We start from the raw sequence: 54,980 nt of genomic DNA on the forward strand, positions 1-54,980 counted from the left end.
CGTGAAGGCGGTCGTACCGTCGGCGCCGGCGTGGTCTCCAAGATCCTCAAGTAATCTGCTAGAATCTTCGCCCCGATGTTGCCTGGGTAGGGCATCGGGGCGGAACCAAACGGGAAAAGAGGCGCAGGAAGCTCCTCGTGTTCCCCAGACCAGGAAGGGTCGCGCCATTCAGGCAGTGTCAACAGGTCCCCTGTTGACCGCCACGTTGTATGCGCGCTATACTTTTTGTCTGGGCAGATCGGGAGACCGGTCTGCCTCGATTTTTGAGGTCTACGGAAAGATCTTGTCGCCGCACGGGAATGTGCGGCGTCTGCATTCAGGATATTCATGGGGCAAGGCAACCCAGAGGCCTTGTCCGTCGCTCTTTTAACGAAGGAACCCACCGTCATGGCGGACCAAAAGATCCGGATTCGGCTGAAGGCGTTCGATCATCGTTTGATCGACCGTTCGGCCAGCGAGATCGTAGAAACGGCAAAGCGGACCGGCGCGCAAGTGCGTGGCCCGATCCCGCTGCCGACCAAGATCGAGCGTTACACCATTCTCGTTTCCCCGCACGTCGACAAAGACGCGCGTGACCAGTACGAGACCCGCACGCATAAGCGCGTGCTCGATATCGTTGACCCGAACGACAAGACCGTGGACGCGCTGATGAAGCTCGAACTGGCTGCCGGCGTCGACGTTCAGATCAAGCTGACCTGAGGACTACGACCATGACGAAGAAATATTCGTTGGGCTTCGTGGGCCGCAAGGCTGGCATGAGCCGCGTGTTCACCGAAGATGGCCAGGCCATCCCGGTAACCCTGATTGAAGCCACCCCGAACCGCATCGCGCAGATCAAGACCGTCGAAGCTGACGGCTACAGCGCCGTGCAGGTGACCGTCGGCGCGCGTCGCGCTGCCCTGGTCAACAAGCCCGAATCCGGTCACTTCGCCAAGGCGAAGGTCGAAGCCGGTCGTGGCCTGTGGGAATTCCGCGTTGAAGACGCGCAGCTCGGCGATTTCGCCGTCGGCGGCGAAGTCAAGGCGGACATCTTTGAAGTTGGCCAGAAGGTCGACGTCCAGGGTGTCACCAAGGGTAAGGGCTTCCAGGGCACCATCAAGCGCTACAACTTCCGTATGGGCGATGCAACCCACGGTAACTCGCTGTCGCATCGCGCGCCGGGTTCCTTGGGCCAGCGCCAGACCCCGGGTCGTGTTTTCCCGGGTAAGAAGATGTCCGGCCACATGGGTTCGGTGCAGCAGAGCACCCAGAACCTTGAAGTGGTGAAGGTCGATGTCGAACGTGGTCTGATCGCAATCCGTGGTGCCGTTCCGGGCGCAGCGGGTGGTGACGTGATCGTTCGTCCGGCTAGCAAGGCATAAGGAGAGATGACGATGGAACTCGTTATCACGGGTAGCAACAACAAGGTCTCGGTCTCCGATGCCGTGTTCGGTCGCGATTTCAGCGAAGATCTGGTTCACCAGGTCGTCGTTGCTTACCGCAACGCCGGTCGCGCCGGCACCAAGGCGCAGAAGACTCGCTCTGAAGTGGCTGGTACCACCAAGAAGTCGAAGAAGCAGAAGGGCGGCGGCGCGCGTCATGGCGCACTGACGGCTCCGATCTTCGTCGGCGGTGGTGTCACCTTCGCGGCCAAGCCGCGCAGCTTCGAGCAGAAGGTCAATCGCAAGCAGTACCGTGCAGCTATGTGCGCGATCCTGTCCGAGCTGAACCGTCAGGGCCGTTTGACGATCGTGGAGTCCTTCGATGTCGAAGCGACCAACACCAAGTCGTTGATCGCCAAGCTGGCCGGCCTGGAAGTGGGCAAGCGCCCGCTGATCGTCACCGAAGATGCCTCCGAGCACCTGTACCTGTCGGCGCGCAACATTCCCTACGTGGAAGTGCGTGACGTCCAGGGTCTGGACCCGGTGTCGCTGGTCGGTGCCGACACGGTCGTCATCACCGCTGACGCGGTCAAGAAGGTCGAGGAGTGGCTGGCATGAGCGCCAACGAGAAAGTCTTCAGCGTGCTGCGTGCTCCGCGAGTCTCCGAAAAGACCGCGCGCCTGCAGGAACATTCCAACCAGTATGTCTTTGAAGTGTCGAACGAAGCGACCAAGGCCGATGTAAAGGCCGCGGTAGAGCAGCTGTTCGCCGTCAAGGTCGAGTCGGTCAACGTGCTGAACGTGAAGGGCAAGAACAAGTCCTTCCGTAACCGCACCGGCCGTCGCGGCGATTGGCGCAAGGCATACGTGCGTCTCGCCGATGGCCAGTCCATCGATGTAACGGCCAAGGCCTGAGGTCCATCCCATGCCATTGATGAAATTCAAGCCCACTTCCCCCGGCCGCCGTTCGGCCGTGCGCGTGGTTACGCCCGATCTGCACAAGGGCGCACCGCACGCAGCGTTGCTGGAGCCGCAGAGCAAGTCCGGTGGTCGTAACCACCACGGCCGCATCACCACCCGTCACGTTGGTGGTGGTCACAAGCAGCATTACCGCGTCATCGACTTCAAGCGCAACAAGGAAGGCATTCCGGCGCGCGTGGAACGCATCGAATACGATCCGAACCGCACCGCCCATATCGCCCTGCTGTGCTACGTCGACGGCGAGCGCCGCTACATCATCGCACCGAAGGGCCTGAAGGCCGGTGACCAGGTGATCGCGGGCTCGGACGCGCCGATCAAGGCGGGCAACACCCTGCCGCTGCGCAACATCCCGGTCGGTACCACTGTCCACGGCATCGAACTGAAGCCGGGCAAGGGTGCCCAGATCGCCCGTGCCGCCGGCGCCGCCGTGCAGCTCGTCGCTCGTGAAGGCATCTACGCCACCCTGCGCCTGCGCTCGGGTGAAATGCGCAAGGTGCCGGTCGAGTGCCGCGCCACCATCGGTGAAGTCGGTAACGACGAACACAACCTGGAAAAGCTGGGCAAGGCTGGCGCCAAGCGCTGGCGCGGTGTTCGCCCGACCGTTCGTGGTGCTGCCATGAACCCGGTTGACCATCCGCACGGTGGTGGTGAGGCGAAGGCCGGCCAGGGTAATCCGCATCCGGTCACCCCGTGGGGTGTTCCGACCAAGGGTTACAAGACGCGCAAGAACAAGCGCACCCAGCAATTCATCGTCCGCGATCGTAGGGGCTAATCGACCATGGCACGTTCACTCAAGAAGGGCCCGTTCGTCGATCACCACCTCGTCAAGAAGGTGGAGGCCGCTGCGGGTAGCAAGAAGCCGATCAAGACCTGGTCGCGCCGTTCGATGATCCTGCCGGAAATGGTAGGCATCACCATCGCCGTTCATAACGGCAAGAACCACGTCCCGGTGCTCGTCAACGAGAACATGGTCGGCCACAAGCTCGGCGAATTTGCCATCACTCGGACCTTCAAGGGTCACGGTGGTGACAAGAAGTCGGGCAAGTAAGGAGAGATGACAATGGAAGCGAAAGCAATCCTGCGCTCCGCGCGCATCTCTGCGCAGAAAGCCCGCCTGGTCGCAGACCAGGTGCGTGGCCTGCCGGCCGAGCGTGCGGTCAACCTGCTGAAGTTTTCGGATAAGAAGGCTGCCCACCTGATCAAGAAGGTGGTGGAGTCGGCTATCGCAAATGCCGAAAACAACCAGGGCGCCGACGTCGACGAGCTGAAGGTTCAGACCATCATGGTAGATGAAGGTCCGACCCTGAAGCGTTTCATGGCGCGGGCGAAAGGCCGCGGCACCCGCATCCTCAAGCGCACCAGCCACATCACTGTGGTTGTGGGCGCCGGCAAGTAAGCGGAAAGGAAAACACCATGGGTCATAAAGTTCATCCGATTGGTATCCGCCTCGGCATTTCCAAGGACTGGAACTCCAAGTGGTACGCCAACAAGGCCGAGTTTGCTGGTTATCTGGCAGCCGACCTGAAGGTGCGGGAAATGCTGCGCAAGAAGCTTGCGCAGGCCGGCATCAGCAAGATCCTTATCGAGCGTCCGGCAAAGACCGCTCGCGTGACGATCCACACCGCCCGTCCGGGCGTGGTGATCGGCAAGCGCGGTGAGGACATCGAAAAGCTGCGCAAGGAAGTGAGCGAGATGATGGGCGTCCCGGCGCACATCAACGTCACCGAAGTGCGCAAGCCCGAGCTGGACGCGCAGCTGGTTGCCGAGTCGATCGCGCAGCAGCTGGAGCGTCGCATCATGTTCCGCCGTGCAATGAAGCGCTCGGTCGGCAACGCGATGCGCCTCGGTGCCCTGGGCATCAAGGTCAACGTCGGTGGCCGCTTGAACGGTGCAGAAATCGCCCGTTCGGAGTGGTACCGCGAAGGCCGCGTGCCGCTGCACACGCTGCGTGCCGACATCGACTATGGCTTCGCTGAAGCCAAGACGACCTACGGCATCATCGGCATCAAGGTCTGGATCTACAAGGGCGAGGTTTTCGATTTCTCCCAGGTTGGCCAGGAAAAGCAGGACGATTCCCCGCGCAACGATCGTAACGATCGCGGCGACCGTGGTGACCGTCAGCGCCCGGCCCGTGAAGCGAGGTAACGACAATGTTGCAACCCAAGCGAACCAAGTACCGCAAGGTACACAAGGGCCGTAACGATGGCCTGAGCTGGAGCGCCAATGCTGTCAGCTTCGGCGAGTACGGCCTGAAGGCAACCGCCCACGGTCAGCTGACCGCGCGTCAGATCGAAGCGGCCCGCCGCTCGATCAGCCGCTACGTCAAGCGCGGTGGCAAGATGTGGATCCGAGTGTTCCCCGACAAGCCGATCACCAAGAAGCCCATCGAAGTCCGAATGGGTTCTGGTAAGGGCAACGTGGAATACTGGGTCGCCCAGATCCAGCCCGGCCGCATGATCTATGAAATTGAAGGTGTGGGTGAAGACGTGGCTCGCGAGGCGTTCCGCCTGGCGGCCGCCAAGCTCTCCGTGACCACCACCTTCGTGACCCGGACGGTGATGTAATGGATATCAAACAACTTCGCGAAAAGTCGGCTGACGATCTGAAGGCCCACCTGACCGATCTGCGTAAGGAGCAGTTCTCGCTCCGCATGCAGCAGGTTACCGGCCAGCTGCCGAAGACTCACGAAACCCGCCGGGTCCGCCGCGAGATTGCTCGCGTCAAGACCCTGCTCGGCAGCACCAAGTAAGGATGGCCGCGATGAGCGACAATACTGAAAACAAGACGCTGCGCACGGTCGAAGGCCGTGTCGTCAGCAACAAGATGGACAAGACGGTCACCGTGTTGGTGGAACGCCTGGTCAAGCACGCCCTGTACGGCAAGTACATCAAGCGTTCGACCAAGCTCCACGCACACGACGCCGACAACGCCTGCAACGAAGGCGATGTCGTCCGCGTGACCGAAATTGCTCCGATGTCCAAGACCAAGAACTGGCGCGTGGTGGAAGTCATCACGCGTGCGGCTGAATAAGGAGATCTGAATCATGATCCAGATGCAGAGCTACCTCGAGGTCGCGGACAATTCCGGTGCCAAGGAAGTGATGTGCATCAAGGTGCTGGGCGGCTCCAAGCGTCGCTACGCCCACATCGGTGACATCATCAAGGTCACCGTGAAGGATGCAATTCCGCGTGGCAAGGTCAAGAAGGGTGAAGTGTTCGATGCCGTCGTGGTGCGTACCCGCAAGGGTGTGCGTCGCGCCGACGGTTCGCTGATCCGTTTCGACGCCAACGCTGCGGTCCTGCTCAACAACAAGCAAGAGCCGATCGGCACCCGCATCTTCGGACCGGTGACTCGTGAACTTCGTACCGAGAAGTTCATGAAGATCGTCTCGCTCGCTCCCGAAGTGCTGTGAGCGACAGGAGATAATCATGGCTAACCGTATCAAGAAGGGCGACCAGGTCGTCGTCAACACCGGCAAGGACAAGGGCAAGCAGGGCGAAATCGTCCGCGTCGACGGCGATCGTGTGATCGTCGCCAACGTGAACATCGTCAAGCGCCACACCAAGCCGAACCCGCAGGCAGGCGTTGCCGGCGGCGTGGTCGAGCGTGAAGCGTCGATCCATATCTCCAACGTGAATGTGCTGAACCCGGCTTCGGGCAAGGGCGAACGCGTTGGTTTCAAGGTGCTGGAGGATGGACGCAAACTGCGTGTGTTCCGCTCCAGCGGTGAGGCGCTCGACGCCTGAGGATGCGCTGATGAATACCCGTCTCGAAAAGTTCTACAAGGAAGAAGTGGTGCCGGCGCTGATGAAGCAGTTCGGCTACACCAATCCGATGCAGGTTCCGAAGCTGGTCAAGGTCACCCTGAACATGGGTGTCGGTGAAGCAGCCACGAACAAGAAGATCCTGGAAAACGCCGTCGCCGACATGGCCAAGGTCTCCGGTCAGAAGCCGATCGTGACCAAGTCCCGCGTCTCGGTGGCCTCGTTCAAGATCCGCGATGGTTGGCCGATCGGCTGCAAGACCACGCTGCGTCGTGAAAAGATGTATGAGTTCATGGATCGCCTGATCAACATCTCGCTGCCGCGCGTGCGCGACTTCCGTGGTGTCTCGGGTCGTTCCTTCGACGGTCGTGGCAACTTCAACATGGGTGTGAAGGAACAGATCATCTTCCCGGAAATCGACTTCGACGCTGTCGACGCGATCCGCGGCATGGATATCGCCATCACCACCACCGCCAAGACCGATGCGGAAGCGAAGGCGCTGCTTGCAGCGTTCAAGTTCCCGTTCCGTAACTGATACGTCGAGGAATCCGATATGGCAAAGACCTCCATGGTCAACCGCGATCTGAAGCGCGCCAAGCTGGCCGTCAAGTTCGCTGGTAAGCGTGAAGAGCTGAAGAAGATCATCTCCAGCACGACCGCTTCGTACGACGAAAAGGCCGACGCTGTCGTCAAGTTGCAGAAGCTGCCGCGCGATTCGTCGCCGAGCCGCCACCGCAACCGTTGCGAACTGTCCGGCCGCCCGCGTGGCGTCTACAGCAAGTTCGGCCTCGGCCGCAACAAGCTGCGCGAAGCCACCATGCGTGGCGACGTGCCGGGCCTGCGCAAGGCCAGCTGGTAAGGGATTCGTCCCGGAACCTGCCTCGCATCCCCTGGGTGCGGGGTAGGGGGACCGACCGGTTGTTCAGGTTTGTTCCCAATTGAAGAGTCCGACGCAAGTCGGGCTCTTTTTGCCGTATACTCCCGCGTCTTGCCTGCTCGCAAGACGTGAGCAGCGCGTGAAGGGTCCTGGCCCATCCCAGGAACACAGCAAGATTTTCGCGAAAGCGGATATCGGTGCACTCAAAGGTATCGACTATGAGCATGACTGATCCCATCGCCGACCTGCTGGTACGCATCAAGAATGCGGCCGCGGTTGGTAAGCAGACGGTGAAAGCACCGTCGTCCAACATCAAGGTTGCCATCGCAGAAGTGTTGAAGTCCGAGGGCTACATCACCGACCTGCGCGTGACCAAGATCGAAAACAACAAGGCCGAGCTTGAAATCGTCCTGAAGTACTTCGAGGGCAAGCCGGTCATCGAGACCCTGAAGCGCTTCTCGCGTTCGGGTCTGCGCCAGTACCGTGGCAAGTCCGAACTGCCGAAGGTCCTCAACGGCCTGGGCATCGCCATCATCTCCACCTCCAAGGGCATCATGACTGATGCGCAGGCGCGCCAGTTGGGCGTCGGCGGCGAAGTCCTGTGCTTCGTGGCCTAAGGCGAGAAGGAACCAACTATGTCCCGCGTAGCCAAGAAGCCGGTCAACCTGCCCAAGGGCGTTGAACTGAACATCCAGCCGGAATCCGTCAGCGTGAAGGGCCCGAAGGGCACCCTGTCGCTGCCCAAGGTTGCTGGCGTTGAAATCACCATCGAAAACGGCGTTGCCAACCTGGCCGCCAACGATCCGAGCCTGCTTGCCCTCACCGGCACCGTGCGCGCGATCCTGGCCAACATGGTCCACGGCGTCACCGAAGGCTTCGAGCGCAAGCTCGAGCTGGTCGGCGTCGGTTACCGTGCCGCCATGCAGGGCAAGGATCTGAACCTGTCGCTCGGGTTCTCGCATCCGGTCCTGTTCGTGGCGCCGGAAGGCATCACCATCTCGACCCCGACCCAGACTGAAGTGCTGGTCCAGGGCACCGACAAGCAGCGCGTCGGTGAAGTGGCTGCCAAGATCCGTGGCTTCCGTCCGCCGGAGCCCTACAAGGGCAAGGGTGTGAAGTACGCCGGCGAAGTCATCATTCGTAAGGAAGCCAAGAAGGCCTAATCAGGCGCGGGAACTTCCACGGGAGCCTGGCCGTCACCGGCCGGGTTTCTCAACGCAAAAGCCCGCTTCACTTCAGCTTTCAAGGAACTCAAATCATGAGCATCAACAAGAACATCGCCCGCCTGCGTCGCGCCAAGTCGACCCGTGCACACATCCGCGTTCTCGGCGTGCCGCGTCTGTCGGTGCTGCGCACCGGTCAGCACCTGTACGCCCAGGTCTTCACCGCCGATGGCTCCAAGGTGCTGGCTGCTGCCAACACCACCCAGGCCGACGTCAAGGAAGGCCTGAAGAACGGCAAGAACAGCGACGCCGCCACCAAGGTCGGCAAGCTGGTCGCCGAGCGCGCCAAGGCTGCGGGCATCGAGAAGGTCGCTTTCGACCGCTCGGGCTACCGCTACCACGGTCGCATCAAGGCACTGGCCGATGCAGCCCGCGAAGGCGGCCTGCAGTTCTAAGGGATTCGGGGGCAGGGGTTTCCCCTGCTCCCACCTGCCTGCCGGCGCGGGTTGCGCCGGACGACGTCCTTCTTCTGCAAGGGCGATCGGTTCACCGCACCACTTCACAGCTATAAGCGGCCCTGAGCCGTACATACCCAACCAATCAAGGAATCAACATGGCAGAAGAACGTCAGCAGCGGGGTCGCGATCGCGACCGTAACCGCGAAGAGAAAGTCGACGACGGCATGATCGAGAAGCTGGTCGCGGTCAACCGCGTCAGCAAGACCGTCAAGGGCGGTCGCCAGTTCACCTTCACCGCACTGACCGTGGTCGGTGACGGCGCAGGCAAGGTCGGTTTCGGTTACGGCAAGGCGCGTGAAGTGCCGGTCGCCATCCAGAAGTCGATGGAGCAGGCGCGCAAGAACCTGGCCGACGTCGATCTGAACAACGGCACCCTGTGGCACCCGGTGAAGTCCGGCCACGGCGCAGCCCGCGTGTTCATGATGCCGGCCTCCGAAGGTACCGGTGTCATCGCCGGTGGTGCCATGCGCGCCGTGCTGGAAGCCGTTGGCGTCAAGAACGTGCTGGCCAAGGCCGTCGGTTCGCGCAACCCGATCAACCTGGTTCGCGCCACGTTGAAGGGCCTGAGCGAAATGCAGTCGCCGGCTCGCATTGCAGCCAAGCGCGGCAAGAAGGTAGAGGATCTCAACCATGGCTAATGAAACCGTCAAGACCGTCAAGGTCCGCCTGGTGCGCGGCCTCCGTGGTGCCCAGTCGCGTCACCGCCTGTCGGTGCGTGCCCTGGGTCTGAGCAAGCTCAACGATGTTCGTGAACTGAAGGACAGCCCGCAGGTTCGCGGTCTGATCAACAAGGTCCACTACCTCGTCAAGGTTGAGGAATAATCCAATGACCATGCATCTGAATGAACTGAGCCCGGCACCGGGCGCTCGCAAAGAGCGTACCCGCGTCGGTCGTGGTATCGGCTCCGGCCTGGGCAAGACCTGCGGCCGCGGCCACAAGGGTTCGTTCGCCCGTAAGGGTGGCGGCAAGATCAAGGCAGGCTTCGAAGGCGGCCAGACCCCCATGCAGCGTCGTCTGCCGAAGGTCGGTTTCCGTTCCAAGATCGCCAAGGACACCGCTGAAGTGCTGTCCTACCAGCTGGAACGCCTGGAAGCGGGTGAGATCGACTTCGCCGCGCTGCGCGCTGCCAAGCTGGTCCCGAGCACCGCGAAGCGTGCCAAGATCGTCATGAAGGGCGACCTGACCAAGGCGTTCACCCTGAAGGGCGTCGCTGCAACGGCCAGTGCCAAGGCCGCGATCGAAGCTGCCGGCGGCAGCGTACAGGAGTAAGACATGGCGCAAGCTGGCATTGGTAACCTCGGCGGCGGGCTCGGCAAGTTCACGGAACTTCGTCAGCGTCTGCTGTTCGTCATCGGGGCGTTGATCGTCTATCGCATCGGCTGTTATGTGCCGGTGCCGGGCGTGAATCCCGATGCCATGCTTGCGCTCATGCAGGCGCAGGGCGGCGGCATCGTGGACATGTTCAACATGTTCTCGGGCGGCGCCCTGCACCGTTTCAGCATTTTCGCGCTGAACGTGATGCCGTACATTTCGGCGTCCATCGTGATGCAGCTGGCGGTCCATATCTTCCCGGCATTGAAGGCAATGCAGAAGGAAGGTGAATCAGGCCGTCGCAAGATCACCCAATATTCCCGCATCGGCGCCGTGTTGCTGGCCGTAGTGCAGGGCGGCAGCATCGCCCTGGCGCTGCAGAACCAGCTGTCGCCGAGCGGCGCGCCGGTCGTGTACGCCCCGGGCATGGGCTTTGTGCTCACCGCCATCGTCGCGCTGACCGCCGGTACGATCTTCCTGATGTGGGTTGGCGAGCAGGTCACCGAGCGTGGCATCGGCAACGGCGTCTCGCTGATCATCTTCGCCGGCATCGTCGCCGGCCTGCCGGGCGCGGTCATCCACACCGTGGAAGCCTACCGCGACGGCAACATGAGCTTCATTTCGCTGCTGCTGATCGTGCTGGTGGTGCTGGCCTTCACCTACTTCGTGGTGTTCGTCGAGCGTGGCCAGCGTCGGATCACGGTGAACTACGCGCGCCGCCAGGGCGGTCGCAATGCGTACATGAACCAGACCTCGTTCCTGCCGCTGAAGCTGAACATGGCGGGCGTGATCCCGGCCATCTTCGCCTCGAGCATCCTGGCGTTCCCGACGACCCTGGCCATGTGGTCCGGCCAGGCCAGTTCGGCCACGTGGCTGCAGAAGGTTGCCAATGCGCTGGGTCCGGGCGAGCCGCTGCACATGATCGTGTTCGCTGCGCTGATCACCGGTTTCGCGTTCTTCTATACCGCGCTGGTGTTCAACTCGCAGGAAACCGCCGACAACCTGAAGAAGTCGGGCGCACTGATTCCGGGCATTCGTCCGGGCAAGGCCACCGCCGATTACATCGACGGTGTGCTGACCCGCCTGACCGCGGCCGGCTCGCTGTACCTGGTGATCGTCTGCCTGCTGCCGGAAATCATGCGCACCCAGCTGGGCGCCTCGTTCTACTTCGGCGGCACCTCGCTGCTGATCGTGGTGGTGGTGGTGATGGACTTCATCGCGCAGATCCAGGCGCACCTGATGTCGCACCAGTACGAGAGCCTGTTGAAGAAGGCCAACCTGAAGGGCGGCAACCGCGGCGGTTTTGCTCGCGGCTGATAAGCCTGTTACACTATTCTTCTTGTTGCGAAGGCCCCTCCGGTTCCCGGACCTGGCCTTCCAAATCGAAGGGCGGCCCCCGCAGCGGTTTCGGGTGGGGGTGTGATGTGGTGGTCCCGCGCAGGAGTAGCGCGGGCGACGAAGAGGGCAACCTCCGCAGTCAACGACATCCGGCGCCGGAGCATGGGCACACTCCCCACGCCGGGTCCATGGAACCTTTGAGGTTCCACGGACTTCCAAGTACACCGAAACCTTGATAGAATCGCTAGTTCACTTTTTTGATCCATCCTGCCGGATTAGCGCGCCCAAGGTGCGCTGTCGGCCATCACTCAGCTGGAGAACCGCGTCATGGCGCGTATTGCAGGCGTCAACCTGCCAGCCCAGAAGCACGTCTGGGTCGGGTTGCAAAGCATTTACGGCATCGGCCGTACCCGTTCGAAGAAGGTCTGCGACGCCGCAGGCGTTACCTCGACCACCAAGATCCGCGACCTGTCCGAACCGGAAATCGAGCGCCTGCGTCTCGAAGTCGGCAAGTACATCGTGGAAGGCGATCTGCGCCGTGAAATCGGTATCGCGATCAAGCGCCTGATGGATCTGGGCTGCTACCGCGGTCTGCGTCACCGTCGCGGTCTGCCGCTTCGTGGCCAGCGCACCCGTACCAACGCCCGCACCCGCAAGGGCCCGCGCAAGGCGATCAGGAAGTAAGGGACCTAAGAAATGGCTAAGCCCGTCGCTAAGACCAAGAAGAAGATCAAGCGCGTCGTCACTGACGGCGTCGCCCACGTCCATGCTTCTTTCAACAACACCATCGTGACCATCACCGACCGTCAGGGCAATGCTCTGTCGTGGGCGACCTCCGGTGGCGCTGGCTTCCGCGGTTCGCGTAAGTCCACCCCGTTCGCTGCCCAGGTGGCTGCCGAGAAGGCCGGCCGTGCCGCGCTCGACTACGGCGTCAAGTCCTTGGAAGTCCGCATCAAGGGCCCGGGTCCGGGTCGTGAGTCGGCCGTGCGCTCGCTGAACAACGTGGGCTACAAGATCACCAACATCATCGACGTGACGCCTATCCCGCACAACGGGTGCCGTCCGCCGAAGAAGCGTCGCGTCTAAAGGAGCGATAAGAAATGGCTCGTTATATCGGTCCTACCTGTAAGCTCGCCCGCCGCGAAGGCGCCGACCTTTCCCTCAAGAGCCCGGCGCGCGCGCTGGACTCCAAGTGCAAGCTGGAGCAGAAGCCCGGCCAGCACGGCGCCACTGCCCGTAAGGGCAAGCTGTCCGACTACGCTACCCAGCTGCGTGAAAAGCAGAAGGTCAAGCGTATCTACGGTCTGCTGGAGCGTCAGTTCCGCAACTACTACAAGAAGGCCTCGACCAAGAAGGGCAACACCGGCGAGAACCTCCTGCAGCTGCTGGAAACCCGCCTGGACAACGTTGTCTATCGCATGGGCTTCGCTGTGACCCGTCCGGCTGCCCGTCAGCTGGTCTCGCACCGCGGCGTCACCGTGAACGGCAAGTCGGTCAACCTGGCTTCGTACCAGGTCAAGGCTGGCGACGCTGTCGCGCTGTCCGAAAAGGCTGCCAAGCAGTTGCGCGTTCAGGAAGCCCTGACCGTGTCTGCCACGCACGACCTGCGTCCGTCGTGGGTTGAAGTGGATTCCGGCAAGTTCGCCGGCATCTTCAAGGCTGTTCCGGATCGTGCGGACCTGCCTGCGGATATCAACGAAGCGCTGATCGTCGAGTTGTATTCGAAGTAATTCACATTGGAGAATCCCCGGCGACGGCCGGGGATTCACTAGGAGAACCCGCAACATGACGGTTACCGCCAACCAGGTTCTGCGTCCTCGCGGTCCGCAGATCGAACGCCTTACCGACACCCGCGCCAAGGTCGTTATCGAACCCTTGGAGCGTGGTTACGGGCATACGCTGGGCAATGCCCTGCGTCGCGTGCTGCTGTCGTCCATCCCGGGCTTCGCCATCACGGAAGTGGAAATCGACGGCGTGCTGCACGAGTACACCACCCTTGAAGGCTTGCAGGAGGACGTGCTTGAAGTCCTGCTCAACCTGAAGGATGTGGCCATCCGCATGCATACCGGCGACAACGCTACGCTGTCGCTGTCCAAGCAGGGGCCGGGTGTCGTTACCGCTGCTGATATCAAGATTGACCATAACACCGAGATCCTCAATCCGGCTCATGTGATCTGCCATCTCACCAAGGATGTGGCGATCAACATGCGTCTGAAGGTCGAGCGCGGTTTCGGCTACCAGCCGGCTGCTGCCCGCCGCCGTCCGGATGAAGAAACCCGTGCCATCGGTCGTCTGGTGCTGGACGCTTCGTTCTCGCCGGTCCGTCGCGTCGCCTATTCGGTGGAAGCGGCCCGCGTCGAACAGCGTACCGATCTGGACAAGCTGGTGCTGGACATCGAAACCAACGGCACGATCGATGCCGAGGAAGCCGTGCGCACTGCCGCGGATATCCTCAGCGATCAGCTGTCGGTGTTCGGTGACTTCACCCACCGCGACCGCGGTGCAGCCAAGCCGGCCAACAACGGCGTGGATCCGGTGCTGCTGCGCCCGATCGACGACCTGGAACTTACCGTGCGTTCGGCCAACTGCCTCAAGGCTGAGAGCATTTACTACATCGGCGATCTGATCCAGAAGACCGAAGTGGAACTGCTCAAGACCCCGAACCTCGGCAAGAAGTCGCTGACCGAGATCAAGGAAGTCCTCGCACAGCGTGGTCTTTCGCTCGGCATGAAGCTGGAGAACTGGCCGCCGGCCGGTGTCGCCCAGCACGGCATGCTCGGCTGATCCAGCGCTACGCAAGATGCTTGACCCCGCACCTTCGGGTGCGGGGGCTTCACCGCAACACGACGCATCGACAGGCCCACAGCCTGCGGTGACGGTCGGCCAGGAGGGCCGGCATCGGACCATCCGCAGTCCAAGCAACAACGCCAGGAAGGCGACAGCGATACCCAACCGATCCAATATTCAATCAAGGAATCACTCCCATGCGTCATATGAAGTCCGGCCGCAAGTTCAACCGCACCAGCGCCCACCGCGAAGCGATGTTCAAGAACATGGCGTCGTCGCTGTTCAAGCACGAGCTGATCAAGACCACGCTGCCGAAGGCCAAGGAACTGCGCCGCGTCGCCGAGCCGCTGATCACCCTGGCCAAGGTCGACTCCGTCGCCAACCGCCGTCTGGCCTTCGCTCGCCTGCGCGACCAGGAAGCCGTCGGCAACCTGTTCACCATCCTGGGCCCGCGTTACGCGAACCGTCCGGGCGGCTACCTGCGTCTGCTGAAGTGCGGTTTCCGCGCTGGCGACAACGCGCCGATGGCCTACGTGGAACTGGTGGATCGTCCGGCTGCCGTGGCTGAAGCCGTCGAAGAATAATCGACGCGCAACACCCGAAATTCGGTGAAGAACCCGGCCTTGTGCCGGGTTTTTCCGTTTGTGGGGTAGGGGTTTGTTGGTGTGTTGATCTACGGCAACGGCAACGGCAACGGCAAAGCGCGTCGCGTACTACGGCGGGGCGTTGGCGTGGGTGGGTCTACGGGACTTGCAGCGTGTCCCGCCAATCCACCCGTACCGACGCCCCTTCCGGGGCAAGGAGTCAAAGGCATTCGCTCTTGCTGTCGGGTCACTGCCAAGATCTCAAACGTCAACAGAACAGGCTGTCTGGTCCAGCGGGCCGATAGCCGGTAGGTCGGCAGGGGCCGGGGCCTGCGGCGCCCTGTTAATCTTGGCGCCTTGCACGTTCACGAGTGTTGGCAATGAATCCACTGCGCTGGAATTACCGCGCCCAGTTCCTGCTGGGGTTTTTGATCTGCGCCGGGCTGTTGGCGTATGCGATCTTCCTGCAGCTCAAGATAGGCCTGGAGCCGTGCCCGCTGTGCATTTTCCAGCGGATCGCGTTCGCCGCGCTCGGGCTGCTGTTCCTGATCGGCGCCCTGCATGGCCCGCGTGATCGCGCCGGTCGTGGCACCTATGGCGTGCTCGCCTTCATCGCCGCGGCCGTCGGCATGGGTATCGCCGGTCGCCACGTGTACGTGCAACTGCTGCCCAAGGACATGGGGTCCAGCTGCGGCCCACCGCTGGCGTTCCTCAGTGAAACCATGGGGCCGTTCGAGGTGTTTCGTACCGTGCTGACCGGTACCGGCGACTGCGGCAACATCGACTGGCGCTTCCTCGGCCTGACCATGCCGATGTGGAGCCTGGTGTGGTTCGTGCTGCTGGCCGCGTGGGCGCTGTTCGTGTCCTTCCGCAAGCGCCGCGCCTGATCGACACGGCGCGCTGATCGCGTGCCTGCTGCGCCCGCCGGCAACGTGCTGGCGGGCGCAGTCGTTCAGAAGTCCTGCTGCAGGCTCAGGTAGGCGCCGCGACGCGGACCCCACTGCGGGGCGAACACGCCGATACCCCCGCCGTCGCGGAGTTGATAGCTGCGGTCCAGTGCGTTGACCAGCGCCAGCTGCGCGTGCAGCGGGTGGCCGCTGTCGGCGTTGAAGTCGTGCGCCGCGCTGAGGTTGACCTGCAGGTAGGACGGCAGCGCACCGCCATTGGGCACGCCCTCGATGTCCGAACGCAGGCCGCTGCCATACACGTAGTTCGCCCCGACCCGGTTGTGGCCGGCGAAGGCGTAGCTGACGCCGCCTGACGATGTCAGTTTCTGGTCGTGGTCCAGATGGATCCAGTTGTCCTGCACGTAGGCCAGCGCTTCCGGGTCCAGGTTGTACTGGCTGGTGATCACCTGCTTGCCCATCGCCTTGTTGTAAGCCGCATTGAAATACGCACTGAGTGGGCCACTGCTGTAGTCGGCGCTGAACTCCACGCCGTGTATGTGCCCGTAGCGGTAGTTGAAGGTGGAATAGATGTAGGCCGCACCGAACTGGCCTTCGTCCTGCAGGCGGTCGACCTTGCGGTCGTACGCGTCCAGGCCCAGGGTCAGGTGCTCGCCAACCTGCTGGGAGACACCCACGTCGTAATAGTCGCTGCGTTCGGACAACGGCGTGGTGCTGCCGACGGTCGGCTGCTGGTTGGTGGTGCCGTCGTAGCGCGCGATGTCACTGCTGGCGACCAGCTCGCTGGCCGGTGGGGTGAAGTAGCGCGAGTAGCCGGCATGCACGGTGGTGCTGTCGCTGGCGTTCCAGACCACGCCCAGGCGCGGGCTGAGCTGACCTTCGGTGCCGCCGAAGGCCTTGTAGCGGTCTGCGCGCAGGCCGTAGTTGACCGTCCAGTCCTGGCCGACCCGCCATTCGTCCTGCACGTACGCCGCCGCGGTGCTGGCATGGAAGGCGCTGGCATCGGTGATCACGATCGGGGTGGTGCTGGCCTGGTTGCCGTCGGCGTCGACCGGGAACACCCAGGCGGTGCTGCCCGCGCGCGCGCGTTCGCTGTTGCCGTACAGGCCATAGCGCAGGGTGTGGTTGTCGCCCAGCGGGGTCGAGAAATCGGCCTGCACGGTGCTGGCGCGGTTGTTGCGGTCCACCTGTGAGGCCACGCCATCGAAGATCAAGTCGCCGGCCACGTCCGGGTTGAAGGCCAGGTCGCTGTAACGCTGCCCGGCCGACACCTGGTAGGCGGTCTGGCCGAGCGTGCCCTGCAGCACGAGCATGCCGAAGCGGGTGGTCTCGCGCTGGGTTTCATCCAGCTGTGCCGAGTCGGCCTGGACGGTATCCAGATAGCCGAACTGTGGCGTCTGGCCGGGGTTGACCGGGATCTGGAAGCGGTTGTTGGCGAAGCCGGCGAACAGGCTCAGGCGGGTGGTGTCGTTGACCAGGTAGGTCAGGTCGGCGAACGCCTTGCCCTGGTGGGTGTCGTCATGGTCGGGCCGGCGCGAGGCGGTGGGGTTTTCCAGGCCGACCTCGTTCTGGTTGTAGTTGCCGGTCAGGTACCAGCTCCAGCGGCCCTGGTTGCCCCACCACGAGGCGTTGGGGTTGATCGTGCCGAACGACCCGGCGGTGATGCCGGCGCTGCCACCATTGCCCAGCTCGGCGCCGCTGCGGGTGGTGATGTCGACCACGGCGGCGGTGCGTTCGCCGAACTGGGCCGGCAGTGCGCCGTCCATCAGGCGGATGCTCTTGATGGTGCGGGCGTCCAGGGTCTGGCCGAAGCCGGAGATCGATTCGGGCAGCAGCACGCCGTTGAGGCGGTACTGCAGGTTGGCGTGGTCGCCGCGCACGTGGACCCCGCCGTAGCTGTCCTGGACCACGCCAGGGGCCTGCAGCAGCACCTGGCTGAGCGGGGCCGATGCCCCCAGCGGCTGCTTCTGGATGTCCTCGGCGGTGATCTGGTACTGGCTGCTGCCGATATCGGGGGAGAGGGCGTTGCGGGCCAGGTCGAGTTGGGCGCTGACGGTGACCGCGTCCAGGTCGGTGACTGCCGGGGTGGCGGTGTCGGCCGGGGCAGCCAGGACGGGCAGGCTGGCCAAGGCCAGGGCGAAGGCGATACCGCTGGCAAGAAGGGATGGCTTCATGGGGAGCACTTGATTGACTGGGCGTGGGGGAGGGGGCCGGCCTGGCGAGTGTTACTCCGTAACAAATCATGCGCCTGTCCAGCGTCCGGCGGGAATGCCGTTCCGGGCGACCGGCGCCGTCCGTTTTCCACCGTTCAGCTGGCGCCGTTGCGCAGCAGACGCTTTGCGCCAGCGACGCGCTCTGCGACCATGACCGGTCCCCACCCCCTCGGAAGTCTGTGATGAGCCCGTCCGCACCGCCCGTAGTCGATCCCGCCGCCACTGCTGCCGCCGACAGCGCTGCCTGGTCGCCGGAGAGCTGGCGCGGCAAGACCGCGCTGCAGATGCCGACCTATCCCGACCCGCTGGCCCTGGACGCGGCGCTGCACGAGCTCAAGCGTCTGCCGCCGCTGGTGACCTCCTGGGAAATCCTGTCGCTCAAGCAGCAGCTGGCCGACGCCCAGGAAGGCAAGCGCTTCCTGCTGCAGGGCGGCGACTGCGCCGAGAACTTCAGCGACTGCGAATCCACCACCATCTCCAACCGGCTCAAGGTGCTGCTGCAGATGAGCCTGGTGCTGGTGCACGGCATGCGCAAGCCGGTGATCCGCGTCGGCCGCTTTGCCGGGCAGTACGCCAAGCCGCGCTCGGCCGATACCGAGACCCGCGACGGGGTGACCCTGCCCAGCTACCGCGGCGATGTGATCAACGCGCCGGAGTTCACCGAGGCCGCGCGCCTGCCCGAACCGCGCCGCATGCTGCAGGCCCATGCGCACTCGGCGATGACCATGAACTTCGTGCGCGCCCTGATCGACGGCGGCTTCGCCGACCTGCACCATCCCGAGTACTGGAACCTGGAGTGGGTGCGTCATTCACCGCTGGCCAGCGACTACCAGCAGATGGTGGCCTCGATCGGCGACGCGGTGCGCTTCATGGAAACCCTGTCCGGTTCGCAGGTGTACAACCTCAATCGGATCGATTTCTACACGTCACACGAAGCGCTGCTGTTGCCCTACGAACAGGCGCTTACCCGCCAGGTGCCGCGCCAGCACGGCTGGTTGAACCTGAGCACGCATTACCCGTGGATCGGCATGCGCACCGCTGCACTGGATGGCGCGCATGTGGAATACCTGCGCGGCGTGCGCAACCCGATCGCGATCAAGGTCGGCCCGTCCGTGCAGCCGGACCAGCTGCTGCGCCTGATCGACGTGCTCAACCCCGATGACGAACCGGGTCGCCTGAGCTTCATCCATCGCATGGGCGCGGCACAGATCGCCGAGAAACTGCCGCCGCTGCTGGACGCGGTCAAGCGCGATGGCCGCCGCGTGCTGTGGGTGTGTGATGCGATGCACGGCAATACCGAAAGCACCAGCAACGGCTACAAGACGCGTCGCTTCGACAACGTGCGGGGCGAGGTGGAGCTGTCTTTCGACCTGCACGCCGCGGCCGGCACCCGCCTGGGGGGCGTGCACCTGGAGTTGACCGGTGAGGATGTGACCGAATGCACCGGCGGCGCACGCGAGCTGACCGAGCGCGATCTTGAACGTGCGTACCGCTCGTCGGTGGACCCGCGCTTGAACTACGACCAGTCGCTGGAGATCGCCATGGCGATCGTGCGCAAGCAGCAGCTTTACGCGGCCTGACGCTACGCTGCCCAGCCGCGCGTGGTGGCTGCGCCAACAGGGCGTTGTCCACGCGCGGCTTACATTCGCCTGACATGCGGGTAATGGCCGTGCAGGCACGCTGTCGACTTCCTTGGAAGATCGCTGGAGCGTGCAGTGAGGGTGGACTGGCAGCAAGCGGCGTTGTATCTGTGGCCGATCGGCATCTCGCTGGCGGTGGGACTCACCGGGTGGTGGTTGTTGATGGCACTGACCCGCAGGCTCAAGGGGCGTGACTACCGGCGCGCGCGCATCGGTCGGGTGATCAGTCGCCCGATGGCGTTCGCGTTGCCGCTGCTGGTGTTGATTCCTGCATTGGAGGCGACGCCGTTGCAGGGCCATTGGCTGGACCAGTCGCTGCGCCTGCTGCACATCGGCCTGACCGCCTGCGTGATCTGGCTGCTGGTGCGTGCCGTCGCCGCCGGCGAGGACGCCATCCTTCGCGACAATCCGATGGAAGTGGCCGACAACCTGGAAGCACGGCGCATCCAGACCCAGACCCGCGTGCTCAGCCGGGTGTTGATGGGCGTGATCATCCTGGTCGGCGTCTCGCTGATCCTGCTGACCTTCCCGATGGTGCGCCAGATCGGCACGGCGCTGCTGGCCTCGGCCGGCATCATCGGCCTGGTGGCGGGCATCGCGGCCAAGCCGGTATTCGGTAACCTGATCGCAGGCCTGCAGATCGCGCTGACACAACCGATCCGGCTGGACGATGTGGTGATCGTGGAAGGCGAATGGGGCCGGGTGGAGGAGATCGGCAGCAGCTATGTGGTGGTGCGGATCTGGGATGAGCGACGCATGGTGGTGCCGCTCACCTGGTTCATCGAGCACCCGTTCCAGAACTGGACACGCCGCAGCGCCGATCTGCTCGGCACCGCGTTCCTGTGGCTGGACTATCGGGCCCCGATCCCGGCGATACGCGCCGAGCTCGAACGCATCTGCAAGGGCGAATCACTTTGGGATGGACGGGTCTGCGTGACCCAGGTGACCGAGACCACCGAGCACACGGTGCAGGTGCGCCTACTGGTGAGTGCGCGCAGTTCCGGTGATGCCTTCGACCTGCGCTGCATCGTGCGCGAACGCATGCTCGACTTCCTGGCGCGCGAGCATCCACAGGCACTGCCGCGCACCCGCGCCGAGCTGTTGCAGCAACCCGACCCGGTGCAGCGGCCGCGCTCGACGCCGGCCGAGGACGTGCGTTCGCCGGGCGCCGAAGACGGCGCGCCGGCCATCCTTCCAGAGCCCACCAACGGATAATGCCGTCCCCGCGTCCCGGTAGTGCCGGCCGTTGGCCGGCTCCTCGCAGCGTCGGGTGTCGCGCAGAGCCGGCCAGCGGCCGGCACTACCGAACCGCTCAGGGTGGGCCGGGGTTGGCCAGCAGGCTGTCGGTCTTGAAGCGCGGCGGACGCCGGGCGCGCGTGCGCTGTTCGTAGGCGTACGCAAGCTCGATCAGGCGCGGCTCGCTCCAGGCGGTGCCCATGAACAGCAGGCCCAGCGGCAGGCCGTTCACGTGGGCCATCGGCACGCTCAAGCTCGGGTAACCGGCCACGGCAGCAGCGCTGTAGCTCTCGCCGGGGAAGTCGTCGCCGGCGCCAGCGCGGATCGGCCAGGCGGTGCCGGTGGTCGGTGCGATCAGGGCATCCAACTGTTGCGCGCGCAGCGCCGCATCGATGCCCTCCGGGCCGGCCAAGCGGCGCGCCTCGGTGCGGGCGGCGATGTACTCCGGGCTGCCCAGCCCGCCGGCCGCTGCCGCCGCTTCCATCAGGTCCTGGCCGAACGGCAGCAGCTCCTTGTCGGCGTGGCTACGGTTCCACGCGATGAGCTGCTCCAGGTCGCGCACCGGGGCCTTGTAGGTGGTCAGATAGCGCTGTAGGCCGGCCTTGAACTCATGCAGCAGCACGAGGCGTTCGGCGTCCTGCCATTGGCCCTGGGTCGGCAGTTGCACCGGTACCACCACCGCGCCGGCCTCGCGCAGCACGGCGATGGCGTGCTGCAGCGCCGGGCCGATGCCCGGCAGCTGGTCGAGCGGGCCATACAGCACGCCGATACGGGCGCCGCGCAGGCTGTCCGGATTCAACCGTGAGGTGTAGTCGTACACCGCGCGCCCGGGCATGGTCGCGGTCGCCGGGTCCGCGTCGTCGCGGCCGGCCATCGCGGTCAGCAGCGCGGCGGCATCGGCGACGCTGCGCGCCATCGGGCCGGCGGTGTCCTGGCTGAAGGAAATCGGGATGATGCCTTCGCGGCTGACCAGTCCGACGGTCGGCTTGAGTCCGACCACGCCGTTGATCGCCGCCGGGCAGACGATGCTGCCGTCGGTCTCGGTACCGACCGCCGCAGCGGCCAGGTTGGCCGACACCGCCACCGCGCTGCCGCTGCTGGAGCCGCAGGGGTTGTGGCTGAGGCGATAGGGGTTGCGGGTCTGCCCGCCGCGCGCACTCCAGCCGGAAATCGACTGGCTGGAGCGGAAATTGGCCCACTCGCTGAGGTTGGTCTTGCCCAGGATCACCGCGCCGGCCGCGCGCAGGCGGGTGACCAGGAACGCATCGTCGGGGCGGAACGTGGCCAGTGCCAACGAGCCGGCGCTGTTGCTCATCGGGCGTGCGCCGATGTTGTCCTTGAGCAGCAGCGGAATGCCATGCAGGGGCCCGCGCAGTTGTCCGCGCTGGCGTTCGGCATCGCGCGCGGCCGCTTCCTTGAGGGCGTCGGGGTTGAGTTCGATCACCGCGTTCAAGCGTGGACCGGCACGATCCAGCCGTGCGATCCGTTCCAGATAGGCGCCGGTCAGATGCACGCTGTCCAGGGCACCGGCAGACATCTGCGCCTGCAGATCGGCGATGTCGGTCTCGGCATAGAGGAAGGGAGAATCGAGTGACGTCGTCGGCAGGGCGGCGCGCGCTTCGCTGGCATGCACCGGTGCCGGCGCAGGGGCGCAGCCACACAGTGACATGAGCATCAGCATCGATGTCAGCGTCAGACGCATGAGGGTGTCCCGGGAACCGGCGCTCAGGCTAACCAGCCGGTGCCACGCTTGGCAACTCAGTGCAGGGCGTTGAGCTTGCGGTGGCGTTTGCGGATATCGCGGGCGAGCACGCCGACCACGATCAGATTGATCACCAGGACCGACCATGAGGCCCAGCCAGGGTGACGGACGATGGCGTAGATATCGAACGGCAGGTAGATGCCGGCGGTGACGCAGCCCAGCCAGGAGGCCCAGGCTTTGGCACGCCAGAGGCCCCAGGCCTCGAAAAGATGCAGCACCCCGTAGGCCACCATGGCCGCGGCGGCCAGGTGCACCGCGTCGGGGCTGATCATGTTGAGCAGCGAGGGCAGGGTGCCGTGATCCGGGTCCAGGCTGAAACGCCGGATCAGGGCATTGACCGCATCCCGCAACGGCTGCGGACCGAGCATTTCCAGCCCGGTCGCCGCCAACAGCGCCAAGGCCGCCTTGCTGGCTTCCAGCAAGGCGATCAGGTGCAGACCCGGATGCTTGTGCGGATCCGGGTTATAGGGCTTGTCGGTCACGACAGGATCCTATCAGCCGCCGCGCGACGCCTTCTTGCGGTCGCTTTCGGTCAGCCCCTTCTTGCGCAGGCGGATTTCCTTCGGGGTGATTTCGACCAGCTCGTCGTCCTCGATGAAGTCCAGGGCCTGTTCCAGCGAGTACTTGATCGCCGGGGTCAGCTGGATCGCATCGTCCTTGCCCGAGGCGCGCATGTTGGTCAGCGGCTTGGTCTTGATCGCGTTGACGGTCAGGTCGTTGTCCTTGGAGTGGATGCCGACCAGCTGGCCTTCATACACATTGTCGCCTTCCGCAGCGAACAGCTTGCCGCGTTCCTGCAGCGGCCCCAGGGAGTACGCCGGGGTGGCACCCGGAGCATTGGCGATCATCACGCCGTTCTGGCGCTTGGCGATGGAACCCTGTTCCTTCGGGCCGTAATGGTCGAACACGTGGAACAGCAGGCCAGACCCCTGGGTCAGGGTCTTGAACTCGTTCTGGAAGCCGATCAGGCCACGGGCCGGGATCTGGTATTCCAGGCGCACACGGCCCTTGCCGTCCGGCTCCATGTTCTTCAGCTGGCCCTTGCGGGTGCCCAGCTTTTCCATGACGCCGCCCTGGTGCTGCTCTTCGATGTCCACCACCAGCTGTTCGATCGGCTCCATGGCCTGGCCGTCGATCTGCTTGATGATCACTTCCGGACGCGACACGGCCAGCTCGTAGCCTTCGCGACGCATGTTCTCGATCAGCACCGACAGGTGCAGTTCGCCACGGCCGGAGACCAGGAACTTGTCGGCGTCTTCCAGCTGTTCGACCTTCAGGGCCACGTTGTGGACCTGCTCGCGGTCCAGGCGATCCTTGATCTGGCGGCTGGTCAGGAACTTGCCACCGGACAGGTCCTTGTTGCCCGCGAACGGCGAGTTGTTGACCTGGAAGGTCATCGAGATCGTCGGTTCATCGACGGTCAGCGCCGGCAGGGCTTCCGGGGTATCCGGGTGGCACAGGGTGTCGGAGATGGTCAGTTCCGGAATACCGGAGATGGCGACGATGTCGCCGGCCTCGGCGGTGTCCTGCTCGATGCGCTCCAGGCCCAGGAAGCCCAGCACCTGGGCGACCTTGCCGTTGCGCTTCTTGCCTTCACGATCGATGACCGCGACCTGCATGTTCTTCTTCAGGGTGCCGCGCTGCACGCGGCCGATGCCGATCACGCCCACGAAGTTGTTGTAGTCCAGCTGGCTGATGCGCATCTGGAACGGACCTTCCGGATCCACTTCCGGCATCGGCGCGTGCTGCATGATCGCTTCGTACAGCGGGGTCATGTCGCCGTCGCGCACGGTGTCTTCCAGGCCGGCATAGCCGTTCAGGGCCGAGGCGTAGACGATCGGGAAGTCGAGCTGCTCATTGGTGGCGCCGAGCTTGTCGAACAGGTCGAACACCTGGTCGATCACCCAATCCGGACGCGAGCCCGGGCGGTCGACCTTGTTGACCACGACGATCGGCTTGAAGCCCATCGCGAAGGCCTTCTGGGTGACGAAGCGGGTCTGCGGCATGGGGCCGTCCATCGCATCGACGAGGATCAGCACGGTGTCGACCATCGACAGCACGCGCTCCACTTCGCCGCCGAAGTCGGCGTGTCCCGGGGTGTCGACGATGTTGATCCGGTTCTTGACACCGGTCTTCTTGTCTTCCCAGGTGATGGCCGTGTTCTTGGCCAGGATGGTGATGCCGCGTTCCTTTTCCTGGTCATTGCTGTCCATCACGCGCTCGGCGAGCACGGTGCGCTCGGAGAGGGTGCCGGACTGCTTGAGCAGCTGGTCGACGAGGGTGGTCTTACCGTGGTCGACGTGGGCGACGATGGCGATGTTGCGAAGATTTTCGATAGACATGCGAAAGGGGGCCAGTCGGCGCCGGATTTGGAAAAAGAAGTCCAACATTATACGGCCAACATGACCAATCGCGAAAAGTGCGTTTCAGGTAGTGCCGAATTCCCATTCAGGTAACGCCCGTCGCCGGCCGCACCTGCCATCTCCGATCCTGTGGAAGCCGTGACAGGGCGGGCGGACGTTGGCAGGCCCGGAAGGACGCCGCCTGAGTCAGGGGGCGTCCGCGAAGCGGCGGGGGTATGGACGATGGTAAACGGGGGCCGCGGTTTGCGCAGCGAACCGTGGGGCGGCAGCACGAACGCGATGACGCGGGGTGTATCCTATGGGGCTAACGACAAACCCCCGTACCCCAAGGATTTGCATGTCCCTTATCGCCACTTTCGACACCACCCAGGGCCCGATCAAGGTCGAGCTGTTCGCCGACAAGGCCCCGCTGACGGTCGCCAACTTCGTCAATCTGGTCAAGCACGGCTTCTATGACGGCCTGGTCTTCCATCGCGTGATCCCGGACTTCATGATCCAGGGCGGCTGCCCGAAGGGTCAGGGCACTGGCGGTCCGGGCTACAAGTTCGAAGATGAAAAGAACGGCGTCAAGCACCAGGTCGGTTCGCTGTCCATGGCCAACGCCGGCCCGAACACCAACGGCAGCCAGTTCTTCATCACCCACATCAAGACCGATTGGCTGGACGGCAAGCACACCGTGTTCGGCCAGGTGCTGGATGGCCAGGCGATCGTCGATTCGGTCAAGCAGGGCGACGTGATCCATTCGATCACCCTGGAAGGCGACACCGACGCGGTGCTGGCCGCCCAGGCCGAGCGCGTGGCCGAGTGGAACAAGCTCATCCCCACCGCCTGATCCGATTCCAACGGCCCCCTGTGAAGGAGGCCGTTTTTACGTTGCGGCCGCCCCGCCAGGCCTGTCCCCGCCCGCGCGGCCATCTCCCACACCGCTTCTTAGCTTCTTAGCAGAGGAAATCCCCATGAAAGCACCTGTTCGTGTTGCCGTGACCGGCGCCGCCGGCCAGATCGGCTACGCCCTGCTGTTCCGCATCGCCTCCGGCGAAATGCTCGGCAAGGACCAGCCGGTCATCCTGCAGCTGCTCGAGCTGCCGATCGACAAGGCCCAGGCCGCGCTGCGCGGCGTGATGATGGAACTGGAAGACTGCGCATTCCCGTTGCTGGCTGGCATGGTCGGTACCGATGACGCCGAAGTGGCCTTCAAGGATGCCGACATCGCCCTGCTGGTCGGTGCGCGTCCGCGCGGCCCGGGCATGGAGCGCAAGGACCTGCTGCTGGAAAACGCCAAGATCTTCACCGCGCAGGGCGCGGCGTTGAACAAGGTGGCCAGCCGCAACGTGAAGGTGCTGGTGGTCGGCAATCCGGCCAACACCAATGCCTACATCGCGATGAAGTCGGCGCCGGATCTGAACCCGCGCAACTTCACCGCCATGCTGCGCCTGGACCACAACCGCGCGCTGAGCCAGCTGTCGACCAAGCTGGGCAAGTCGGTCGGTGGCATCGAGAAGCTGGTCGTGTGGGGCAACCACAGCCCGACCATGTACCCGGATTACCGTTTCGCCACCGCCGATGGTGCGTCCATCGCCGATGCGATCAACGACCAGGAATGGAACGCCGGCACCTTCATCCCGACCGTGGGCAAGCGCGGCGCGGCGATCATCGAAGCCCGTGGTTCGTCCTCGGCCGCCTCGGCCGCCAATGCCGCCATCGACCACGTGCGCGACTGGGTGCTGGGCAGCAACGGCAAGTGGGTGACGATGGGCGTGCCGTCCGACGGTTCCTACGGGATTCCGGAAGGCGTGATCTTCGGCTTCGCGGTGACCACCGAAAACGGTGAGTACACGCTGGTCAAGGATCTGCCGGTGGACGACTTCAGCCAGAAGTACATCGACAAGACCCTGGCCGAGCTGGAAGAAGAGCGCGCTGGCGTGGCCCACCTGCTGGGTTGATCGATCCGCAGGCGCATGCCGACCGTTGGTCGGTGCGTTGACGAAAAACGCCAGGCATTGCCTGGCGTTTTTTTTGCCCTTCCGGTAGAGCCGAGCCATGCTCGGCTGGCCGTGCGCAGCACGGCAATGATCGACGCCGAAGCAGCCGAGCACGGCTCGGCTCTACCCGGCCCTGCGACCAAGGTCGGACGGCCCACGCCCCACCCTCGGACGATGCTCGACAAACGGTGCGCAAACGCGGGTCAAGGATCGGCCGGTCAACGACCCGGTAGAGCCGAGCCATGCTCGGCTGGCCGTGCGCAGCACGGCAACGATCGGTGCCGAAGCAGCCGAGCATGGCTCGGCTCTACCTGGCCGTGCGATCAAGGTCGGACAGCCCACGCCCCACCCTCGGACGATGCTCGACAAACGGTGCGTACACGCGGGTCAAGGATCGGCCCGTGAACGACCCGGTAGAGCCGGGCCATGCTCGGCTGGCCGTGCGCAGCACGGCAATGATCGACGCCGAAGCAGCCGAGCATGGCTCGGCTCTACCTGGCCGTGCGCAGCACGGCAACGATCGACGCCGAAGCAGCCGAGCATGGCTCGGCTCTACTTGGTTCTACGACCAAGGTCGGACAGCCCACGCCCCACCCTCGGACGATGCTCGACAAACGGCGCGCAAACGCGGGTCAAGGATCGGCCGGTGAACGACCCGGTAGAGCCGAGCCATGCTCGGCTGGCCGTGCGCAGCACGGCAACGATCGACGCCGAAGCAGCCGAGCATCGCTCGGCTCTACCTGGCCGTGCGCAGCACGGCAATGATCGGTGCCGAAGCAGCCGAGCATGGCTCGGCTCTACCTGGCCCTACGACCAAGGTCGGACGGCCCACGCCCCACCATCGGACTATGCTCGACGCATGGCTTTGTCTGGGAGGGCTGTCATGCAATACGAGGAAATGTACCGACGTTCCATCGACGAACCCGAGGCGTTCTGGGCGGAGGAGGCGCAGCGCATCTACTGGCACAAGCCACCGGAACAGATCCTCGACTACAGCACCCCGCCGTTCCGGCGCTGGTTCGTCGGCGGCGAAACCAATCTCTGCTACAACGCCGTCGACCGCCATCTGGTCGATCGCCCCGACCAACTGGCGCTGGTGGCCATCTCCACCGAAACCGACGTGACCCGCGAGATCACCTACCGCGCGCTGTATCGCGAGGTGAACGCATTCGCCGCCGTGCTGCAGCGGCTGGACGTGCAGCGCGGCGACCGCGTGGTGATCTACATGCCGAACATGGCCGAGGCGGTGTTCGCGATGCTGGCCTGCGCGCGCATCGGCGCGATCCATTCGGTGGTGTTCGGCGGCTTCGCCGCGCACAACCTGGCGCTGCGCATCGACGATGCCGCGCCCAAGCTGCTGATCGCGGCCGATGCCGGCAAGCGCGGCGGCAAGGTGATTCCGTACAAGGCGATGGTCGATGCCGCCTGCGCCGAAGCCACGTCGCCGCCGCCGCACGTGCTGATCGTGTCGCGCGGACTGGATCCGGCCGAGCCGAAGGTGCCCGGCCGCGATGTCGACTACGCCACCCTGCGCGAGGAAGTGGGTGACCAGGACGTGCCGGTGGTGTGGCTGGAATCCAGCGAGCCGAGCTATCTGCTGTACACCTCCGGCACCACCGGCAAGCCCAAGGGCGTGCAGCGCGATGTCGGCGGCTACGCGGTGGCGATGGCGCAGTCGATGCAGACCGTCTTCGACTGCAAGCCGGGACAGGTGATGTTCTCCACCTCGGATGTCGGCTGGGCGGTCGGGCATTCCTACAACGTGTACGGACCGCTGATCGGCGGCTGCACCTCACTGCTGTACGAAGGGCTGCCGACCAACCCGGACCCGGGCATCTGGTGGGCGCTGTGCGAGCAGTACGGGGTGCGTACGCTGTTCTCCTCGCCCACCGCGATCCGTGTGCTGAAAAAGCACGACACCGATTTCATCCGCCGCCACGACCTGGATGCGCTCAAGTACGTGTTCCTCGCCGGCGAACCGCTCGACGAACCCACCGCGCACTGGATCAACGATGCGCTCGGCAAGCCGATCATCGACAACTACTGGCAGACCGAGACCGGCTGGCCGGCGCTCACCCTGCTGCCGGGCGTGGACATGAAGCCGGTGCGCTTCGGGTCGCCGGGTTTCCCGAATCTTGGTTACAAGATGAAGGTGATCGATGAAAACACCGGCGAGGAAGTGGCTCCCGGGCAGAAGGGCGTGCTGGTGATGGTCCCGCCGCTGCCGCCGGGCTGCATGAGCACCGTCTGGAAAGATGACGACCGCTTCATCCAGAGCTACTTCAGCCACTTCAAGGAGCTGCTGTACAGCTCGCTGGACTGGGCGATCCGCGACGCCGACGGCTACACCTTCATCCTCGGCCGCACCGATGATGTGATCAACGTGGCCGGGCACCGGCTGGGCACGCGCGAGATCGAAGAGTGCATCGCCGGCCACCCGTTGGTGGCCGAGGCGGCTGTGATCGGGGTCAAGGATGAACTCAAGGGCCAGGTGCCACTGGTGTTCGTCACCCTGCGCCAGGCGGTGGACGGCGATGGCAGCGCGATCATCACCGAGATGATGCAGCGGGTAACCAACTCCCTCGGCGCGCTGGCGCGGCCGGCGCACATCCACATCGTCAACGCGCTGCCCAAGACCCGCTCCGGCAAGCTGCTGCGCCGCTCGCTGCAGGCGCTGGCCGAAGACCGCGATCCCGGCGATCTGTCGACCCTGGACGATCCGGCGGCCCTGGATGAAATCCGGCGCGCGCTGGGCAGCTGAAACCGTCGTTTCCGCAGATGTCTCGGGAGCCGGCACATCGATGGATGTGTGGGCTGGTTTGTATGCGGCGCTTGATGGGCGTCGCGCTTCCCGGAAATCATTCGCACGTGTCGCGTCCGGACATGGCCGTGGACTATCCGGTCGCGCACGATCGACGCAGGGATGCCACATCACGTCGGTGTCCGCGCTAGGAGTGAGCATGAAGCGTGAGCCCCGATTTCTCCTGTGGATCTGCAGGAAGTGTGGCCTGGACCTGCCATCTGACAGTGCCGACCGATCCTTTGCACTGAACTGGGTGCTTCACGGCACCCATTTTGGGGTGGGGTGGGGCGTGGGGATGGCGCTGCTGGAGCCGGTACTGAACACCGAGCGGAACGCCGGTACGTTGCTGTTGATCGCGACCCTGGCCGCAGTGGTCTACGGTTTGATGATGGCGCTCGCCAGGCGCAGGCCGTAACCACGGCCGCCTGCAAATGCGGGCCGGTCGCCGGCCAGCATTGTCTGCCCCGGCACCGGCGACGCGGCGAGAGCACGCTTGCTGCAACGCATTATCGGCAGCCGGGAACGTCAGGTAAGCTGCGGGCGTGATCGTTGCAGGCCGCTGGCCGAACGCCGCGCGCTGGGGACACGGCGCGCAGCGGGCGCTGGTCGGCGCATCCGCCGGCGACGGTCGCAAGGGGACGCAGCGGCATCAGCGCAGCGCTGACTGCCGCGCGTGACAATGCACCAGGTGACAGGGGGAACACATGGCGTACATCCATGCCAAGACGGCCGCTGGCCGTCAGGAAATCGAAGACCGCGCGCGGCGTCTGCCGCCGGCATTGCGGTCCATTCTGCTGATGGTCGATGGTCAGCGCGATGACGATGCGTTGACCGCCTTGTTACCGGGCCTGCGCGCGCCGGACGATGCGCTGGCGCAACTGGCGCAGGCAGGTCTGATCGAAGTGGTCGGCGGCGCGGTGGCCGCCCCGGCCGCGCGGGCGCTCACCGCCGGGCGTGAGCAGGATCCGGATCTGTACAAGCGCCTGTATGACTGGATGAGCGAGTCGGTGCGCCGCCACCTCGGCCTCAAGGGCTACTTCATGCAGCTCAAGATCGAACGCTGCACCGATGCCGGGGGGCTGGAAAAGCTGTGGCCGGACATGGCCGCGGCGGTGGCCAAGGCCAAGAGCCCGGCGCTGGCCAGCCGCTGGCTCAGCGATACCCATGCGCTGCTGGTGGTGGACGCGCAGCCGGACGCCGTGGCGGGCTGACCCGCACCTGCGGCAGAGGCCGGAAGGCTGGCCGTGATGGCCCGGCCGGGGTTACCTTGCCCGGCTACGCAGGCCAGGAGCATGGCAGATGGACCACACGCAGAAAGAAGATGAGGGCACCCAGGGGTGGGACGCCCTCAACGCGGCGCTGGGCGCGCTGTACCCGGCTCAGGAACCCCGCCACTTCGGCACGGCGATCCCCTACACGCTGGGCGGCCAGGATCCGCTGGACGGCATCAGCGTGTACTGGGCAGAGACACCGCGCCCGCACTGGCATTACGTGACCTATGGCTTTTCCGAGCTGTACGGCAAGCAGAGTGATGACCTGGCCGACAGCGGCTACGGCTTCGAACTGACCTTCCGCCTGGCCGCCGCGCCGGGGCAGGGCGCCGATGACGCGCCGCCGGTGTGGCCGATGAACCTGCTGCAGAACCTGGCCCGCTACGTCTTCAGCAGCGGCAACGTACTCGAGGCCGGGCACCATCTGGATGCCAATGGTCCGATCGCCCTGGACAGCGAGACCGTACTGCGCCACCTGGCGTTGATCGAGGACCCGCAGCTGCCCCCGCGCGATACCGCCAACGGCCGCGTGCGCTTCCTGCAGGTGGTCGGACTCAGCGACGACGAGATGGCGGCCGTGCGCCGCTGGTCCACCCACGGCGTGCTGCAGGCGCTGGAAGCGGGCATGCCGCTGTGGATCACCGATCTGGCGCGCGGCTCGTTGCTCGCCGATGCGTCGGTGGCCGCCCAGGTCGCGGCCGGCAGTGCCCGCGAGGGCTCCACGACCGGCACGCTGTTCATCGAAACGCTGGGTTGGGAGGTGCAGGACGATACGGTCGAGCTGGTGCTTGGTGCTGGCCAAGTGCCGGGCATCCTCGAGCTGCTGCCGTTGCGCCTCGGGCATGGCCGCGCCTTGACCCTGGTGGATCGGGAACGCAGCTGGCGCTTCGAGCCGGGCGAGGAGGACCACGTCGAGGTCGACCAGGATGCTGCGCGCTGCGTGCTCAGCCCGGCCAGCCTGCAGGCGATACGCGAGCACCTGCATGCCGAACGCGGCAGTTATCCGCTGCCGGGCGGCCGCCTGCGCATCCGGGTCGAGCCCACCGAGCTGCGCGATGCCCAAGGCCACGTGCTGCGCACGATCGGCTGAAGGTAGAGCCACCCCATGGGTGGCTGCTGTTCGGGCCGGGGATCGCGTGCAGCCACCCATGGGGTGGCTCTACCGGGGGATGGGTGCGTGGCATCGGCGGGGGTAGAGCCACCCCATGCCTTGCTGCGCTTCGAGAGGCAGGTCGTGCAGCCACCCATGGGGTGGCTCTACCCCGGTGGTGGTCGTTTGTGCGGCGCCCATAAAAAAGAGCCCGGCAGTGCCGGGCTCTCTTCTTATATAGGCACCATCACGCCGGGCTCAGCGCAGTCCTTCGGCCTGCAGCGTCGCCTGCACGCCCGGATCGGCCTCCATGCGCTGCTTGAACGCGGCCACGTTGTCCAGGCCGCTCAGGTCGACCTTGGCGCCAGCCGCCCAGCGCAGGGTGATGTAGAAGTAAGGATCGGCGAAGCTGCGGAAGCCGGCCAGCCACTGGCGACCTTCCAGCTGCTGGTCGGCGCGTTCGAACAGGCCACGCAGGCGCTTGAGCGCGATAGCGCGGACCGCGTCGTACTGGCCTTCATCGCCGATGAAGTTGCCCGGCCCGAACAGCGGCTTGAACGCCGGGTGCAGGTCCGAATTGACGAAGGACAGCCAGCGGGTGGCTTCTGCGCGCTGCTGGGCGCTGCCGTCACCGGCCAGGCCGGCCTGCGGGTAGGTGTCGGCGATGTAGCCCATGATCGCCGCGTTCTGGGTGAGCGTGAAGTCGCCATCGACCACCGCCGGCACCGAGCCGACCGGATTGATCTTCAGGAACGCCGGCGCCTTCAGGGTGTCCTTGTCGAGCAGTTCCACCTCGAACGGCTGGCCGGTCCACTGCAGGGCGATGTGGTCGGCGGTGGAGCAGGCACCGGGCTTGCTGTACAGCTTCATGGGAACTCCGTTGGGGGTGATGGGTCAGCCGCTCAATATTCCAGAGCAGGACCCGCATCCTCAACGGTATGGCCGTAACAGACCGTTACGACGCGCGCGGCTTGAGTTTCTGCACGCGGTAGAAGGTGTGGTCGCCGATCGTGGCCACCTGGTAGGCGTTGCGCCAGCTCGGGTTGGCGATCGACAGTGCGGCGAAGTGGCTCGCCCCGGGCACGATCTCCTTGCGCTCACCGACCGGCAGGGCCCAGTTGCGCTCGGCATCGAAGGCCACGGTCATCGCTTCCTGCCAGGCGTCGGCGTTGCCCAGCTGGGTGCCGGGGGCGACGATGGTCGGGGCGAACTGCTTGCGCGCGGTGACCACTTTGCACATCGAGTCGCCCCACAGCCCGCTGTCCAGGCGGCGCAGGGCCACCTCCGCGACGGCTTGCTGGCCGCGCAGGGTCTGGTCACGCGCTTCGAGGTAGACGGTCGTGCTCAGGCACAACGAATCGGCGGCAGGCTGCGGCAACAACTGTGACAGCCAGAGAATCCAGGCCAGTTTCATAAATCTCCTTGCTCCGTGTGGGCCGCACCTGGCTGTCCATCCGATCATGCGGACGGGGCGAGGGTACGACTTGGCGTCATGGGGAGGCGGCCATCGGGGCCGCCCGGGAGCGGACCCGAACAAGACGTGGGGTCCGCGCGCTCACTCGAACTGGGTGGTGAGCGGGAAAGTTGGCGCACGATAGGGGGCCATTTCCCAATGCATCCTGAACTCAGCGGCTTGACATTCAGGTTCGGAGCGGGGCCCGGATTGCGCTCACGGGCCCCTATTCAGGTCGCGATTGACCGTGTTCAGAGCCCGGCCGCGAGGTGGCTGCCCTGGTGGATGGCGCGCTTGGCGTCCAGTTCGGCAGCCACATCCGCGCCGCCGATCAGGTGTGCGTTGATGCCGGCGGCCAGCAATGCGGCATGCAGATCGCGGCGCGGTTCCTGGCCGGCGCAGACCACCACATGATCGACCGGCAGCGTCTGTTCCTGGCCTTCGATGCGGACGCGCAGGCCGGCGTCGTCCACGCCCAGATATTCAACGCCGCCGAGCATTTTCACGCCCTTGGCCTTGAGCGTGGCGCGATGGATCCAGCCGGTGGTCTTGCCCAGCCGCGCGCCGGGTTTGCCTGGGCTGCGCTGCAACAGCCAGACCTTGCGCGCGGGCGCTTCGGGGACGGCCTTGGCCAGTGCGCCGCGACCTTCGAAGGTCGCATCCACGCCCCATTCGGCCATCCAGCGGGCCGGGTCCAGTGCGCTGGACGGGCCGTCATGGACCAGGAACTCGCCGACATCGAAGCCAATGCCGCCAGCGCCAATGATCGCCACCTGCGCCCCGGCCTCGACCCGGCCGAGCAGCACGTCCAGGTAGTTGATCACCTTGGGGTGGTCGGCGCCGGGGAAGTCGACCCGGCGCGGGGTGATCCCGGTGGCGACCACCACCTCGTCGAAGCCGGCGAGCAGGGCCACGTCGGCGACCGTTTCAAGCTTCACCGCCACGCCGGTCTCGTCGAGCTTGTGGCGGAAGTAACGCAGGGTCTCGTGGAATTCTTCCTTGCCCGGAATGCGCTTGGCCACGTTGAACTGACCGCCGATCTCGGTGCCGGCATCGAACAGAGTGACCGCATGGCCGCGTTCGGCGGCCACGGTGGCGCAGGCCAGCCCGGCCGGGCCGGCGCCGACCACCGCCACGCGCTTGGACGTGGTCACCGGGCGGTAGACCAGCTCGGTCTCGTGCACGGCGCGCGGATTGACCAGGCAGCTGGCGGTCTTGTTCTCGAACACATGGTCCAGGCAGGCCTGGTTGCAGGCGATGCAGGTGTTGATCGCGTCCGGGCGGCCGGCGCGCGCCTTGTTGGCCCATTCCGGGTCGGCCAGCAGCGGTCGCGCCAGCGACACCATGTCCGCGCCGCCGCCCGCCAGGATGCGCTCGGCCACCTCGGGCATGTTGATGCGGTTGGTGGCGATCACCGGCACCTGCACGTGCGGCTTGAGCTTGGCGGTCACACCGGCAAAGGCCGCGCGCGGCACCGACGTGGCGATGGTGGGGATGCGCGCTTCGTGCCAGCCGATGCCGGAATTGATCAGCGTGGCGCCGGCGGCTTCGATCGCCTTGGCCTGCTGCACGATCTCGTCCCAGTTGCTGCCGTCCTCGACCAGGTCCACCAGCGACAGCCGGTAGATGATGATGAAGTCCGGGCCGCAGGCCTCGCGGATGCGGCGCACGATCTCGACGGCGAAGCGCATGCGCTGGCTGGCGTCGCCGCCCCAGCGGTCAGCGCGCGTGTTGGTGCGCGGGGCGATGAATTCGTTGATCAGATAGCCTTCCGAGCCCATCACTTCAACGCCGTCGTAGCCGGCCTCGCGCGCCAGCCGCGCGCTGCGCGCGTAATCGGCGATGTGGCGGTCCACCCCGCGCGAGGAAAGCGCACGCGGGGTGAACGGGTTGATCGGCGCCTTCAATTTCGACGGCGCCACCGACAGGGGGTGGTAGGCATAGCGCCCGGCGTGCAGCAGCTGCAGGCAGATCTTGCCGCCGTTGTCGTGCACCGCAGCGGTCACCTGTCGGTGCGGACGTACTTCCCACGGCCAGGACAGCTTGCCGCCGAACGGCTTGAGCCAGCCGACCACGTTCGGTGCGAAGCCACCGGTGACGATCAGCCCCACGCCGCCGGCGGCACGCTCGGCGAAGTACGCGGCCAAGCGCGGGAAATCACGCGCGCGGTCTTCCAAGCCAGTGTGCATCGACCCCATCAGGATGCGGTTGCGCAGCTGGGTGAAGCCCAGGTCCAGCGGAGTGAACAGATGGGGATAGGCGGAGGATTCGGCGGCTGGCGACATGTCGATACGCTTGCGTACGGAAGCGTGAAGGGTGCCGCGAAAGGCCCCCACAAGCAAGGGCCTTTCGCGGCCCCCTTCGCGCTGTCGCGCCCCGCTTTGCTGCGCAAACCGCGGGCTCCGTCTCACCACCACCCAGACCCCCGCGCCTTCGGCGCCTCCCTCTGACGCAGGGGGCGCCTTTCCAGGTGGATCGCGCGGGTGACTACCGTTGGTTGGCACGTGCACAGGTAGTGCCGGCCGTTGGCCGGCTCCACGCACCGTTGGAGGTCGAGGACCCGGCCAACGGCCGGCACCACCGGGCCAGATGCCGTTACGGGGTGGCTGCCGCCGGGGCAGGCTTGTGGATCCCGAACAGCGGCAGCGTCACGCCGCACAGTGGGCCGATCAGCAATGCGAAGGCGAGGGTGCCGACGCCGACGTTGCCGCCCAACTGCCAGCCGATGACCAGCACGGTGCCTTCGATCAAGCTGCGCACGATCCAGATCGGCCAGCCGGTGCGGGCGTGCAGGCCGGTCATCAGCCCGTCGCGCGGGCCGGGGCCGAAGCGCGCGCCGATGTACAGCCCGGTCGCCAGCGCGACGAGCAGCAGGCCGCACCCGAACATCGGCACCTGCCACGCAAGGCCATGCACCTCCGGCAGCAACCACAACCCGAACTGCGCGCTTGGCCCGATCAGCATCACGTTGAGCACCGTGCCCAGGCCAGGCTTCTGCCGGATCGGCCACCACAGCAGCAGCACCAGCGCACCGATCACGTTGGTGGCCACGCCGAAGGACAGCGGGGTCTGCAGCGCGATGCCCTGCGACAGCACATCCCACGGCGCCACCCCGATCGCCGCACGAATCATCACCGCCGCGCCCATCCCGTACAGGAACAGGCCGATCAGCAGTTGCAGCAGACGCAGGGGCAGGGACGTGGGCATGGCCGTTTCACCGAAGGGGGCCTTGACTGTAGGCCGCCCCGTTGCGGGCAGACAGATACAGATGGGCGCCAATATGCGCCGACACCGTCATTCCCAACCGGCGAGCACCAGCTTGCCGATCACGCTGCCGCTCTCCAATTGGCGATGTGCCTGGCGCAGGTTGGCCGCGTTGATCGCACCCAGATGCGCGCTGCGCGTGCTGCGCAGTTCGCCGGCATCGACCAGGCTGGCGACGCGGTTGAGGATGCGGTGCTGTTCGATTCTGTCCTCGGTGCGGAACTTGGCCCGCGCGAACATGAATTCCCAGTGGATGCCGATGCACTTGGCCTTGTACGGATCGCCGATGCGCAGCGCGCCGCGCGGCTCCACCACCAGGCCCACATGTCCCTGCGGCGCCAGCAGTTCACCCACCACATCCCAGTAATGATCGGTGTCGGCGAGGTTGAGCGCGACCTGCACCTGTTCCATGCCCAGCGCCTGCAGTTGCGGCGGCAGCGGCTGGCGATGATCAATGACGTGCGCGGCGCCCATCTGCCGGCACCAGTCTGCCGATGCCGGGCGCGAGGCGGTGGCCACCACGGTGAAACCGGCATGCCGGGCCAACTGGATCGCGATCGAGCCGACACCACCGGCGCCGCCGATGATCAGCATCACCTGGCCGGCATGACGACGGTCATCGAACTGTAATGGCATGCGCTGGAAGAGCAGTTCCCACGCCGTCAGCACGGTCAGCGGCAGCGCCGCGGCGTCGGCGAAATCAAGCGTGGCCGGTTTGCGCCCGACCAGCCGCTCATCCACGCACTGCCATTGCGCATTGCAGCCCGGTCGGGTGACATCGCCGGCGTAATACACCTCATCGCCCGGCGCGAACGCGGTGACCTCCGGCCCCACCGCATCGACGATGCCCGCCGCGTCATAGCCAAGGATGCGCGGCGGATCTTCCTGCTGCGCGCGCGGTGCACGTTGCTTGGTGTCCACCGGATTGACGGAAACGGCCTGCACGCGCACCAGCAGATCCGCGCCCGTGGGCGGGCCGGGTTGCGCAACGTTCAGGTCAAGTAGTGCGTCGGGATCGTCGATCGGCAGGTAACGGGTCAAACCCACAGCGTTCATGGCGGCTCCAGCGCTGGCTTGTTCGTCATCATACGGCTGCTGACAAAGCTGTTACTGCGCTGAATCACCCGTAAGGACGCGTTAACGCTGGAATACGGCATTGCACAGCGGAAATGCAGGCAAAAAAGCCGAAACCCTTGTCATTGCTGGGTCTTGCGGAATTTCATCAACCTGTATAGGGTGCCACCAGCTGGACCGGTAGAGGTCTGGCCGTCGTCTTCACATGTTACGTGACCGTTAACATCACCTTCACTCGCCTGAGCATAATGTTCGCGGCGGTGGCGTGCTGAATCGGCAGTCTGAAAACGACGCAGGTGCTGGCCCATGCCTCTACCGGTTTCATACCCCCGAAATAGGAGCTGTACTCAATGAACAAGAAGATCCTTACTGCCGCGCTGCTGGGCGGTCTGGCTTTCGCCCAGGCTGCATCGGCGCAGGATTTTGATGACCGCTGGTACCTGACCGGTTCGGCCGGCTTCAACTTCCAGGATAGCGACCGTCTGACCAACGACGCTCCGTTCGTGACCCTGGGCCTCGGTAAGTTCATCAGCCCCAACTGGTCGCTGGACGGCGAGCTGAACTACCAGAACCCGAACTTCGACGCGAACCAGGATCTGAACTGGAGCCAGTACGGCGTGTCCGTCGATCTGCGCCGCCACTTCATCTCCGAAGGCCGTGGCTGGAACCCGTACCTGCTGATGGGTCTGGGCTACCAGAAGTCGGAAGAAGAGTACAACTCGCTGAACCTGAATGGTCCGCGTGAGCGCAAGGACGGCAACTTCGCCGCCAAGGTCGGCGTCGGCCTGCAGACCACCTTCGAAAAGCGCGTTGCTGTCCGCGCCGAAGTGGCCTACCGCGCTGATTTCGACGACCAGAGCATCTCGGCTCCGAACGAAAGCTGGTTCGGCGACGTGCTGGCTTCGGTCGGCGTCGTGATCCCGCTGGGCCCGGCCCCGACCGCTGCTGTGGTTGCCCCGGCTCCGGTGGCGCCGAGCTGCGCAGACATGGATGACGACGGTGACGGCGTCAACAACTGCGACGACAAGTGCCCGGATTCGCAGCCGGGTCAGACCATCGGTCCGGACGGTTGCCCGGTGCCGGTCTCCATCGACCTGAAGGGTGTGAACTTCGACTTCGACAAGGCGACCCTGCGTCCGGACGCCGTGGCGATCCTGAGCGAAGCCACCGAGATCCTGAAGCGTTACCCGGATCTGCGCGTTGAAGTTGCCGGTCACACCGACTCGAAGGGTACCGACGCTTACAACCAGAAGCTGTCGGAGCGTCGCGCCACCACCGTGTATGACTACCTGACCAAGAACGGCGTGTCCGCTTCGCGTCTGGTGGGTCCGATCGGCTACGGCGAGAGCCGTCCGATTGCACCGAACACCAACCCGGATGGTTCGGACAACCCGGAAGGTCGTGCAAAGAACCGTCGTACCGAGCTGAACGTCCAGAACTAAGCCTTCTGGTAGTACAGCCTCAGAAGAGGGCCCGGCATTGCCGGGCCCTTTTTTTCGCCTGTTTTTCTCCAAAAGCCAAAAGCCAAAAGCTGTCGTTGCCGCCGGGTCCCAGGCTGGGCGGGGGTGTGTGGGTTCGCGGGACACGCTGCAAGTACATCCCTGTAAGCTCCGTCGCCGCATCCATGCGGCTCAGGGTCCCGCGAACCCACACACCCCCTCCCTCGACAGTGGGCCGGTGGCCAATGAAATGCGCCGAGCGAAAGCAGGCAGGGCCGTCGCGCTCCGTCTTTCCTGTGCGCACCAGCCATGTGTCGGAGGCTGGTAGGGGTGGGGTTGCGGGACCCTGAGCCGCATGGATGCGGCGACGGAGCCTCCAGGGATGGATTCACGGCGTGTCCCGCAACCCCACCCCTACCGGCCCAGCTCGGGGCAAGCGGACATGGGGGGGCGAACTTGATCTTCGCTCCGCGCTCTTGATCAAGAAATCAACAATAAATCCAACAAGTTGCCGTATTCATTGAATGTGGGATCTTGAAAGCCGTTGTGGCGCTGTTAAACTCGCCGCGTCGACCCCTTTCCTGGATGCATCCCATGCTGCGTATCGCACTGGCCGCCGTGCTCGGCCTGGCCCTGGTCCCCACCGCCTACGCAGCCGTGGATTGCTCGGCGCATGCCATCAGCGCCTCGCCGCTGCCGCTGCCGGCCACCGCCGTTGCGCCGGTTGCCGAAGAGCTCTACATCCGCAACGTCCAGCTCGGCATGCCCGCTGGCGTGCTCACCTCCAATTTCGACCAGCAGCAGTCGCTGGACCGCGTCCTGCAGCGCCTGCGCATCGACGGCTGCCAGAACATCGCCAAGGCCATGCCCGGCGCGCCGGCGATCAAGGCCAACGATCCGGCCGCGTACAAGCCGGCCACCGAGTTCGACAACACCCCCTGGCGCTTTGACATGAGCCAGAACGGCAAGCGCATGACCGCCGAGGAATTCGACGCCTGGATGAAGGCGCGCGGCGTGCGCGTGGTCAAGGCGCGGCCGGTGCCGGCCGCCGCCCCGGCCGCCGCGGAAGCACCGGCTGACACCAAGCCGGGCGAGAAGAAGTAGGCCGCGCGCTGCGCGGAGCACGATGAGCACACGCCGGCCCCCTGCCGCGCCAGCCGCTCGACCACGCCGCCCCGAGCGGCGTGCGTCATCGACCCGCCCCGCGCGCAGCGACGGCGCACCCCGCCATGGCCTGGCGCGCGTGCTGTCCAAGGCCGGGCTGTGTTCGCGCACTGAAGCGGCGCGCTGGATTGCCGCCGGCCGCGTCACCGTCGATGGCCGTGTCATCAACAACCCCGAATTCCCCATCGTCGACGGTCGCCACCACGTGCGCGTCGACGGTCAGCCGCTGGACGCGCCGCGGCGCATCCACCTGATGCTCAACAAGCCGCGCGGCCTGGTCACCACCGCCCAGGACGAGCAGGGCCGCGACACCGTCTACCGCTGTTTCGATGACGCCGGGTTGCCGTGGATCGCCCCGGTCGGGCGGCTGGACAAGGCCAGCGAAGGCCTGTTGTTGTTCAGCAACGACCCGCAGTGGGCCGCACGACTTACCGACCCGGCCACCGGCCCGGACAAGACCTACCACGTGCAGATCGACGCCATCCCCGATGCCGCGCAGCTGCAGGCGCTGTGCACCGGTGTGGAGGACGAAGGCGAACTGCTGCGCGCTCGACGCGCCACCCTGCTGCGCAGTGGCGACAAGACCGCGTGGCTGGAAGTGGTGCTCGAAGAAGGCCGAAACCGCCATATCCGGCGCCTGCTGGCCGCGTTGGATATCAACGTGCTGCGCCTGGTGCGCGTGGCCATTGGGCACCTGCCGATGGGCGCGCTGGGCAAGGGTGCCTGGCGTGAACTCAGCCAGCACGACCTGGATTTGCTGTATGCCGCGGCCGATGGCGCCGTGGCGCCGCCGTGACGCCGTGGCCTGCCCGTGCGCGGCAGGCCGACCGAACTAGGCAATGGATGGCCGCCTACCCGACGTTTCATTCACCCCCGGGAGATTCCCCCATGCATGCCAACCTGTTCAATCGCCCCCTGTTCCGCAGCGCCTGCCTGCTGTTGCCCGCCGTGCTGCTCTCCGCGTGTGGGGGCCACAAACAGGCCGCCAAGGCCGAGGCCCCGGTGACCGACAAGGTGGTGGAAGTCAAAACGCCCGAGCTGGACGGCCGCGGCAGCTACCGCTTCATGATGAGCGACGGCGACAAGAAGATGTCCGCCGATGAGTTCGACGCCTGGATGAAGGCCAACGGCATCCGCGTGGCCAAGGGCAACGGCCAGGACAGGCCGGTCGCCGCACCGGTGGTGGTGGCCAGCAAGGAAACGGCCAAGGACAAGAAGAAAAAGAAGAAGTAAGCGGCTGACGCCGGCCGTGGGTCGGCGAGGGCACACAGGCGTGCCCTCGCCAGATGTTCATGATGCCGCTGCGGAGAGCCGCCACCCATGGGGTGGCGCTACCCGGTTTGCGCGTGTCAGTGCTTGATCACGCCCAGCTCGAGGCCAATGCGGGTGAACGCATCGATCGCCCGGTCCAGGTGGGCACGCGTATGCGCGGCGCTGATCTGGGTACGGATGCGCGCCTGGCCCTTGGGCACGACCGGGAAGAAGAAGCCGATCGCGTAGATGCCTTCTTCCAGCAGGCGCTCGGCGAACTTCTGCGCCAGCGGGGCGTCGTACAGCATCACCGGGCTGATCGGGTGCACGCCCGGCTTCACGTCGAAACCGGCGGCGGTCATCTTCTGGCGGAAATAGGCGGTGTTGTCGGCCAGCGTGCTGCGCAGGTCATCGGCGGCGGCCAGCATCTCGAAGGCCTTGATGCCGGCGGCGACCACGTGCGGTGGCAGCGAGTTGGAGAACAGGTACGGGCGCGAGCGCTGGCGCAGCAGTTCGACCACTTCGGCGCTGGCGCAGGTGAACCCACCCAGCGCGCCGCCCATGGCCTTGCCCAGGGTGCCGGTGATGATGTCGATCTTCTCCAGCACGCCCTTGACCTCGGCCGAGCCACGGCCGGTGGCGCCCAGGAAGCCGGTGGCATGGCATTCGTCGATGTGCACCAGCGCGTTGTACTTCCTGGCCAGCGCGGTGATCTCATCCAGCGGGGCGATGAAGCCGTCCATGGAGAACACGCCGTCGGTGGTGATCAGCTTGGTTCTGCAGCCGGCGGCATCGGCAGCCTGCAGTTGGGCTTCCAGGTCGGCCATGTCGCAGTTGGCGTAGCGGAAGCGCTTGGCCTTGCACAGGCGCACGCCGTCGATGATCGAGGCATGGTTGAGCGCGTCGGAGATGATCGCGTCGTTCTCGCCGAGCAGCGGCTCGAACAGGCCCCCGTTGGCGTCGAAGCAGGCCGCGTACAGGATGGTGTCCTGCTTGCCGAAGAACGTGGCGATCTGCTTTTCCAGCTGCTTGTGCAGGTCCTGGGTGCCGCAGATGAAGCGCACCGAGGCCATGCCGAAGCCGTGGCTGTCCAGTGCATCCTTGGCGGCCTGGATCAGGTCCGGATGGTCGGCCAGGCCCAGGTAGTTGTTGGCGCAGAAGTTGAGCACCGTGCGGCCGTCGTCCAGGGTGATCTCGGCCGACTGCGGGCTGGTGATGATGCGTTCGGACTTGAACAGGCCCTGGGCGCGGATCGACTCCAGTTCTTGAACATAGTGCTGGGTCAGCGGGGCGGTGGTGGCATCGCTCATGGCAGGCAGTCTTCGGCACGGGAAAACCGGGATTTTACCTGCCGGCGGCGACGCTGGGGTTGCGCGCGCCGGCCGATCGGGTCAGTGCCGGCACCGACAGTTGCAGACGTGATTGTTGCATCGCAATATCAATCAGGTTAAAAAACTGTAAACCGCCGCCATTCCGCCCACCCCCACCGTCTGGAGAGACCCCGCATGAACCACGCCACGCGCTGTACCGCCGCCGTTGTGCTCTGCGCCGCCCTGCTTGCCCCGTTCGCCGCCAGTGCCCAGGACGAGGCCGCCTCTCCCTTCAGCTGGAACGTCACCGGCGTCTCCGACTACGTGTTCCGCGGTGTCTCGCAGACCGACGAGGACCCGACCCTGCAGGCCGGTTTCACCTACACCTCGCCGGTCGGTCTTTACGCCGGCGTGTGGGGCTCGGGCGTGGACTTCGGCGACGGTGGCCCGGATGCCGAGGTCGATTACCTGATCGGGTATGCGTTCGACGTCACCGACAACGTCAACCTGGACCTGCTGCTCAATCGTTACACCTACCCGGGCTCCAGCGACCTGGCCTACAACGAGTTCATCACCAAGACCACGTTCGCCAAGCAGTACAGCCTGACGGTGACCTACACCAACGATGTATTCAATTCGGGCACCGATGGCTGGTACTACGCCGTGGGCGGCGAGTGGGCGCTGCCGCAGGAGTTCACCCTGGCCGCCAACGTGGGTCGCAGTACCTTCGAGGAAGGCATCTCCAAGGACTACACCGATTGGAACATCGGGGTGAATCGCAGCTTCGGCCTGTTCACCCTGGGCCTGGGCTATTACGGCACCGACGGCAACGGCCGCGACAACTCCGGCAAGCTGGCCGACAACCGCGTGGTGTTCACGGTAGCGGTAGGCAAGTAGTGCCGGCCGCTGGCCGGCTCCTCGCGCCACCGGCCACCCCGCGAAACAAAAAAAGGCGCCCGGATGGGCGCCTTTTCAATGCTGGCCTGACACCGGATCCGCGCTGGAGCAGAGCCCCCTGCTGTTGAAGGGGACGCGTCGACGGCGCGGGCAAAAGGTGACAGGGGCCGTTGATCCTCCGTGCCAAAGGCACTGAGGATCAATTCCAGCTCAACACCACCTTGCCGGCCTTGCCCTGTTCCATCAGGTCGAAACCCTTCTGGAAGTCGTCGATCGGCAGCTGGTGGGTGAGTACCTTGCCGAGCGGGAAACCGGACAGCACCAGCTGGGTCATCTTGTACCAGGTCTCGTACATCTTGCGGCCGTAGATGCCCTGCACGGTGAGGCCCTTGAAGATGATCTTGTCCCAGTCGCAGCCAGCGCCCCGCGGCATGATGCCGAGCATGGCGATCTTGCCGCCGTGGTACATGCAGTCGAGCATGTCGTTGAAGGCGCGCGGGTTGCCGCTCATTTCCAGGCCCACGTCGAAGCCCTCCATGTGCAGGTCCTTCATCACGTCCTTGAGCGAGGTGTTGGAGACGTTGACCACGCGGGTGGCGCCCATGTCGGCGGCCAGCTTGAGGCGGAAGTCGTTGACGTCGGTGACCACCACGTTGCGCGCGCCGATGTGTTTGCAGATGCCGGCGGCGATGATGCCGATGGGGCCGGCGCCGGTGATCAGCACGTCTTCACCGATGACGTTGAACTCCAGCGCGCAGTGCGCGGCGTTGCCGTAGGGGTCGAAGAAGGCAGCCAGTTCGGACGGGATCTGGTCGGGGATGGGCCACAGGTTGCTGGCCGGCATGACCATGTATTCGGCGAAGGCGCCGTTGACGTTGACGCCGATGCCGACGGTGTTGGGGCACAGGTGCGGGCGGCCGCCACGGCAGTTGCGGCAGTGGCCGCAGACGATGTGGCCTTCGGCCGAGACGCGCTGGCCGACTTCATAGCCGGTGACGCCGGGGCCGATTTCGGCGATGCGGCCGACGAATTCGTGGCCGATGGTGAGGCCGGGCTTGATGGTGCGCTGGCTCCATTCGTCCCACAGGTAGATATGCAGGTCGGTACCGCAGATGGCGGTCTTTTCCAGCTTGATCAGGACTTCGTTGGGACCCGGGGTCGGGACCGGCACGTTTTCCAGCCAGATGCCCTTGGCGGCTTCACGCTTGACCAGGGCCTTCATTGTTTGCTGCGCCATCTCGGTGGAACTCGTCGGGGGGAAAACGCGGATTATAGAGCCGATGGCGGTTTTTCCATGTTGCGTTGCGGGTGGTTTGGGGTAGGGGCAGCGCCTCCTTCTGGCGTGGGAGGTGCCGGGCAGGCCGGTGCAGGACACGCCGTGAACCCATCCTTGGGGGCTCGGTATTGCCATCCATGGCAATACACGGTCCTGCACCGGCCTGCCCGGCACCTCCGGACACATGGCTGCGCCTGGCAGAAGGCGAAAGCGGGAGGGTAGAGCCGGGCCATGCCGCGCCACGTGACCCCCAGGCGCCTTTCTGATGAACGCATCGCCATGCGCGGGAAACGTTCCGCCAGGCACGGCGGTTGATTCATTTCAGGCAATGATCGGCGCCGGTCACACCGCCCATGACTTCCGGGGTTCGGACCGGGGCAGGGGGGCGGGCTAGAATCGGCGGTTCTCTTTGCAAGGGGCTGCTCAATGCGCTCGAACCTGCTCGCTTTTTCCGTCGTCGCCAGCCTTGGGCTGGTCCAGGTTGCCCAAGCCGCTGAAGGCATGTGGGTGCCGCAGCAGCTGCCGGAAATCGCCGGTCCGCTCAAGCAGGCGGGGCTGAAGCTGTCGCCGGAGCAGATCTCCAACCTGACCGGCGACCCGATGGGCGCGGTGGTGGCGCTGGGCGGCTGCACCGCCAGCTTCGTGTCGCCGCAGGGCCTGGTGGTGACCAACCACCATTGCGCCTACGGTGCGATCCAGCTGAATTCGACCGCCGAGAAAAACCTGATCAAGGACGGCTTCAACGCACCCACCCTGAAGGATGAGCTGAGCGCCGGCCCGAACGCGCGCGTGTACGTGCTCGACCAGATCACCGATGTGACCGCGCAGGCCAAGGCCGCCATCGCCGCCGCCGGCAAGAATCCGCTGGCGCGGACCCGCGCGCTGGATGCCTTCGACAAGGCACAGACCGCGGCGTGCGAAGCCGATGCCGGGTTCCGCTGCCGTCTGTTCAGTTTTTCCGGCGGCAACACCTACCGCCTGTTCCGCAACATCGAGATCAAGGACGTGCGCCTGGTCTACGCGCCCCCGGGCAGCGTCGGCAAGTTCGGTGGCGACATCGACAACTGGATGTGGCCGCGCCACACCGGCGATTTCTCGTTCTATCGCGCCTATGTGGGCAAGGACGGCAAGCCGGCCGCGTTCTCGGCCGACAACGTGCCCTACCAGCCCAAGCACTTCCTGACATTCGCCGACACGCCGCTGGGCGCCGACGACTTCGTGATGGTGGCCGGATACCCGGGCCGCACCAACCGCTATGCGCTGGCCGGTGAGTTCAACGAAACCGCCACCTGGACCTACCCGACCATCGCGCGCCACTACAACGCGGTGATCGATCTGATCGGCAAGGCGGGTCAGCAGGATGCGGATATCAAGGTGAAATACGCCGCCACCATGGCGGGCCTGAACAACACCGCCAAGAATTATCAGGGCCAGCTGGATGGCTTCAAGCGCATCGATGCGGCCGGCCAGAAGCAGGCCGAAGAAGCGGCCGTGCTGGCGTGGCTGAAGCAGCAGGGCGCGGCCGGCAAGCCGGCGCTGGCTGCGCACGCGCAGCTGATCAAGCACCTGGAAGAAGGCGGCGCCACGCGCGATCGCGACCTGATCGTGAGCCAGTTCAACAACACCGCCGTGCTGGGCTCGGCGCTCAGCCTGTACCGCCTGTCGATCGAACGTGCCAAGGCGGACGCCGAGCGCGAAGCCGGTTACCAGGAGCGCGACCTGCCCTCGATCGAAGGCGGGCTGAAGCAGATGGACCGCCGCTATGTCGCGCGCATGGACCAGCAGCTGCAGACGTACTGGCTCAGCCAGTACGCTGCGCTGCCGGCCGCGCAGCGCAACAACGAGGTGCTCAACCAGTGGCTGGCGGGCAGCGACAAGGCCGCCATCGATGGCCTGGTCGGCAAGCTGGCCGGCACGCAGCTGGGCAGCCTGGACGAGCGCCTGAAGTGGTTCAAGGCCGACCGTGCCGCCTTCGAAGCCAGCACCGATCCGGCCATCCAGTACGCGGTGGCGGTGATGCCGGCGCTGCTCAAGCAGGAAGAGCAGAAGAAGACCCGCGAAGGCGAGTCGTTGGTCTCGCGCCCGCTGTACCTCCAGGCATTGGCCGACTACAAGAAGAGCAAGGGCGAGTTCGTCTATCCCGACGCCAACCTGTCGCTGCGCATCACCTTCGGCAACGTGATGGGGTACACCCCGAAGGACGGCGTGGCCTACACCCCGTTCACCACGCTGGAAGGCGTGGCCGCCAAGGAAACCGGTGCCGATCCGTTCGACTCGCCCAAGGCGCTGCTCGATGCGGTCAAGGCCAAGCGTTACGGTGGCCTGGAAGACAAGCGCGTCGGCTCGGTGCCGGTGAACTTCCTGTCCAACCTGGACATCACCGGTGGCAACTCCGGCTCGCCGGTGCTCGATGCCCACGGCAAGCTGGTCGGCCTGGCCTTCGATGGCAACTGGGAATCGGTCAGCTCCAACTGGGTGTTCGATCCGGTGATGACCCGCATGATCGCCGTCGACAGCCGTTACATGCAGTGGATCATGCAGGAAGTGGCGCCGGCGCCGCAGCTGCTGAAAGAGCTGAACCTGGCCAAATAAGCCCCTCCCGACCCCGCGGCGAACACCGCGGGGTTTTTCGTTGCGGGGTGCCGGCCGTTGGCTGGCAACCACGCGATGTCAGGTGCGGGCAAGCGCCACCCCGACCCCTCGCAGACCGATGGTCGCGACGGCGGCAGCCGGGCAGGGCACGGGGTATCATGCGTGTCCCCTCGATCATTCACATCTTGTGAACGATTGCGACCGCATTCCTCCCCCCAAGGACTCCCAGTACGCATGCGCATCCTGCTTGCCCGCCACGGTGAAACACCGTGGAATGCCGAAGGCCGCTACCAGGGCCAGATCGATATCCCGTTGTCGCCGATCGGCGAAGCCCAGGCACAGGCCCTCGGGGAGCGCCTGAAGTCGGTCGATATCACCCGTGCGGTGGCGTCGCCGTTGTCGCGTGCACAGCGCACCGCACAGTTGGCCCTCGGCGCCGAACGTGCGCCGATGTTGCTGACCGAACCGGACCTGCAGGAAATCGCCCACGGCGAGTGGGAAGGCCTGCTCGCCAGCGAAATCAATGAAAAGGATCCGTCGCGCCTGCAGGCCTGGCGCAACGAGCCGGACACCGTGCTGATGCCCGGCGGCGAATCGCTGCGACTGGTGCTGGAGCGCAGCTGGCGCGGCCTGGCCCGCGCGGCCGAAGGTCTCGGCGAGCACGACACGCTGCTGGTGGTCGCCCATGACGCGGTCAACCGCGTGATCCTGTGCCGCATCCTCGGCCTGCCGCTGTCGCGGCTGTGGACCTTCCGCCAGGCGCCGACCACATTGAACCTGCTCGAAGGCGCCGACCTGGACCAGCTCGAAGTGGTGCGCCTGAACGATTGCGCCCACCACACGCCGTTCTTCGGTGAAGCCAAGCACCGCGCACTGTAATCCTCTGACCCACTGATCCAACGCCCATGACCACCGTCGCCCCGCAGACCCTCACCGACTGGCTCGCCTACATCGAGCAGCAGCATCCGGCCACCATCGACATGGGCCTGGAGCGCGTCCGCAACGTGGCGCAGGCGATGGGACTGGGGCAGCCGGGCACGCACACCATCGTGGTCGGCGGCACCAACGGCAAGGGCTCCACCGTCGCCTTCATCGAGGCGATCGCGCGTGCGGCCGGCTGCAAGGTCGGCGCGTACACCTCCCCGCATCTGCTGCGCTACAACGAGCGCGTGCGCATCGATGGCCAGGACGTGTCCGATGATGCGCTGACCGCGGCCTTCCAGGCCATCGAAGCAGCGCGTGGCAGCACCACGCTGACCTATTTCGAGTACGGCACGCTGGCGGCACTCAAACTGTTCGGCGATGCCGGCCTCGATCTGGCCGTGCTGGAAGTCGGCCTGGGGGGACGCCTGGACGCGGTGAACATCGTCGATGCCGATGTGGCGGTGATCACCACGGTGGATATCGACCACAGCGACTGGCTGGGCGAGGACCGCGAAGCCATCGGCGTGGAGAAGGCCGGCATCATCCGCGGCTGGAAGCCGGTGATCCTGGGGGAAACCGATCCACCGTCCAGCGTGCTGGCCCGCGCGTATCTGCTGGGTGCCAACGCGATCCGCGGTGGCAGCGACTTCTTCGTCGATGTGATCGATGCGCAGACATGGTGCTGGCGTGATGTCGGCTTCCGCATCGAGCTGCCGACCCCGGCGCTGCGCGGCCCGATCCAGCTGCGCAACGCCGCCTCGGCGATTGCCGCGCTGCGTACGCTGGATATGCCGCTGTCGCGCACGGCGATCGCCGAAGGCGTGGCCGCCGCGCGCATCCGCGGCCGCCTGCAGGGTGTTGATCGCGGCGGCGTGGAAGTGCTGGTCGATGTCGGCCACAACCCGCAGGCCGCGCGCGAACTGGCCGCCGCGTTGAAGGCCGCGCCGGTGTCCGGCCGTACCGTGGCCGTGTTTGCCGCGTTGCAGGATAAGGACGCCGTTGGCGTGGTTGAGGCAATGGGTGAGCAGGTCGATGCCTGGCACCTGGCCGGCCTCGACGGCGCCCGCGCGCAGAGTGCGCAGGCGCTGCAGGCGCGGCTGCAGGACACCGCTGCCGCAAGCGCCCGCCGCCACGCCACCGTGGCCGATGCGCTGGGTGCGGCCGTCGCCGACGCTGCAGCCGGTGACCGCGTGCTCGCGTTCGGTTCGTTCCATACCGCTGCACAGGCGCTGCAATGGCTGGACGCTGCCGGCTGACCCGCGCCCGCCACCCCGCTGCGGCCGTTCAGCCGCAACAGACGCCGCTCACGCGGACACCCGTATAATCGCCGTGGCATTCCGCCGCGCCGCCCCTGCCTGCCTTCCGTGGATACTCCTCTGAAACAGCGACTGATTGGTGCCATCGTTCTGGTGGCCTTGGCTGTGATCTTCCTGCCCATGCTGGTCAAAGGCCCTGCGCCTGACAGTGGCGTGGCCAGCGTGCCGATCAGTGCGCCTGCCGCGCCGTCGGATGGCCAGTTCGAAACCCGCGAGTTGCCGCTGGTCGCGCCCACCGGCGGCGCCACCGGTCTGCTCGGTGCGTCCAGCACCCAGCCGCTGCAGGACAACGCGGCCGCTGCCGCCCCGGCCGCGACGGACACCTCGCCGGCAGTCGCCGCCGGCAACTTCGCGGTCAGCTTCGGCGCCTATGGCAGCCAGGCCGACGCCGATGCGGTGATCGCCTACCTGAAGAAGTCGCAGCTGCCGGGTTTCAGCGAAGCGGCCACCATCAACGGCCGCCAGGCGTGGCGCGTGCGCGTGGGCCCGTATGCCGATCGTGCGCAGGCCGAAGCCGCCCGCCTGCAGGCGGTGAAGGTGCGCAACGACGTCAAGGCCGAAGTGGTCACCCTGGACGCGCGCGCCGACACTGCCGTCGCCGCCACCCCGGCTGCGGCACCGACGCCGACGCCGACGCCGACGCCGTCCGCAGCGTCGCCCGCTGCCTCCAGCGCCGCTGCCGCGCCGGCCGCGGCCACCGTCAAGACCGAATCACTGCCGCCTGAACCGGTGGCCGCCGCCAAGCCGGCACCCAAACCCGAACCCAAGCCGGCCCCGGCCACCAAGCCGGAGCCCAAGCCCGAAGCGGCGGCCGTTGCCGCACCGGCGGCACCGGCCGCCAGCGGCGTCGGCTTCGCCGTGCAGCTGGGCGCCTTCGGCCAGGCGTCGGAGGCCAACGCGCTGCGCGACAAGGTCCGCGCCGCCGGTTTCAGCGCGTTCGTGGAACAGGTACGCACCGACAAGGGCACGCTCAACCGCGTGCGCGTCGGCCCGGTCGCCAACCGAGCCGAGGCGGAGAACCTCAAGGCCCAGGTTGCGTCCAAGGTCGGCGTGGCCGGCATGGTCCGGCCGCACCCCTGATGCCCGCCATGCGCCCGCGCCGTGAGGCCGGACTGTCCTGCAACGGAGGACGGGCATGATCGATTTCGTATTGCTGGCCGTCATCGGCATCTCCACCCTGTTGGGCGTGATGCGCGGCTTCGTCAGCATCGTCATCAGCACCTTTTCCTGGCTGCTCGGTGGCTGGGCCGCGCTGATGTTCGGCAGGTCCGCCGCCGGCTGGTGGTCGGCACCGGCCGCGCCGGGCACCGGGCACTATTTCGCCGGCTATCTCACCGTGTTCCTGCTGGTGATGGTGTCGGTGTGGGGCATCGGCCTGGTGATCCGCCAGGCAGTGCGCTCGACCAGCATGAACAGCGCCGACCGCCTGATGGGCGGGGGGCTGGGCCTGGCTCGCGGCGGGTTGATCAGTTGCGCCCTGCTGTTGATGGCCTCCTATACCCCGCTGACCCGCGAGGCCACCTGGCGAAACTCCAACCTGCGCGCCATGCTGCAACCCGGCGTGGGTTGGATGCAGGCCAAGATGCCGCGCATGCCCGACATGCCGCAGATGCCCAGCCTGGACGGCATGCCGGGGCTGCAGGGCCTGCCGATGGCGTTGCCGGAGGTGAACATGGCGCAACTGCCCGGTGGGGAGTTGGGCAAGCCGGGGCTGACAGGCGATAATGGCGTGCTTGGCGGACTGCTGGGGGGACGTGGATGGCCGCGACCCGTCGATGAAACCCCGCAACCGGCGGGTGATCCGGCTGACGTATGGGCGCGCAGCGCCACGCCCGGTTCCCCCCAGAACACCGATCCGGCGCTCGTGCGCCCGGACCAACCCGATCCGGCACGGAAAGGGTCCCCCGGCCAGGCACGGCCACCTTCACAGTAAATGGGCGCAGCCCAGCGGAGATTCGCACCATGTGTGGCATCGTCGGAATCGTCGGCAATCAGAACGTCGCCGGGCAGTTGTATGACGGCCTGACCGTCCTCCAGCATCGTGGCCAGGACGCGGCCGGCATCGCCACCGCCGACGGCACCCGCCTGCGCGTGCAGAAGGCCAACGGGCTGGTCCGCGATGTGTTCGATGCCAAGCGCATGTCCACCCTGGAAGGCCGTGTCGGCATCGCCCACGTGCGCTACCCGACTGCCGGCTCCGAAGGCATGGACGAGGCGCAGCCGTTCTACGTCAATTCGCCGTACGGCATCGCGCTGGCCCACAACGGCAACCTGATCAACACCGAAAGCCTGCGTCAGCAGGTGTTCGAGCAGGACCGCCGCAACGTCAACACCGACTCGGACAGCGAAGTGCTGTTGAACGTGTTCGCCTTCGAACTGGACGCGCAACGCCAGCTGACCCCGGAAGCGGCGATCCGCGCCGTGGCCGCCGTGCACCGCCGGGTCAAGGGCGGCTACGCGGTGATCAGCGTGGTGCTGGGCCTGGGCCTGGTCGCCTTCCGCGATCCGCACGGCATCCGCCCGCTGGTGCTGGGCAAGCGTGCCCACGCCGAAGGCGACGAATACATCGTGGCCTCCGAATCGGCCGCGCTCGACGTGCTCGGCTTCCAGCGCGTGCGCGACGTGCGCCCGGGCGAAGCGCTGGTGATCACCGCGCGCGGCGAGCTGTTCTCCGAAGTCTGCGCCGAGCCGGTCGAACACAGCCCGTGCATCTTCGAGTACGTGTACTTCGCCCGTCCGGACTCGATGATCGACAACGTGTCGGTGCACAAGGCGCGCATGCGCATGGGCATCAAGCTGGGCGAGAAGATCCTGCGCCTGCGCCCGGACCACGACATCGACACCATCATCCCGATCCCGGACACCTCGCGCGATGCCGCGCTGGAGATCTCCAACACGCTCGGGGTGAAGTACCGCGAAGGCTTCATCAAGAACCGCTATATCGGCCGTACTTTCATCATGCCGGGGCAGGGGGAGCGGGTGAAGTCGGTGCGCCGCAAGCTCAACCCGATCCACCTGGAGTTCCGCAACCGCGTGGTGCTGCTGGTGGACGATTCGATCGTGCGCGGCACCACCAGCCAGCAGATCGTGCAGATGGCACGCGATGCCGGCGCCCGCAAGGTCTACCTGGCCAGCGCCGCGCCACCGGTGCGTTACCCCAACATCTACGGCATCGACATGCCGGCCGCCGAAGAACTGGTGGCGCACAACCGCAGCATCGAAGAAATCGAAAAGCACCTGGGCTGCGACTGGCTGATCTACCAGGACATCGAAGACATGGAAGCGGCGGTGCGCGAAGGCAATCCGGAGCTGAAGGCCTTCGATTCGTCGTGCTTCAACGGCATCTACCCGACCGGTATCGAGCCGGGCTACTTCGAGCGCATCCAGCAGCTGCGTTCGGATGACGCCAAGCACAAGCGCCGCGCCTGAGGGCAGGGGAATGGCCGAGCAGTTGCCGCTGGAGGCGGCCGGTGACCTGCTGCGTGCCGCGCAGCATTGCCTGGCCGCGGTCGATCCGCTGCACAAGGTCGCCCTGACCCAGGCCTACGCCGCGCAGTTCCGCACGGGCCAGCTCAAGGCCCGTGCCGACGCCCCGCCACCGGAGCCGATACGGATGCCGGGGCGTCCGTCCCGGCCAGCGCTGGTGCATCCGCGTGATCTGCCCAAGCGTGGCCTGGGCAGTGCCGAAGGACGCGCCGCCTTCATCCATGCCATCGCGCATATCGAACTCAACGCAATCGACTTGGCCTGGGATGCGGTATACCGCTTCCGCGGGTTGCCCGGCTCGTTCCATGCCGACTGGGTGAGCGTGGCCGATGACGAATCGCGCCACTTCATGCTGCTGCATGGCCGGCTGCGGGCGCTGGGGTTCGACTATGGCGATTTCGACGCGCACAACGGCCTGTGGGAAATGTGCGAGAAAACCGCGCACGACGGTCTGGCGCGGATGGCGCTGGTGCCGCGCGTGCTCGAAGCGCGTGGGCTGGATGTCACCCCCGGCATGATCACCAAGCTGCGCTCGGCCAACGACCACGCTACCGCCGATGTGCTGGAGATCATTCTCCGCGAGGAAGTGGCCCACGTGGCTGCCGGTTCGCGCTGGTACCACTGGTACTGCAACCGCGCCGGGGTCGAGCCGCGCGCGCGCTTCATCGCCTTGTTGAACGAGTACGCCGGCGGCTTCCTGTACGGCCCCTTCAACCTGGAAGCGCGGCTGCTGGCCGGCTTCGACGAGGAAGAACTCGCCGACCTGATCGAACAGGCCGGCCGCACCAGCGGCCCCGCCCGGTAGAGCCACGCCATGCGTGGCTGCGTTTCCATTCGACGCCGCGTGCAGCCACCCATGGGGTGGCTCTACAGGTGACGTTTGGTAGAGCCACGCCATGCGTGGCTGCCTCTCGTTCCGGCGCCATGAACCGCCGCCCATGCGGGCGCCTCACGCGTTGGGCAGGACCACGCGCTTGCCATCCTCGGTGGGACGGTTGATGTAGAACAGGCCCGGGCCCGGTCGATAGGGCAGTTCGCGGGTCGCTTCATCGGCGGCGTAGAGCAGGGCGGTGTCGCCGAGCGCGTCGAAGTTCCAGTGTGCCGATTGCATCAGGTACCGCTGCCGCAGCAACAGTTCCTGCGCGGCCTCCAGCGGCTGGCCCGACAACAGGCGCGCGGCGATCGGCAGCAGCGGCGCGGGCAGGGCCAGCTCGGGCATCGCATCCACCGCACTGCGCCAGCGCACCCCCGCCGCCTCGGCGCGCTGCTGCATCAGGCGCAGTGGCACCCACTGGTAGCGCCCATCGATCTCACGCTTCAGCACCACCGCCGCATACGCGAACACCACCCACTGCGGCAGCACGCTGTCACTGCCGGCCACGCGCTGCGACTGCCAGCGGTGCCAGACATCCACCCATACCGCGTCATCACCCAGACCAAGCTGCGCTTGCCAGGCAGCGCACGCCGCCTTCGCTTCCCGATAGACATCGGTGTCGCGCAGCAACGCCAGCGGTGGCACGGCGGTGTCGGCCAGCCCGTGGTCGCGCAGGCGCTGGCCCAGCGGGCGGGTGAGCAGTTTCGGGCC

At 65.6% G+C, this 54,980-nt stretch carries 60 protein-coding genes (1 of these 60 cut by a window edge); 48 read left to right on the plus strand and 12 right to left on the minus strand.

Annotated features, from left to right (window positions below; all coding sequences use genetic code 11):
- Positions 1–387 precede the first annotated feature (387 nt).
- The 28 genes from rpsJ (at position 388) to NR101_RS07525 (ending at position 15,571) form a co-directional block, all read left to right on the plus strand.
- Positions 388–699 (plus strand): 30S ribosomal protein S10, encoded by a 312-nt coding sequence (gene rpsJ / locus NR101_RS07390; protein WP_010341589.1) that lies wholly within the window; start codon positions 388–390, stop codon positions 697–699.
- Positions 700–710: 11 nt separating this feature from the next.
- A complete protein-coding gene (rplC, locus tag NR101_RS07395) occupies positions 711–1,361 on the plus strand; it encodes a 50S ribosomal protein L3 (RefSeq protein WP_256776217.1) in 651 nt (216 codons plus the stop codon).
- 12 nt (positions 1,362–1,373) lie between these two features.
- Positions 1,374–1,979: a 50S ribosomal protein L4 gene (gene rplD, locus NR101_RS07400; RefSeq protein WP_128095571.1), complete on the plus strand. Its 606-nt coding sequence runs from the start codon at positions 1,374–1,376 to the stop codon at positions 1,977–1,979.
- Entirely contained in the window at positions 1,976–2,275 is a 300-nt protein-coding gene (rplW, locus tag NR101_RS07405; protein WP_256776218.1) for a 50S ribosomal protein L23, read from the plus strand. Before rplD ends, rplW begins: the two co-directional genes overlap by 4 nt.
- 10 nt (positions 2,276–2,285) lie before the next feature.
- Positions 2,286–3,113 (plus strand): 50S ribosomal protein L2, encoded by an 828-nt coding sequence (gene rplB, locus NR101_RS07410; RefSeq protein WP_256776219.1) that lies wholly within the window; start codon positions 2,286–2,288, stop codon positions 3,111–3,113.
- 6 nt (positions 3,114–3,119) lie between these two features.
- Positions 3,120–3,389 (plus strand): 30S ribosomal protein S19, encoded by a 270-nt coding sequence (gene rpsS, locus NR101_RS07415; protein WP_017355409.1) that lies wholly within the window; start codon positions 3,120–3,122, stop codon positions 3,387–3,389.
- A gap of 12 nt (positions 3,390–3,401) precedes the next feature.
- A complete protein-coding gene (gene rplV / locus NR101_RS07420) occupies positions 3,402–3,737 on the plus strand; it encodes a 50S ribosomal protein L22 (RefSeq protein WP_017355410.1) in 336 nt (111 codons plus the stop codon).
- 17 nt (positions 3,738–3,754) lie between these two features.
- Positions 3,755–4,486 (plus strand): 30S ribosomal protein S3, encoded by a 732-nt coding sequence (rpsC, locus tag NR101_RS07425; RefSeq protein WP_042614225.1) that lies wholly within the window; start codon positions 3,755–3,757, stop codon positions 4,484–4,486.
- A 5-nt stretch (positions 4,487–4,491) separates the two neighbouring features.
- The gene (rplP, locus tag NR101_RS07430; protein ID WP_068849463.1) at positions 4,492–4,905 is read left to right on the plus strand and encodes a 50S ribosomal protein L16; all 414 of its coding nucleotides are present in this window, start codon (positions 4,492–4,494) and stop codon (positions 4,903–4,905) included.
- A complete protein-coding gene (gene rpmC, locus NR101_RS07435; protein WP_017355413.1) occupies positions 4,905–5,090 on the plus strand; it encodes a 50S ribosomal protein L29 in 186 nt (61 codons plus the stop codon). The genes rplP and rpmC overlap by 1 nt, the downstream gene beginning before the upstream one ends.
- 11 nt (positions 5,091–5,101) lie before the next feature.
- On the plus strand, positions 5,102–5,371 hold the full coding sequence (gene rpsQ / locus NR101_RS07440; protein ID WP_017355414.1) for a 30S ribosomal protein S17: 270 nt from the start codon (positions 5,102–5,104) through the stop codon (positions 5,369–5,371).
- Positions 5,372–5,384: 13 nt separating this feature from the next.
- Complete coding sequence (gene rplN / locus NR101_RS07445) at positions 5,385–5,753, plus strand: 50S ribosomal protein L14 (protein ID WP_038690286.1); 369 nt, start codon at positions 5,385–5,387, stop codon at positions 5,751–5,753.
- 16 nt (positions 5,754–5,769) lie between these two features.
- Positions 5,770–6,087 carry a 50S ribosomal protein L24 gene (rplX, locus tag NR101_RS07450; protein WP_228886387.1) on the plus strand — a complete coding sequence of 106 codons (318 nt, stop codon included), beginning with the start codon at positions 5,770–5,772 and terminating at the stop codon, positions 6,085–6,087.
- 10 nt (positions 6,088–6,097) lie between these two features.
- Complete coding sequence (gene rplE / locus NR101_RS07455) at positions 6,098–6,640, plus strand: 50S ribosomal protein L5 (RefSeq protein WP_176990876.1); 543 nt, start codon at positions 6,098–6,100, stop codon at positions 6,638–6,640.
- 18 nt (positions 6,641–6,658) lie between these two features.
- Positions 6,659–6,964 (plus strand): 30S ribosomal protein S14, encoded by a 306-nt coding sequence (rpsN, locus tag NR101_RS07460; RefSeq protein WP_256776220.1) that lies wholly within the window; start codon positions 6,659–6,661, stop codon positions 6,962–6,964.
- A gap of 236 nt (positions 6,965–7,200) precedes the next feature.
- Entirely contained in the window at positions 7,201–7,599 is a 399-nt protein-coding gene (rpsH, locus tag NR101_RS07465) for a 30S ribosomal protein S8 (RefSeq protein ID WP_256776221.1), read from the plus strand.
- Between the two features lie 18 nt (positions 7,600–7,617).
- Positions 7,618–8,145 (plus strand): 50S ribosomal protein L6, encoded by a 528-nt coding sequence (gene rplF / locus NR101_RS07470; RefSeq protein ID WP_256776222.1) that lies wholly within the window; start codon positions 7,618–7,620, stop codon positions 8,143–8,145.
- Positions 8,146–8,240: 95 nt separating this feature from the next.
- The gene (gene rplR / locus NR101_RS07475) at positions 8,241–8,600 is read left to right on the plus strand and encodes a 50S ribosomal protein L18 (RefSeq protein ID WP_256776223.1); all 360 of its coding nucleotides are present in this window, start codon (positions 8,241–8,243) and stop codon (positions 8,598–8,600) included.
- Positions 8,601–8,758: 158 nt separating this feature from the next.
- Positions 8,759–9,301, plus strand: coding sequence for a 30S ribosomal protein S5 (gene rpsE / locus NR101_RS07480; RefSeq protein ID WP_038690276.1), 543 nt, complete (start codon positions 8,759–8,761; stop codon positions 9,299–9,301).
- Positions 9,294–9,485 (plus strand): 50S ribosomal protein L30, encoded by a 192-nt coding sequence (gene rpmD / locus NR101_RS07485; RefSeq protein WP_256776224.1) that lies wholly within the window; start codon positions 9,294–9,296, stop codon positions 9,483–9,485. Before rpsE ends, rpmD begins: the two co-directional genes overlap by 8 nt.
- Positions 9,486–9,489: 4 nt before the next feature.
- Positions 9,490–9,933, plus strand: coding sequence for a 50S ribosomal protein L15 (gene rplO, locus NR101_RS07490; RefSeq protein WP_019186161.1), 444 nt, complete (start codon positions 9,490–9,492; stop codon positions 9,931–9,933).
- 3 nt (positions 9,934–9,936) lie between these two features.
- Positions 9,937–11,292, plus strand: a complete 1,356-nt coding sequence (gene secY / locus NR101_RS07495; protein WP_256776226.1) for a preprotein translocase subunit SecY — start codon at positions 9,937–9,939, stop codon at positions 11,290–11,292.
- Positions 11,293–11,640: 348 nt separating this feature from the next.
- Positions 11,641–11,997: a 30S ribosomal protein S13 gene (gene rpsM / locus NR101_RS07500; RefSeq protein WP_019186163.1), complete on the plus strand. Its 357-nt coding sequence runs from the start codon at positions 11,641–11,643 to the stop codon at positions 11,995–11,997.
- A 12-nt stretch (positions 11,998–12,009) separates the two neighbouring features.
- Complete coding sequence (rpsK, locus tag NR101_RS07505) at positions 12,010–12,399, plus strand: 30S ribosomal protein S11 (protein ID WP_017355427.1); 390 nt, start codon at positions 12,010–12,012, stop codon at positions 12,397–12,399.
- Between the two features lie 14 nt (positions 12,400–12,413).
- The gene (gene rpsD, locus NR101_RS07510; RefSeq protein ID WP_038690262.1) at positions 12,414–13,043 is read left to right on the plus strand and encodes a 30S ribosomal protein S4; all 630 of its coding nucleotides are present in this window, start codon (positions 12,414–12,416) and stop codon (positions 13,041–13,043) included.
- A 55-nt stretch (positions 13,044–13,098) separates the two neighbouring features.
- Positions 13,099–14,097, plus strand: a complete 999-nt coding sequence (gene rpoA / locus NR101_RS07515) for a DNA-directed RNA polymerase subunit alpha (protein WP_256776227.1) — start codon at positions 13,099–13,101, stop codon at positions 14,095–14,097.
- A 200-nt stretch (positions 14,098–14,297) separates the two neighbouring features.
- Positions 14,298–14,684, plus strand: coding sequence for a 50S ribosomal protein L17 (gene rplQ / locus NR101_RS07520; protein WP_256776228.1), 387 nt, complete (start codon positions 14,298–14,300; stop codon positions 14,682–14,684).
- 380 nt (positions 14,685–15,064) lie between these two features.
- The gene (locus NR101_RS07525; protein WP_256776229.1) at positions 15,065–15,571 is read left to right on the plus strand and encodes a disulfide bond formation protein B; all 507 of its coding nucleotides are present in this window, start codon (positions 15,065–15,067) and stop codon (positions 15,569–15,571) included.
- A 65-nt stretch (positions 15,572–15,636) separates the two neighbouring features.
- Here the strand turns inward: NR101_RS07525 and NR101_RS07530 are convergent, their stop codons facing one another.
- Positions 15,637–17,763, minus strand: coding sequence for a TonB-dependent receptor (locus NR101_RS07530; RefSeq protein ID WP_256776230.1), 2,127 nt, complete (start codon positions 17,761–17,763; stop codon positions 15,637–15,639).
- Positions 17,764–17,984: 221 nt separating this feature from the next.
- Here NR101_RS07530 and NR101_RS07535 point away from each other — a divergent pair, with 221 nt between their 5' ends.
- Together NR101_RS07535 and NR101_RS07540 are read left to right on the plus strand one after the other, a co-directional pair.
- Positions 17,985–19,382, plus strand: a complete 1,398-nt coding sequence (locus NR101_RS07535) for a 3-deoxy-7-phosphoheptulonate synthase class II (RefSeq protein WP_256776231.1) — start codon at positions 17,985–17,987, stop codon at positions 19,380–19,382.
- Between the two features lie 141 nt (positions 19,383–19,523).
- Positions 19,524–20,657, plus strand: coding sequence for a mechanosensitive ion channel family protein (locus NR101_RS07540; RefSeq protein WP_256776283.1), 1,134 nt, complete (start codon positions 19,524–19,526; stop codon positions 20,655–20,657).
- Between the two features lie 97 nt (positions 20,658–20,754).
- On the opposite strand, the gene NR101_RS07545 is transcribed toward NR101_RS07540, so the two are convergent.
- Genes NR101_RS07545 through typA form a run of 3 tightly spaced genes read right to left on the minus strand, consistent with a single transcriptional unit; the run spans position 20,755 to position 24,782 of the window.
- Positions 20,755–22,380 carry an amidase gene (locus tag NR101_RS07545; protein WP_256776232.1) on the minus strand — a complete coding sequence of 542 codons (1,626 nt, stop codon included), beginning with the start codon at positions 22,378–22,380 and terminating at the stop codon, positions 20,755–20,757.
- Positions 22,381–22,436: 56 nt separating this feature from the next.
- A complete protein-coding gene (locus NR101_RS07550) occupies positions 22,437–22,922 on the minus strand; it encodes a DUF2127 domain-containing protein (RefSeq protein ID WP_256776233.1) in 486 nt (161 codons plus the stop codon).
- A 12-nt stretch (positions 22,923–22,934) separates the two neighbouring features.
- A complete protein-coding gene (typA, locus tag NR101_RS07555) occupies positions 22,935–24,782 on the minus strand; it encodes a translational GTPase TypA (protein WP_256776234.1) in 1,848 nt (615 codons plus the stop codon).
- A gap of 358 nt (positions 24,783–25,140) precedes the next feature.
- On the opposite strand from typA, the gene NR101_RS07560 reads away from it, so the two are divergent.
- From NR101_RS07560 to NR101_RS07585, 6 genes are all read left to right on the plus strand, one after another.
- The gene (locus tag NR101_RS07560) at positions 25,141–25,635 is read left to right on the plus strand and encodes a peptidylprolyl isomerase (protein ID WP_088435214.1); all 495 of its coding nucleotides are present in this window, start codon (positions 25,141–25,143) and stop codon (positions 25,633–25,635) included.
- A 124-nt stretch (positions 25,636–25,759) separates the two neighbouring features.
- On the plus strand, positions 25,760–26,746 hold the full coding sequence (locus NR101_RS07565) for a malate dehydrogenase (RefSeq protein ID WP_256776235.1): 987 nt from the start codon (positions 25,760–25,762) through the stop codon (positions 26,744–26,746).
- A 580-nt stretch (positions 26,747–27,326) separates the two neighbouring features.
- Positions 27,327–29,546, plus strand: coding sequence for a propionate--CoA ligase (gene prpE, locus NR101_RS07570; protein ID WP_256776236.1), 2,220 nt, complete (start codon positions 27,327–27,329; stop codon positions 29,544–29,546).
- Positions 29,547–29,745: 199 nt separating this feature from the next.
- Entirely contained in the window at positions 29,746–30,003 is a 258-nt protein-coding gene (locus NR101_RS07575) for a DUF6404 family protein (protein WP_256776237.1), read from the plus strand.
- Positions 30,004–30,292: 289 nt separating this feature from the next.
- Positions 30,293–30,799: a hypothetical protein gene (locus NR101_RS07580; RefSeq protein ID WP_256776238.1), complete on the plus strand. Its 507-nt coding sequence runs from the start codon at positions 30,293–30,295 to the stop codon at positions 30,797–30,799.
- A gap of 88 nt (positions 30,800–30,887) precedes the next feature.
- Entirely contained in the window at positions 30,888–31,949 is a 1,062-nt protein-coding gene (locus tag NR101_RS07585; protein ID WP_256777721.1) for a suppressor of fused domain protein, read from the plus strand.
- A 258-nt stretch (positions 31,950–32,207) separates the two neighbouring features.
- Here NR101_RS07585 and NR101_RS07590 read toward each other — a convergent pair whose 3' ends face one another.
- From NR101_RS07590 to NR101_RS07610, 5 genes are all read right to left on the minus strand, one after another.
- On the minus strand, positions 32,208–32,819 hold the full coding sequence (locus tag NR101_RS07590) for a glutathione S-transferase N-terminal domain-containing protein (RefSeq protein ID WP_256776241.1): 612 nt from the start codon (positions 32,817–32,819) through the stop codon (positions 32,208–32,210).
- Between the two features lie 85 nt (positions 32,820–32,904).
- Entirely contained in the window at positions 32,905–33,363 is a 459-nt protein-coding gene (locus NR101_RS07595) for a cell wall hydrolase (RefSeq protein ID WP_256776242.1), read from the minus strand.
- Positions 33,364–33,653: 290 nt separating this feature from the next.
- A complete protein-coding gene (locus NR101_RS07600) occupies positions 33,654–35,687 on the minus strand; it encodes an NADPH-dependent 2,4-dienoyl-CoA reductase (RefSeq protein WP_256776243.1) in 2,034 nt (677 codons plus the stop codon).
- 310 nt (positions 35,688–35,997) lie between these two features.
- Positions 35,998–36,609, minus strand: coding sequence for a hypothetical protein (locus NR101_RS07605; protein WP_256776244.1), 612 nt, complete (start codon positions 36,607–36,609; stop codon positions 35,998–36,000).
- Between the two features lie 87 nt (positions 36,610–36,696).
- Positions 36,697–37,722 carry a zinc-binding alcohol dehydrogenase family protein gene (locus NR101_RS07610; RefSeq protein ID WP_256776245.1) on the minus strand — a complete coding sequence of 342 codons (1,026 nt, stop codon included), beginning with the start codon at positions 37,720–37,722 and terminating at the stop codon, positions 36,697–36,699.
- 368 nt (positions 37,723–38,090) lie between these two features.
- On the opposite strand from NR101_RS07610, the gene NR101_RS07615 reads away from it, so the two are divergent.
- The 4 genes from NR101_RS07615 to NR101_RS07630 all read left to right on the plus strand — a co-directional run bounded on the left by NR101_RS07615 (position 38,091) and on the right by NR101_RS07630 (position 41,576).
- On the plus strand, positions 38,091–39,182 hold the full coding sequence (locus NR101_RS07615) for an OmpA family protein (protein ID WP_256776246.1): 1,092 nt from the start codon (positions 38,091–38,093) through the stop codon (positions 39,180–39,182).
- 591 nt (positions 39,183–39,773) lie between these two features.
- Positions 39,774–40,283, plus strand: coding sequence for a hypothetical protein (locus tag NR101_RS07620; protein ID WP_256776247.1), 510 nt, complete (start codon positions 39,774–39,776; stop codon positions 40,281–40,283).
- Between the two features lie 22 nt (positions 40,284–40,305).
- On the plus strand, positions 40,306–41,139 hold the full coding sequence (locus NR101_RS07625) for a pseudouridine synthase (RefSeq protein WP_256776248.1): 834 nt from the start codon (positions 40,306–40,308) through the stop codon (positions 41,137–41,139).
- A 92-nt stretch (positions 41,140–41,231) separates the two neighbouring features.
- Positions 41,232–41,576: a hypothetical protein gene (locus NR101_RS07630; RefSeq protein WP_256776249.1), complete on the plus strand. Its 345-nt coding sequence runs from the start codon at positions 41,232–41,234 to the stop codon at positions 41,574–41,576.
- 116 nt (positions 41,577–41,692) lie between these two features.
- Here NR101_RS07630 and kbl read toward each other — a convergent pair whose 3' ends face one another.
- Positions 41,693–42,904 carry a glycine C-acetyltransferase gene (gene kbl / locus NR101_RS07635; RefSeq protein WP_256776250.1) on the minus strand — a complete coding sequence of 404 codons (1,212 nt, stop codon included), beginning with the start codon at positions 42,902–42,904 and terminating at the stop codon, positions 41,693–41,695.
- 195 nt (positions 42,905–43,099) lie between these two features.
- On the opposite strand from kbl, the gene NR101_RS07640 reads away from it, so the two are divergent.
- Positions 43,100–43,801: a TorF family putative porin gene (locus NR101_RS07640; protein WP_256776251.1), complete on the plus strand. Its 702-nt coding sequence runs from the start codon at positions 43,100–43,102 to the stop codon at positions 43,799–43,801.
- Between the two features lie 199 nt (positions 43,802–44,000).
- Here NR101_RS07640 and tdh read toward each other — a convergent pair whose 3' ends face one another.
- Entirely contained in the window at positions 44,001–45,023 is a 1,023-nt protein-coding gene (tdh, locus tag NR101_RS07645; protein WP_256776284.1) for an L-threonine 3-dehydrogenase, read from the minus strand.
- A gap of 480 nt (positions 45,024–45,503) precedes the next feature.
- Here tdh and NR101_RS07650 point away from each other — a divergent pair, with 480 nt between their 5' ends.
- From NR101_RS07650 to NR101_RS07680, 7 genes are all read left to right on the plus strand, one after another.
- Positions 45,504–47,669, plus strand: a complete 2,166-nt coding sequence (locus tag NR101_RS07650) for a S46 family peptidase (RefSeq protein ID WP_256776252.1) — start codon at positions 45,504–45,506, stop codon at positions 47,667–47,669.
- A 234-nt stretch (positions 47,670–47,903) separates the two neighbouring features.
- Positions 47,904–48,548, plus strand: a complete 645-nt coding sequence (locus tag NR101_RS07655) for a histidine phosphatase family protein (protein WP_256776253.1) — start codon at positions 47,904–47,906, stop codon at positions 48,546–48,548.
- Positions 48,549–48,574: 26 nt separating this feature from the next.
- Positions 48,575–49,849, plus strand: a complete 1,275-nt coding sequence (gene folC, locus NR101_RS07660) for a bifunctional tetrahydrofolate synthase/dihydrofolate synthase (protein WP_256776254.1) — start codon at positions 48,575–48,577, stop codon at positions 49,847–49,849.
- 108 nt (positions 49,850–49,957) lie between these two features.
- On the plus strand, positions 49,958–50,989 hold the full coding sequence (locus NR101_RS07665; RefSeq protein ID WP_256776255.1) for an SPOR domain-containing protein: 1,032 nt from the start codon (positions 49,958–49,960) through the stop codon (positions 50,987–50,989).
- A gap of 55 nt (positions 50,990–51,044) precedes the next feature.
- The gene (locus tag NR101_RS07670; RefSeq protein WP_256776256.1) at positions 51,045–51,842 is read left to right on the plus strand and encodes a CvpA family protein; all 798 of its coding nucleotides are present in this window, start codon (positions 51,045–51,047) and stop codon (positions 51,840–51,842) included.
- Between the two features lie 29 nt (positions 51,843–51,871).
- Positions 51,872–53,338 carry an amidophosphoribosyltransferase gene (gene purF / locus NR101_RS07675; RefSeq protein ID WP_256776257.1) on the plus strand — a complete coding sequence of 489 codons (1,467 nt, stop codon included), beginning with the start codon at positions 51,872–51,874 and terminating at the stop codon, positions 53,336–53,338.
- Positions 53,339–53,348: 10 nt separating this feature from the next.
- Positions 53,349–54,200, plus strand: a complete 852-nt coding sequence (locus NR101_RS07680) for a ferritin-like domain-containing protein (protein ID WP_256776258.1) — start codon at positions 53,349–53,351, stop codon at positions 54,198–54,200.
- Between the two features lie 144 nt (positions 54,201–54,344).
- Here the strand turns inward: NR101_RS07680 and NR101_RS07685 are convergent, their stop codons facing one another.
- On the minus strand, positions 54,345–54,980 hold the 3' portion of the coding sequence (locus tag NR101_RS07685) for a DUF2235 domain-containing protein (protein ID WP_256777723.1). 855 nt of this gene lie beyond the right edge of the window; the window shows 636 of its 1,491 coding nt (coding positions 856–1,491); its start codon lies beyond the right edge, outside the window — the gene reads right to left on this strand; the stop codon is at positions 54,345–54,347.

It is taken from the genome of Stenotrophomonas sp. Ste86 (genome assembly GCF_024519465.1).
In the GTDB taxonomy this organism is placed as follows: domain Bacteria; phylum Pseudomonadota; class Gammaproteobacteria; order Xanthomonadales; family Xanthomonadaceae; genus Stenotrophomonas.

Bases quoted from the DNA above. Each gene is read 5' to 3' on its own strand.
- NR101_RS07610 (WP_256776245.1), bottom strand. From the start codon at position 37,722: ATGAACGCTGTGGGTTTGACCCGTTACCTGCCGATCGACGATCCCGAC.
- rplW (WP_256776218.1), top strand. From the start codon at position 1,976: ATGAGCGCCAACGAGAAAGTCTTCAGCGTGCTGCGTGCTCCGCGAGTC.
- rplB (WP_256776219.1), top strand. From the start codon at position 2,286: ATGCCATTGATGAAATTCAAGCCCACTTCCCCCGGCCGCCGTTCGGCC.
- NR101_RS07545 (WP_256776232.1), bottom strand. From the start codon at position 22,380: ATGCGTCTGACGCTGACATCGATGCTGATGCTCATGTCACTGTGTGGC.
- prpE (WP_256776236.1), top strand. From the start codon at position 27,327: ATGGCTCGGCTCTACTTGGTTCTACGACCAAGGTCGGACAGCCCACGC.
- NR101_RS07600 (WP_256776243.1), bottom strand. From the start codon at position 35,687: ATGTCGCCAGCCGCCGAATCCTCCGCCTATCCCCATCTGTTCACTCCG.
- rplE (WP_176990876.1), top strand. From the start codon at position 6,098: ATGAATACCCGTCTCGAAAAGTTCTACAAGGAAGAAGTGGTGCCGGCG.
- rplP (WP_068849463.1), top strand. From the start codon at position 4,492: ATGTTGCAACCCAAGCGAACCAAGTACCGCAAGGTACACAAGGGCCGT.
- NR101_RS07605 (WP_256776244.1), bottom strand. From the start codon at position 36,609: ATGCCCACGTCCCTGCCCCTGCGTCTGCTGCAACTGCTGATCGGCCTG.
- rpsS (WP_017355409.1), top strand. From the start codon at position 3,120: ATGGCACGTTCACTCAAGAAGGGCCCGTTCGTCGATCACCACCTCGTC.
- NR101_RS07595 (WP_256776242.1), bottom strand. From the start codon at position 33,363: ATGAAACTGGCCTGGATTCTCTGGCTGTCACAGTTGTTGCCGCAGCCT.
- NR101_RS07655 (WP_256776253.1), top strand. From the start codon at position 47,904: ATGCGCATCCTGCTTGCCCGCCACGGTGAAACACCGTGGAATGCCGAA.
- folC (WP_256776254.1), top strand. From the start codon at position 48,575: ATGACCACCGTCGCCCCGCAGACCCTCACCGACTGGCTCGCCTACATC.
- rpmD (WP_256776224.1), top strand. From the start codon at position 9,294: ATGGCTAATGAAACCGTCAAGACCGTCAAGGTCCGCCTGGTGCGCGGC.
- rpsE (WP_038690276.1), top strand. From the start codon at position 8,759: ATGGCAGAAGAACGTCAGCAGCGGGGTCGCGATCGCGACCGTAACCGC.
- rplR (WP_256776223.1), top strand. From the start codon at position 8,241: ATGAGCATCAACAAGAACATCGCCCGCCTGCGTCGCGCCAAGTCGACC.
- rpsJ (WP_010341589.1), top strand. From the start codon at position 388: ATGGCGGACCAAAAGATCCGGATTCGGCTGAAGGCGTTCGATCATCGT.
- NR101_RS07620 (WP_256776247.1), top strand. From the start codon at position 39,774: ATGCTGCGTATCGCACTGGCCGCCGTGCTCGGCCTGGCCCTGGTCCCC.
- purF (WP_256776257.1), top strand. From the start codon at position 51,872: ATGTGTGGCATCGTCGGAATCGTCGGCAATCAGAACGTCGCCGGGCAG.
- rpsQ (WP_017355414.1), top strand. From the start codon at position 5,102: ATGAGCGACAATACTGAAAACAAGACGCTGCGCACGGTCGAAGGCCGT.
- rplV (WP_017355410.1), top strand. From the start codon at position 3,402: ATGGAAGCGAAAGCAATCCTGCGCTCCGCGCGCATCTCTGCGCAGAAA.
- rplD (WP_128095571.1), top strand. From the start codon at position 1,374: ATGGAACTCGTTATCACGGGTAGCAACAACAAGGTCTCGGTCTCCGAT.
- NR101_RS07530 (WP_256776230.1), bottom strand. From the start codon at position 17,763: ATGAAGCCATCCCTTCTTGCCAGCGGTATCGCCTTCGCCCTGGCCTTG.
- NR101_RS07680 (WP_256776258.1), top strand. From the start codon at position 53,349: ATGGCCGAGCAGTTGCCGCTGGAGGCGGCCGGTGACCTGCTGCGTGCC.
- NR101_RS07560 (WP_088435214.1), top strand. From the start codon at position 25,141: ATGTCCCTTATCGCCACTTTCGACACCACCCAGGGCCCGATCAAGGTC.
- NR101_RS07630 (WP_256776249.1), top strand. From the start codon at position 41,232: ATGCATGCCAACCTGTTCAATCGCCCCCTGTTCCGCAGCGCCTGCCTG.
- NR101_RS07565 (WP_256776235.1), top strand. From the start codon at position 25,760: ATGAAAGCACCTGTTCGTGTTGCCGTGACCGGCGCCGCCGGCCAGATC.
- rplC (WP_256776217.1), top strand. From the start codon at position 711: ATGACGAAGAAATATTCGTTGGGCTTCGTGGGCCGCAAGGCTGGCATG.
- NR101_RS07650 (WP_256776252.1), top strand. From the start codon at position 45,504: ATGCGCTCGAACCTGCTCGCTTTTTCCGTCGTCGCCAGCCTTGGGCTG.
- rplO (WP_019186161.1), top strand. From the start codon at position 9,490: ATGACCATGCATCTGAATGAACTGAGCCCGGCACCGGGCGCTCGCAAA.
- secY (WP_256776226.1), top strand. From the start codon at position 9,937: ATGGCGCAAGCTGGCATTGGTAACCTCGGCGGCGGGCTCGGCAAGTTC.
- rplF (WP_256776222.1), top strand. From the start codon at position 7,618: ATGTCCCGCGTAGCCAAGAAGCCGGTCAACCTGCCCAAGGGCGTTGAA.
- rplX (WP_228886387.1), top strand. From the start codon at position 5,770: ATGGCTAACCGTATCAAGAAGGGCGACCAGGTCGTCGTCAACACCGGC.
- NR101_RS07580 (WP_256776238.1), top strand. From the start codon at position 30,293: ATGGCGTACATCCATGCCAAGACGGCCGCTGGCCGTCAGGAAATCGAA.
- rpsH (WP_256776221.1), top strand. From the start codon at position 7,201: ATGAGCATGACTGATCCCATCGCCGACCTGCTGGTACGCATCAAGAAT.
- NR101_RS07640 (WP_256776251.1), top strand. From the start codon at position 43,100: ATGAACCACGCCACGCGCTGTACCGCCGCCGTTGTGCTCTGCGCCGCC.
- rpoA (WP_256776227.1), top strand. From the start codon at position 13,099: ATGACGGTTACCGCCAACCAGGTTCTGCGTCCTCGCGGTCCGCAGATC.
- NR101_RS07525 (WP_256776229.1), top strand. From the start codon at position 15,065: ATGAATCCACTGCGCTGGAATTACCGCGCCCAGTTCCTGCTGGGGTTT.
- NR101_RS07615 (WP_256776246.1), top strand. From the start codon at position 38,091: ATGAACAAGAAGATCCTTACTGCCGCGCTGCTGGGCGGTCTGGCTTTC.
- NR101_RS07590 (WP_256776241.1), bottom strand. From the start codon at position 32,819: ATGAAGCTGTACAGCAAGCCCGGTGCCTGCTCCACCGCCGACCACATC.
- tdh (WP_256776284.1), bottom strand. From the start codon at position 45,023: ATGAAGGCCCTGGTCAAGCGTGAAGCCGCCAAGGGCATCTGGCTGGAA.
- rpsK (WP_017355427.1), top strand. From the start codon at position 12,010: ATGGCTAAGCCCGTCGCTAAGACCAAGAAGAAGATCAAGCGCGTCGTC.
- NR101_RS07585 (WP_256777721.1), top strand. From the start codon at position 30,888: ATGGACCACACGCAGAAAGAAGATGAGGGCACCCAGGGGTGGGACGCC.
- NR101_RS07575 (WP_256776237.1), top strand. From the start codon at position 29,746: ATGAAGCGTGAGCCCCGATTTCTCCTGTGGATCTGCAGGAAGTGTGGC.
- NR101_RS07535 (WP_256776231.1), top strand. From the start codon at position 17,985: ATGAGCCCGTCCGCACCGCCCGTAGTCGATCCCGCCGCCACTGCTGCC.
- rplN (WP_038690286.1), top strand. From the start codon at position 5,385: ATGATCCAGATGCAGAGCTACCTCGAGGTCGCGGACAATTCCGGTGCC.
- rpsM (WP_019186163.1), top strand. From the start codon at position 11,641: ATGGCGCGTATTGCAGGCGTCAACCTGCCAGCCCAGAAGCACGTCTGG.
- NR101_RS07625 (WP_256776248.1), top strand. From the start codon at position 40,306: ATGAGCACACGCCGGCCCCCTGCCGCGCCAGCCGCTCGACCACGCCGC.
- rpsD (WP_038690262.1), top strand. From the start codon at position 12,414: ATGGCTCGTTATATCGGTCCTACCTGTAAGCTCGCCCGCCGCGAAGGC.
- rpsC (WP_042614225.1), top strand. From the start codon at position 3,755: ATGGGTCATAAAGTTCATCCGATTGGTATCCGCCTCGGCATTTCCAAG.
- NR101_RS07670 (WP_256776256.1), top strand. From the start codon at position 51,045: ATGATCGATTTCGTATTGCTGGCCGTCATCGGCATCTCCACCCTGTTG.
- typA (WP_256776234.1), bottom strand. From the start codon at position 24,782: ATGTCTATCGAAAATCTTCGCAACATCGCCATCGTCGCCCACGTCGAC.
- rpmC (WP_017355413.1), top strand. From the start codon at position 4,905: ATGGATATCAAACAACTTCGCGAAAAGTCGGCTGACGATCTGAAGGCC.
- kbl (WP_256776250.1), bottom strand. From the start codon at position 42,904: ATGAGCGATGCCACCACCGCCCCGCTGACCCAGCACTATGTTCAAGAA.
- rplQ (WP_256776228.1), top strand. From the start codon at position 14,298: ATGCGTCATATGAAGTCCGGCCGCAAGTTCAACCGCACCAGCGCCCAC.
- rpsN (WP_256776220.1), top strand. From the start codon at position 6,659: ATGGCAAAGACCTCCATGGTCAACCGCGATCTGAAGCGCGCCAAGCTG.